53 protein-coding genes (1 of these 53 running past the window's edge) are annotated in these 56504 nt (G+C 68.1%); 24 read left to right on the top strand and 29 right to left on the bottom strand.

Annotated features, from left to right (window positions below):
- Positions 1 to 115: 115 nt before the first annotated feature.
- The 3 genes from OXM58_10340 to OXM58_10350 all read right to left on the bottom strand — a co-directional run bounded on the left by OXM58_10340 (position 116) and on the right by OXM58_10350 (position 3225).
- Positions 116 to 1408 carry an HlyC/CorC family transporter gene (locus OXM58_10340; protein MDE0148759.1) on the bottom strand — a complete coding sequence of 431 codons (1293 nt, stop codon included), beginning with the start codon at positions 1406 to 1408 and terminating at the stop codon, positions 116 to 118.
- 96 nt (positions 1409 to 1504) lie between these two features.
- Positions 1505 to 2641 (bottom strand): 3-dehydroquinate synthase, encoded by a 1137-nt coding sequence (gene aroB / locus OXM58_10345; GenBank protein ID MDE0148760.1) that lies wholly within the window; start codon positions 2639 to 2641, stop codon positions 1505 to 1507.
- Complete coding sequence (locus OXM58_10350) at positions 2638 to 3225, bottom strand: shikimate kinase (protein ID MDE0148761.1); 588 nt, start codon at positions 3223 to 3225, stop codon at positions 2638 to 2640. The genes aroB and OXM58_10350 overlap by 4 nt, the downstream gene beginning before the upstream one ends.
- Positions 3226 to 3533: 308 nt before the next feature.
- Between OXM58_10350 and OXM58_10355 the strand changes: the two genes are divergently transcribed.
- The 3 genes from OXM58_10355 to OXM58_10365 all read left to right on the top strand — a co-directional run bounded on the left by OXM58_10355 (position 3534) and on the right by OXM58_10365 (position 7279).
- Positions 3534 to 5228 carry a hypothetical protein gene (locus OXM58_10355; GenBank protein MDE0148762.1) on the top strand — a complete coding sequence of 565 codons (1695 nt, stop codon included), beginning with the start codon at positions 3534 to 3536 and terminating at the stop codon, positions 5226 to 5228.
- 24 nt (positions 5229 to 5252) lie between these two features.
- Positions 5253 to 6170 (top strand): site-specific tyrosine recombinase XerD, encoded by a 918-nt coding sequence (xerD, locus tag OXM58_10360; protein ID MDE0148763.1) that lies wholly within the window; start codon positions 5253 to 5255, stop codon positions 6168 to 6170.
- A gap of 128 nt (positions 6171 to 6298) precedes the next feature.
- Entirely contained in the window at positions 6299 to 7279 is a 981-nt protein-coding gene (locus OXM58_10365) for a CoA ester lyase (protein ID MDE0148764.1), read from the top strand.
- A gap of 306 nt (positions 7280 to 7585) precedes the next feature.
- Here OXM58_10365 and clpS read toward each other — a convergent pair whose 3' ends face one another.
- The gene (gene clpS / locus OXM58_10370) at positions 7586 to 7903 is read right to left on the bottom strand and encodes an ATP-dependent Clp protease adapter ClpS (GenBank protein ID MDE0148765.1); all 318 of its coding nucleotides are present in this window, start codon (positions 7901 to 7903) and stop codon (positions 7586 to 7588) included.
- A 104-nt stretch (positions 7904 to 8007) separates the two neighbouring features.
- On the opposite strand from clpS, the gene OXM58_10375 reads away from it, so the two are divergent.
- The gene (locus OXM58_10375) at positions 8008 to 8892 is read left to right on the top strand and encodes a DMT family transporter (GenBank protein ID MDE0148766.1); all 885 of its coding nucleotides are present in this window, start codon (positions 8008 to 8010) and stop codon (positions 8890 to 8892) included.
- A 79-nt stretch (positions 8893 to 8971) separates the two neighbouring features.
- Positions 8972 to 9610, top strand: a complete 639-nt coding sequence (locus tag OXM58_10380) for a carboxymuconolactone decarboxylase family protein (GenBank protein ID MDE0148767.1) — start codon at positions 8972 to 8974, stop codon at positions 9608 to 9610.
- Positions 9611 to 9638: 28 nt separating this feature from the next.
- Here the strand turns inward: OXM58_10380 and OXM58_10385 are convergent, their stop codons facing one another.
- Positions 9639 to 10745: an alkylhydroperoxidase-related (seleno)protein gene (locus tag OXM58_10385; GenBank protein ID MDE0148768.1), complete on the bottom strand. Its 1107-nt coding sequence runs from the start codon at positions 10743 to 10745 to the stop codon at positions 9639 to 9641.
- 457 nt (positions 10746 to 11202) lie between these two features.
- Between OXM58_10385 and ettA the strand changes: the two genes are divergently transcribed.
- The 3 genes from ettA (at position 11203) to OXM58_10400 (ending at position 16932) form a co-directional block, all read left to right on the top strand.
- Complete coding sequence (gene ettA / locus OXM58_10390) at positions 11203 to 12882, top strand: energy-dependent translational throttle protein EttA (protein MDE0148769.1); 1680 nt, start codon at positions 11203 to 11205, stop codon at positions 12880 to 12882.
- 209 nt (positions 12883 to 13091) lie between these two features.
- Positions 13092 to 14066: a protein-L-isoaspartate O-methyltransferase gene (locus OXM58_10395; GenBank protein ID MDE0148770.1), complete on the top strand. Its 975-nt coding sequence runs from the start codon at positions 13092 to 13094 to the stop codon at positions 14064 to 14066.
- 280 nt (positions 14067 to 14346) lie between these two features.
- The gene (locus tag OXM58_10400) at positions 14347 to 16932 is read left to right on the top strand and encodes a hypothetical protein (GenBank protein ID MDE0148771.1); all 2586 of its coding nucleotides are present in this window, start codon (positions 14347 to 14349) and stop codon (positions 16930 to 16932) included.
- 68 nt (positions 16933 to 17000) lie between these two features.
- Here the strand turns inward: OXM58_10400 and OXM58_10405 are convergent, their stop codons facing one another.
- Positions 17001 to 17732: a glucose 1-dehydrogenase gene (locus OXM58_10405; GenBank protein MDE0148772.1), complete on the bottom strand. Its 732-nt coding sequence runs from the start codon at positions 17730 to 17732 to the stop codon at positions 17001 to 17003.
- Between the two features lie 145 nt (positions 17733 to 17877).
- Between OXM58_10405 and OXM58_10410 the strand changes: the two genes are divergently transcribed.
- From OXM58_10410 to ykgO, 3 genes are all read left to right on the top strand, one after another.
- Complete coding sequence (locus tag OXM58_10410; GenBank protein ID MDE0148773.1) at positions 17878 to 18213, top strand: DUF1330 domain-containing protein; 336 nt, start codon at positions 17878 to 17880, stop codon at positions 18211 to 18213.
- A 3-nt stretch (positions 18214 to 18216) separates the two neighbouring features.
- Positions 18217 to 19044 carry a phytanoyl-CoA dioxygenase family protein gene (locus OXM58_10415; GenBank protein MDE0148774.1) on the top strand — a complete coding sequence of 276 codons (828 nt, stop codon included), beginning with the start codon at positions 18217 to 18219 and terminating at the stop codon, positions 19042 to 19044.
- Positions 19045 to 19153: 109 nt separating this feature from the next.
- The gene (gene ykgO, locus OXM58_10420) at positions 19154 to 19279 is read left to right on the top strand and encodes a type B 50S ribosomal protein L36 (GenBank protein ID MDE0148775.1); all 126 of its coding nucleotides are present in this window, start codon (positions 19154 to 19156) and stop codon (positions 19277 to 19279) included.
- A 116-nt stretch (positions 19280 to 19395) separates the two neighbouring features.
- Here the strand turns inward: ykgO and OXM58_10425 are convergent, their stop codons facing one another.
- Entirely contained in the window at positions 19396 to 20601 is a 1206-nt protein-coding gene (locus tag OXM58_10425) for an aromatic ring-hydroxylating dioxygenase subunit alpha (GenBank protein ID MDE0148776.1), read from the bottom strand.
- 240 nt (positions 20602 to 20841) lie between these two features.
- Here OXM58_10425 and OXM58_10430 point away from each other — a divergent pair, with 240 nt between their 5' ends.
- The gene (locus tag OXM58_10430; protein ID MDE0148777.1) at positions 20842 to 21549 is read left to right on the top strand and encodes a tetratricopeptide repeat protein; all 708 of its coding nucleotides are present in this window, start codon (positions 20842 to 20844) and stop codon (positions 21547 to 21549) included.
- Between the two features lie 54 nt (positions 21550 to 21603).
- Here the strand turns inward: OXM58_10430 and OXM58_10435 are convergent, their stop codons facing one another.
- From OXM58_10435 to OXM58_10450, 4 genes are all read right to left on the bottom strand, one after another.
- Positions 21604 to 22404, bottom strand: a complete 801-nt coding sequence (locus tag OXM58_10435) for a glutathione S-transferase family protein (GenBank protein ID MDE0148778.1) — start codon at positions 22402 to 22404, stop codon at positions 21604 to 21606.
- Positions 22405 to 22483: 79 nt separating this feature from the next.
- Positions 22484 to 23623 carry an ABC transporter substrate-binding protein gene (locus OXM58_10440; protein MDE0148779.1) on the bottom strand — a complete coding sequence of 380 codons (1140 nt, stop codon included), beginning with the start codon at positions 23621 to 23623 and terminating at the stop codon, positions 22484 to 22486.
- 26 nt (positions 23624 to 23649) lie between these two features.
- Positions 23650 to 25392 (bottom strand): chloride channel protein, encoded by a 1743-nt coding sequence (locus OXM58_10445; GenBank protein ID MDE0148780.1) that lies wholly within the window; start codon positions 25390 to 25392, stop codon positions 23650 to 23652.
- 108 nt (positions 25393 to 25500) lie between these two features.
- Entirely contained in the window at positions 25501 to 27156 is a 1656-nt protein-coding gene (locus OXM58_10450) for a BCCT family transporter (GenBank protein MDE0148781.1), read from the bottom strand.
- A gap of 346 nt (positions 27157 to 27502) precedes the next feature.
- Here OXM58_10450 and OXM58_10455 point away from each other — a divergent pair, with 346 nt between their 5' ends.
- Positions 27503 to 27829 carry a YnfA family protein gene (locus tag OXM58_10455; protein ID MDE0148782.1) on the top strand — a complete coding sequence of 109 codons (327 nt, stop codon included), beginning with the start codon at positions 27503 to 27505 and terminating at the stop codon, positions 27827 to 27829.
- 21 nt (positions 27830 to 27850) lie between these two features.
- Here OXM58_10455 and glcF read toward each other — a convergent pair whose 3' ends face one another.
- From glcF to OXM58_10470, 3 genes are all read right to left on the bottom strand, one after another.
- The gene (gene glcF, locus OXM58_10460) at positions 27851 to 29140 is read right to left on the bottom strand and encodes a glycolate oxidase subunit GlcF (GenBank protein MDE0148783.1); all 1290 of its coding nucleotides are present in this window, start codon (positions 29138 to 29140) and stop codon (positions 27851 to 27853) included.
- A 4-nt stretch (positions 29141 to 29144) separates the two neighbouring features.
- Positions 29145 to 30356 (bottom strand): glycolate oxidase subunit GlcE, encoded by a 1212-nt coding sequence (glcE, locus tag OXM58_10465; protein MDE0148784.1) that lies wholly within the window; start codon positions 30354 to 30356, stop codon positions 29145 to 29147.
- A gap of 285 nt (positions 30357 to 30641) precedes the next feature.
- On the bottom strand, positions 30642 to 32123 hold the full coding sequence (locus OXM58_10470; protein ID MDE0148785.1) for an FAD-binding protein: 1482 nt from the start codon (positions 32121 to 32123) through the stop codon (positions 30642 to 30644).
- 203 nt (positions 32124 to 32326) lie between these two features.
- Here OXM58_10470 and OXM58_10475 point away from each other — a divergent pair, with 203 nt between their 5' ends.
- Together OXM58_10475 and OXM58_10480 are read left to right on the top strand one after the other, a co-directional pair.
- Positions 32327 to 33193 (top strand): transglutaminase family protein, encoded by an 867-nt coding sequence (locus OXM58_10475; protein MDE0148786.1) that lies wholly within the window; start codon positions 32327 to 32329, stop codon positions 33191 to 33193.
- 23 nt (positions 33194 to 33216) lie between these two features.
- Positions 33217 to 33915, top strand: a complete 699-nt coding sequence (locus OXM58_10480; protein MDE0148787.1) for a nitroreductase family protein — start codon at positions 33217 to 33219, stop codon at positions 33913 to 33915.
- Positions 33916 to 34146: 231 nt separating this feature from the next.
- Here the strand turns inward: OXM58_10480 and OXM58_10485 are convergent, their stop codons facing one another.
- Positions 34147 to 35169 carry an alpha/beta hydrolase gene (locus tag OXM58_10485; protein MDE0148788.1) on the bottom strand — a complete coding sequence of 341 codons (1023 nt, stop codon included), beginning with the start codon at positions 35167 to 35169 and terminating at the stop codon, positions 34147 to 34149.
- 542 nt (positions 35170 to 35711) lie between these two features.
- On the opposite strand from OXM58_10485, the gene OXM58_10490 reads away from it, so the two are divergent.
- Complete coding sequence (locus OXM58_10490) at positions 35712 to 36446, top strand: peptidase (protein ID MDE0148789.1); 735 nt, start codon at positions 35712 to 35714, stop codon at positions 36444 to 36446.
- Positions 36447 to 36455: 9 nt separating this feature from the next.
- On the opposite strand, the gene OXM58_10495 is transcribed toward OXM58_10490, so the two are convergent.
- The 4 genes from OXM58_10495 to OXM58_10510 form a co-directional block, all read right to left on the bottom strand.
- A complete protein-coding gene (locus OXM58_10495) occupies positions 36456 to 37838 on the bottom strand; it encodes an MFS transporter (GenBank protein MDE0148790.1) in 1383 nt (460 codons plus the stop codon).
- Entirely contained in the window at positions 37835 to 39199 is a 1365-nt protein-coding gene (locus OXM58_10500; protein ID MDE0148791.1) for an MFS transporter, read from the bottom strand. Before OXM58_10500 ends, OXM58_10495 begins: the two co-directional genes overlap by 4 nt.
- A 100-nt stretch (positions 39200 to 39299) precedes the next feature.
- Positions 39300 to 39578, bottom strand: a complete 279-nt coding sequence (locus tag OXM58_10505; GenBank protein ID MDE0148792.1) for a putative addiction module antidote protein — start codon at positions 39576 to 39578, stop codon at positions 39300 to 39302.
- Between the two features lie 6 nt (positions 39579 to 39584).
- A complete protein-coding gene (locus OXM58_10510) occupies positions 39585 to 39872 on the bottom strand; it encodes a type II toxin-antitoxin system RelE/ParE family toxin (GenBank protein MDE0148793.1) in 288 nt (95 codons plus the stop codon).
- Positions 39873 to 40019: 147 nt separating this feature from the next.
- Between OXM58_10510 and purL the strand changes: the two genes are divergently transcribed.
- From purL to grxD, 3 genes are all read left to right on the top strand, one after another.
- Entirely contained in the window at positions 40020 to 42248 is a 2229-nt protein-coding gene (purL, locus tag OXM58_10515) for a phosphoribosylformylglycinamidine synthase subunit PurL (GenBank protein MDE0148794.1), read from the top strand.
- 31 nt (positions 42249 to 42279) lie between these two features.
- The gene (locus OXM58_10520) at positions 42280 to 42510 is read left to right on the top strand and encodes a BolA family transcriptional regulator (GenBank protein ID MDE0148795.1); all 231 of its coding nucleotides are present in this window, start codon (positions 42280 to 42282) and stop codon (positions 42508 to 42510) included.
- A gap of 77 nt (positions 42511 to 42587) precedes the next feature.
- A complete protein-coding gene (gene grxD, locus OXM58_10525) occupies positions 42588 to 42941 on the top strand; it encodes a Grx4 family monothiol glutaredoxin (GenBank protein ID MDE0148796.1) in 354 nt (117 codons plus the stop codon).
- A 42-nt stretch (positions 42942 to 42983) separates the two neighbouring features.
- Here the strand turns inward: grxD and OXM58_10530 are convergent, their stop codons facing one another.
- From OXM58_10530 to OXM58_10555, 6 genes are all read right to left on the bottom strand, one after another.
- A complete protein-coding gene (locus OXM58_10530; protein ID MDE0148797.1) occupies positions 42984 to 43370 on the bottom strand; it encodes a type II toxin-antitoxin system VapC family toxin in 387 nt (128 codons plus the stop codon).
- The gene (locus OXM58_10535) at positions 43367 to 43603 is read right to left on the bottom strand and encodes a type II toxin-antitoxin system prevent-host-death family antitoxin (protein ID MDE0148798.1); all 237 of its coding nucleotides are present in this window, start codon (positions 43601 to 43603) and stop codon (positions 43367 to 43369) included. Before OXM58_10535 ends, OXM58_10530 begins: the two co-directional genes overlap by 4 nt.
- 84 nt (positions 43604 to 43687) lie before the next feature.
- The gene (locus tag OXM58_10540; GenBank protein ID MDE0148799.1) at positions 43688 to 44554 is read right to left on the bottom strand and encodes a CopD family protein; all 867 of its coding nucleotides are present in this window, start codon (positions 44552 to 44554) and stop codon (positions 43688 to 43690) included.
- 3 nt (positions 44555 to 44557) lie between these two features.
- On the bottom strand, positions 44558 to 44899 hold the full coding sequence (locus OXM58_10545) for a copper resistance protein CopC (protein ID MDE0148800.1): 342 nt from the start codon (positions 44897 to 44899) through the stop codon (positions 44558 to 44560).
- Positions 44900 to 44908: 9 nt separating this feature from the next.
- Positions 44909 to 45352, bottom strand: a complete 444-nt coding sequence (locus OXM58_10550; protein ID MDE0148801.1) for a cytochrome c — start codon at positions 45350 to 45352, stop codon at positions 44909 to 44911.
- Positions 45343 to 45789: a DUF4396 domain-containing protein gene (locus OXM58_10555; protein ID MDE0148802.1), complete on the bottom strand. Its 447-nt coding sequence runs from the start codon at positions 45787 to 45789 to the stop codon at positions 45343 to 45345. Before OXM58_10555 ends, OXM58_10550 begins: the two co-directional genes overlap by 10 nt.
- Before the next feature lie 71 nt (positions 45790 to 45860).
- On the opposite strand from OXM58_10555, the gene cueR reads away from it, so the two are divergent.
- From cueR to OXM58_10575, 4 genes are all read left to right on the top strand, one after another.
- On the top strand, positions 45861 to 46292 hold the full coding sequence (gene cueR, locus OXM58_10560) for a Cu(I)-responsive transcriptional regulator (protein ID MDE0148803.1): 432 nt from the start codon (positions 45861 to 45863) through the stop codon (positions 46290 to 46292).
- 34 nt (positions 46293 to 46326) lie between these two features.
- Positions 46327 to 46779 (top strand): GNAT family N-acetyltransferase, encoded by a 453-nt coding sequence (locus OXM58_10565; protein ID MDE0148804.1) that lies wholly within the window; start codon positions 46327 to 46329, stop codon positions 46777 to 46779.
- 244 nt (positions 46780 to 47023) lie between these two features.
- The gene (locus tag OXM58_10570; GenBank protein ID MDE0148805.1) at positions 47024 to 48205 is read left to right on the top strand and encodes an ATP-binding protein; all 1182 of its coding nucleotides are present in this window, start codon (positions 47024 to 47026) and stop codon (positions 48203 to 48205) included.
- A 40-nt stretch (positions 48206 to 48245) separates the two neighbouring features.
- Positions 48246 to 49019 carry a DUF2927 domain-containing protein gene (locus OXM58_10575; protein ID MDE0148806.1) on the top strand — a complete coding sequence of 258 codons (774 nt, stop codon included), beginning with the start codon at positions 48246 to 48248 and terminating at the stop codon, positions 49017 to 49019.
- Positions 49020 to 49513: 494 nt separating this feature from the next.
- Here OXM58_10575 and OXM58_10580 read toward each other — a convergent pair whose 3' ends face one another.
- Positions 49514 to 50446 (bottom strand): LysR family transcriptional regulator, encoded by a 933-nt coding sequence (locus OXM58_10580; protein MDE0148807.1) that lies wholly within the window; start codon positions 50444 to 50446, stop codon positions 49514 to 49516.
- A 557-nt stretch (positions 50447 to 51003) separates the two neighbouring features.
- Between OXM58_10580 and OXM58_10585 the strand changes: the two genes are divergently transcribed.
- The gene (locus OXM58_10585) at positions 51004 to 54639 is read left to right on the top strand and encodes a DNA topoisomerase (GenBank protein ID MDE0148808.1); all 3636 of its coding nucleotides are present in this window, start codon (positions 51004 to 51006) and stop codon (positions 54637 to 54639) included.
- Positions 54640 to 54755: 116 nt separating this feature from the next.
- Here OXM58_10585 and gmk read toward each other — a convergent pair whose 3' ends face one another.
- The 3 genes from gmk to OXM58_10600 form a co-directional block, all read right to left on the bottom strand.
- Positions 54756 to 55409, bottom strand: a complete 654-nt coding sequence (gene gmk, locus OXM58_10590) for a guanylate kinase (protein MDE0148809.1) — start codon at positions 55407 to 55409, stop codon at positions 54756 to 54758.
- On the bottom strand, positions 55399 to 56286 hold the full coding sequence (locus tag OXM58_10595; GenBank protein MDE0148810.1) for a YicC family protein: 888 nt from the start codon (positions 56284 to 56286) through the stop codon (positions 55399 to 55401). Before OXM58_10595 ends, gmk begins: the two co-directional genes overlap by 11 nt.
- Positions 56287 to 56373: 87 nt before the next feature.
- A protein-coding gene (locus tag OXM58_10600; protein MDE0148811.1) for a proline racemase family protein crosses the window boundary here: on the bottom strand, positions 56374 to 56504 show its 3' portion. The gene runs 844 nt beyond the window's last position; the window shows 131 of its 975 coding nt (coding positions 845-975); its start codon lies off the right edge, out of view; its stop codon occupies positions 56374 to 56376.

The following is a 56504-nucleotide window of genomic DNA, read 5'->3' on the forward strand; positions in this document are numbered from 1 at the left end:
CGGACAGGTTGAGAATCCCCTTTCGCAGAGAAATCCTCTGAAGAGGGGGAAGGATGAGTTTGCGGCGGCCTGGCCCTTTTCGCAGAGGAAACAACGTTGGGGACGCCCTCCGGGATCAGGTTTCGCCGGCCTCCGCCCCGGCGTCGTCGAGCCGGGCCACCCGGATCGAGGTAACCCGGTGGCCGCGGCGGCGCAGGATTTCGAAGCGGAAGCCGTGGAAGGCGAAGACCTGGCGCACTTCGGGGATCCGCCGCGCCTCGTGCATGACCAGGCCGGCGACGGTGGCGGCGTGTTCGTCTGGCAGATCCCAGCCGTATTCCCGGTTGAGGTCGCGGATCGTCACGTCGCCGTTGACGACCAGCGAGCCGTCGCGCCCGGCGCGCACCCCGGCGACCGTCCGGTCGTGCTCGTCGGCGATGTCGCCGACGATCTCTTCCAGGATGTCCTCCAGGGTCACGATGCCCATGAAGGCGCCGTATTCGTCGACCACGGTTGCAAAATGTTCGCGCCGTTCGCGGAAGGCGTGGAGCTGGTCGAGCAGCGCCGTCGATTCCGGGATGAACCAGGGCGCGGTAGCGATCTTGCGGATTTTCAGTTTCTCGACGTCGCCGCCGGCGCGATGGACGGCGCGCAGCAGATCCTTGGCGTGCAGGACGCCGACGATGTTGTCCGGATCGCCCTTGAACACCGGCAGGCGGGTATGGGGGCTCGCCAGCACCTGTTTCACGATCTCCGGCGCCGGCTTGTCGACGTCGATCATCGCCACGCCGGAGCGGTGGGTCATGATCTCCTCGACCTCGACGTCGCCGAGATCCAGGATGCTCGCCAGCATTTCGCGCTCGGCGTCGACCTCCGGGTCGGGTTCGGGCGCGGCGTGCATCCGGATCGCGCCGCGCAGCTCCTCCTCGCTGGCCGCCGGCGAGAGCGTGCTCTCGAACCGGACGCCGAACAGCCGGAACGTCCCCTCGACGACGAGCTGGATCGCCTGCGCCGCCGGCGCCAGCACGGACACCACGGTGCGCAGCACCGGCGCGATGCGCAGGGCGGTGCTGTCGGCATGGTTGATGGCGTAGGCCTTCGGCATGACCTCGGCGAAGATCAGCACCAGCAGCGTCATGACGATGGTGGCGTAGAACACGCCGTTCGAACCGAACCAGCCGATGAACAGGCCGGTCGCCAGCGCCGACGCCAGGATGTTCACCAGATTGTTGCCGAACAGGATGGCGCCGATCAGCCGGTCGGTGCGCGCCCGCAGGCGGTTCACGATGCCGGCCGCGGCGACCTCCTGGCGCTCGAGCTCCAGCATCCGGGGCTGGGAGGCCGCCGTCATCGCGGTCTCTGACCCGGAGAAGAAGGCCGAGAGCATCACCAGCAGGAGAATCGGAAGGATATCGAGGAAGAGTTCCATGATTGCTATGGGGGCTGCCACAGGAAGAGTCAGCGGGATGCCGCAGGGAGGGGCCGGCTGGCGCGCGCGCCGCTCCGGGCCGGAGCGGCCGGCCGGTCAGCCCAGTACCTTCGAGAGATAGGACTCCAGGTCGCCCTCTTCGACCGCGGCGGTGACGAAGGCCTCGCCGATGCCGCGGACCATGACGAAGACGATCCGGCCGTCGGCGACCTTCTTGTCCCTGCGCATCAGGCCGATCGCTGCGGCGGGCGTGAGGCCGAGGCCTTCGACGGCGGCCGGCGCGGTCGGCAGGCCGACGGACTCGAGATGGGCCCGGACCCGCGCGGCCTCCTGCCTGCCGGTCCATCCCAGGTCGGCCGACAGGTCGAAGGCCATGCACATGCCGATGGCGACGGCTTCGCCGTGCAGCAGGCGGTCGCTGTAGCCGGTTGCCGTTTCGAGCGCGTGGGCGAAGGTATGGCCCAGATTCAGGAGCGCACGCTCCCCGGATTCGCGCTCGTCCCGCGCAACGATCTCCGATTTGGCCGTACAGGCGGTCTCGATGGCCCGCACCCTCGCATCGCCGCCGCCGTCGACCACGGCGCGGCCGTTCGCCTCCAGCCATTCGAAGAAGGCGCGGTCCCGGATCAGCCCGTATTTGACCGTCTCGGCGTAGCCGGCAAGGCGCTGGCGCCGGTCGAGCGTATCCAGCGTCTCCGGATCGATCAGGACAAGCCCGGGCTGGTGGAAGGCGCCGACCAGGTTCTTGCCGCCCGGCATGTCGATCGCCGTCTTGCCGCCGACCGACGAATCGACCTGGGCGAGCAGCGTCGTCGGGAGCTGGATGCAGCCGACCCCGCGCAGCAGGATCGCCGCGGCAAACCCCGCAAGGTCGCCGATCACGCCGCCGCCCAGCGCGATCAGCGTGTCGCGCCGCTCCAGGCCGAGATCGAGGCATTGCGCGGTGAGCCGTTCGAGATGGGCGAAGGACTTGGTCTCCTCGCCCGGCGGCAGGACGATCGAATCGGCCGAAACGCCGGCTGCCGCAAGGCCGGCCTCCAGCGGCGCCAGATAGTGCCCGGAGACGGTCTCGTCGGTCACGACGATGGCGCGCGGCCGGGGCAATGCCGCTGCGATCTCCGCCGCAAACCGGCGGCGCAGCCCGTTGGCGATCAGGATGTCGTAGCTGCGCTCGGCGAGGGAGACCCGGACGCGCGCCGCGGGATCGCCGGGCGAGGTTTCGGATCCCGTCATCGCTTCGGCGCCGGCCGCAATGCCCGTTCCGGATGGGCGGCGATCCAGTCCTGAAGCGCGTCGGCCACCCGGACCGTCATTTCGCCCAGCGGCCGGTCGACGCTGGCAACGGTAATATCCGCCTCCGCATAGACCGGGTTGCGGATCGCCATCAGCTCCGACAGGGTCTGCCGCGCATCGCCGTTTTTCAGGAGCGGCCTGTTGCTGCGGCGGCTCACCCGTTCCACGAGGGTATCCAGATCGGCGTTCAGCCAGATCGATATGCCCCGCGCCCTGACGAGGCCGCGCGTCTCGGGATCCATGAAAGCGCCGCCGCCGGTGGCAAGGACATGCGGTTCGCCTTCGAGCAACCGGGCGATGACCCTGCGCTCGCCGGCGCGGAATTCCGCTTCGCCATGCTGCCGGAAAAGCTCCTCGATGGAATTGCCGGCGGCCGCTTCGATCTCGGCGTCGGCGTCGATGAACGGCAGGTCGAGCCGCCGGGCCAGCCGCCGGCCGACCGCGGACTTGCCAACGCCCATCAGGCCGACGAGGACAACCGTCCTGCCGACGCGGAGCCGGGATATGTCGCTGTGGGCCGTCATGCTCAGTGCGCTACTGCAACTACGATGCATCCGGTTTCCCGGCAATGCCGAGCGAAGACATTGGCGCGGTCGCCCTGTGGGTACACAAGGTGCGGCAAAGGCTGCCCACGCCGCAATATCGCCGCAATATGTCGGTCGGATATCCTCCCGGCGCCAGCATTTTCTTTTTTGCCGGGCCGCAGAAATGCCGGTAAGGGCACGGCCGGGCATACGGCACCGGGACGATGGTCTATCCCCTGACGCGAACGATGACCGAACCCTCACTTCCCCGATACCGGCGGCCCGGATCCGCGGCGGGACTGTTGCTGATGGCGGCCGGTGCGTTCGGTCTCGCTGCCGGCCCGGCCGGACCGTCGCTCGCGCAGGACAGCAGCAAACCGACGCGGATCGACCGGTCCGGTGCGGAAGACCCGCCCGGGAACCGGCCGACAGTCCGCGTCGAGGAGCTCGGCGCGCCCGGCGCCGGATCGGGCGGCACCCTGGGCGATTCGAGCGGCGGTCTCGGCGCCGGCCTGTGGCGCGGGGCCGCTCTGGAAGAGGTGGTGGACCTGATCGAACGGCTGCCGGCGGCGAACCGGTCGCCGGTACTGCATGCGCTGCAACGCCGGCTTCTACTGACCGTGGCGCTGGCGCCGGCCGGCAAGCCTCAGAGCGATTTCCTGCGGGCCCGCCTCAAGGCCCTGATCCGGATGGGTGCGGTCCGCGACACCGTCGAGCTGGCGGCCCGTACGCGGGCTGCGGCGGCATCGCCCTATCCCGCGATCCGCGCCCGGTTCCTTGCCGGCGACGCAAAGGGAGCCTGCGTCGCTGTCGCTGCCGTTCCCGGCGCGACCGCGCCTTTCATCGAGCAGGCGCGGATCGCCTGCCACGTCCTGAGCGGTCACGCCGAACGGGCGGAAATTGCGCTGCGCCTGCTTCACGAGCAGGGTGCGCCGCCGCCCCGGCGCTTCGAGCAAACGGTCATGGCGGTCACGGCCGGTAAGTGGCTGGCGCGGCCCGTGGAGCCCCTGGCGCTGACTCTGTCGATGCTGCGCAGCCGCAAGGTCGGCGTCAAATCGGCGAACCTGAAAAACCTGTCCACCGGCGCCCTGATCGCCCTTTCGGACAATCCGAAAATCCGCTGGACCATGCGGGTCCGCGCGCTGGAGCGCGCCCTGGCGCGGGGGGCGCCCGCGGACCGCAAGCTTGCCGCGCTCTATGCCGGCGTCCGCGCATCGCCGCAGGAAATCGCCGACGCAAGGGCAACGCGCCTGCGCGATTTCGATCCGTGGGCCCGGGCGCACCTGTATCTTGCGGCCGCCGGGGACGGCGATCCGCCCAGGCGTGTGCGCATCCTCGCGGCGTGGTGGCGCCTCGCGCTGGGCGCTGAGATGAAGGGCGACGAGGGCGCCGAGATGCTGGCGGCACGGCTGACGGTGCCGTTCCTCGTGGATGTCAGCCCGTCCCCGGCCTATCAGGACCAGGCGGCGCATATTGCGCGGGCCTATTTCGCGACCGGCCGGACCCGGGAGGCTTTCGCCTGGTACCGGTTCCTCAAGGCCGCGCCGTTCCGCAATCCCGCCGATCTGCACCGCATCACCGTGCCGGCCTTGCTCGCGGCGGCGGCGACCCGGGAAACCCCGGAAACGATCAAGTCCTGGATCGGGTTCAAACGCTGGAGGAACCGCGATAACGCGGCGGTCCATCTTGCCGATCTGAAGGCGCTGTTCGACGGTCTCGGGCGCGCGGAGGATATTCCCCGGCCGTGGCGCAGCGAAACCGCCGAAGAACGGAAGGCCGCGCGGAAGGCGCGCCCGGAACGCGACGCCGCCCTGCTCGAAGCGGCGGCCGACGGCCGGCGCGGTCTGGCGGTCCTGCGTATCCTCACCCTTGTGAACGGCCGTTCCCTGCGCCGGGTGCCGCGCCAGATCCTGCGCGACGCCGTGTTCGGCCTGCGCGCCGTGGGTCTCGAACGCGAAGCGCGCCAGCTTGCCGTCGAATCGGCGCTGGCGCGCCACCTCTGAAGCCGCGGCCGGGTCCGCAACACGGTGACCGCGGGACTGCCGCCATCGGCCGAGCTGTTCGAGGAGATGCTGCGCGCCGAGCGCGGCGCCTCGGACAATACCGTCCAGGCCTATCGGCGCGACCTTGCGCATCTGGCGGCCTTCCTGGCCGAAGACGGGGCGAGCCTCGACAATGCCGGGCCGGGCGCCCTGAGCGGGTATCTGGCAGCGCTCGACCGGGCCGGCATGGCGGCGCGGACCGCCGCGCGCCGCCTGTCCGCGATGCGCCAGTTCTACGGCTTTCTGCATGCCGAAGGCCGGCGCGCCGATAATCCGACGGCGACGCTGGAAGCGCCGAGGCGGGGCCGCCCGCTGCCGAAGCTCCTCTCCGAGCCGGAGGTCGACGGCCTGTTGCAGGCGGCCGGCGACCGCGCGGGGCCGGACGGCGTCCGCCTCGTTGCGCTGATGCAGCTGCTCTATGCAACCGGGATGCGAGTCAGCGAACTGGTCAGCCTGCCGCTCGCCGCGGCGGTGCGCGACCCGCGCCTGATCCTGGTGCGCGGCAAGGGCGGCAAGGAACGTCTGGTGCCGCTGAACCAGGCGGCGCGGGAAGCGGTCCAGGCCTGGGTCGAGGTCCGCAACCGGAATCCGCGCCTCGCGGCATCGCATTTCCTGTTTCCGTCGCGCTCCGGCGCCGGGCACCTGACCCGCCACCGCTTCGGCCAGCTGTTGAAGGACCTGGCGATCGAGGCGGGCATCGATCCGCCCCGGGTGTCGCCCCATGTCCTGCGCCACGCCTTCGCGACCCATCTGCTCAACCGCGGCGCCGACCTGCGCAGCGTCCAGCAGATGCTCGGCCATGCCGACATCTCGACCACGCAGATCTATACCCATGTGCTGGACGAGCGGCTGCGGCGGCTGGTCGAGGACCATCATCCCCTCGCCGGCGGGCCGGCGGATTAGCCCGCTATCGCGCGGCCCGGTGCGGCCGCTTCGGGCGCGGCCGGCCGGCGCGACACTTTCGAGATTCCGAAGGCTTGAGCGCGCCTCCTATGGTGCGCCGCGTCATCCCCGTTCGAGCAGGCTCCGCCATGTCCCACATCCAGATCGCGCCGGCGCCGGCGCGGCTCAACCGCAGCGAACTGGCCGTTCCGGGCTCCAGCCCGCGCTTTTTCGAGAAGGCGGCTGCCGGCGAGGCCGACATCGTCTTTCTCGATCTGGAGGACGCCGTCGCGCCGGACAGGAAGGCCGAGGCCCGCAGGAACGTCATCGAGGCGATCGGCGATTGCGACTGGGGCGACAAGGCGCTCTCGGTGCGGATCAACGGGCTCGATACGCCCTACATGTATCGCGACATCGTCGACCTGCTGGAGACCTGCTCCGAACGCCTCGACCTGATCATGATTCCCAAGCTCGGGACGGCCGCCGACGTCTACACGGTCGACGCCCTGGTCTCCCAGGTCGAAATGGCGATGGGGCGGAAGAAGCGCATCGGCTTCGAACTCATCGTCGAGACGGCGCTCGGCATGCAGAACATCACGGAAATCGCTGCTGCCAGCCCGCGCAACGAGAGCCTGCATTTCGGCGCCGCGGACTATGCCGCCTCGACCCGGATGCGCACGGTACAGATCGGCGGCGCCAACCCGGATTACGGCGTGCTGACCGATCCGGACGAGAGCGGCCGGCGCGAGTTCCACTGGGCCGACATGTGGCACTACGAAATCACCCGCATGGTGGTCGCCGCGCGGGCCAACGGGCTGCGGCCGTGCGACGGACCGTTCGGCGATTTCCGCGACGCCGAGGCCTTCGCCGCCCACGCCAGGCGCGCCGCCGTGCTGGGCTGCGACGGCAAATGGGCGATCCACCCGAGCCAGATCGGCCTCGCCAACGACATCTTCACGCCGCCGGCGGACGAGGTCGAAAAGGCGCGGGCGATCATCGCCGCCATGCGGGAGAGCGAAGCCGCCGGCGCCGGCGCCGCGGCCCTCGACGGCAAGCTGATCGACTACGCCTCGATCCGCCAGTCCGAGCATCTCGTGGCGATGGCGGACGCGATCGCGGCGAAGGGGTAGGACGCGCTGCCAGGCGAAACGGCGTGAGTAACCAAGGACGCAGGCGCGTCCCCCCTCCCCTTGGGATTCCTCTGCGAAAGGGCGAGGCGTCGCAACCTTGTCCTTCCCCCTCTTCAGAGGGGGAAGTGACCGAGCGCAGCGAGGTCGATGGGGGTGTCCGCTCGCCGGTAGGGCCGTGCCGGGCGCCACGGCACCCCCACCTGACCTCCCCCTCTGAAGAGGGGGAGGAATAGGAAAGCGACCGTTGGCGGATACTTGCGGCCTTTCGCAGAGGAACCCTCAAGAGAAGGGGATTCGGTCAGTGCCCTATTCCTCCGGCTCGGTGGTGAAGGTCAGGGGATGGCCGGCCTTGCGGCCTTCCTCCGTGCCTTCGGTCGCCTTGCTCTCGGCGACGTCCTTCGTATAGACGGCGACGACGCAGGCATCGCGCGTATGGGCGGTCATCATCACCCGGTAGGCCTGGTCCTCGCTCATGCGGAAGACGGCCCTGAGGACCCGCACCACGAATTCGCGCGGCGTGTAATCGTCGTTGAGCAGGATGACCTTGTGCAGCCGCGGGCGCTGCGTTTTCTTCCGCGTCTCCGGGCGGGTATCGGTACGGGGCTTTGTATCGATGCCGGTCATGGGCAGCAGGGTCCGTCCGGGCGTGCCGCCGAGTGTAGCACAGACCGGGCAGGAATTCGATTTGCCGGGCGCTGCGCCGCCATGATCCGGCCGTAAACCCGCCGATGTTCGTCAACTATCTCATGCTGTTCACGCTGGGCACGGTCTGGGGCTCGACCTTCCTGTTCGTCAAGCTTTCCCTGCCGGCGTTCGATCCGGCGACCCTCGCCCTGCTCCGCACGGTGCTGGGCGGCGCCTTCCTCATCGCCGTCGCCTTCCTCCTGGGCCGGCGGCCGCCGCGCGAGCGCAGCCTGTGGCTCGCCCTGCTTGCCATCGGGCTGATCGGCAACGCCATGCCCTTCGTCATGATCAACGTCGGCCAGCAGCTTATCGACAGCAGCCTGGGCGCGATCCTGATCACGACCGTGCCGCTGTTCACCCTCGGACTGGCGCACTTTTTCTCGGACGACAAGTTCACCTGGCGCAAGCTGACCGGCACGGCGCTGGGCTTCGCCGGCGTGCTCGTTTTGCTCGGCCCCGCGGCGCTCGAAGGGCTGGGCGGCGCGCTGGCCGGCCAGATCCTGGTGATCGGCGCCGCCGCCTGTTACGCCGTCGCGATCATCGTCACCCGGCGCACGATGGGCGACGTCCATCCTGCGGTCAGCGCGGGCTGGTCGCTCGCCATGGCGACGGCGCTGCTCCTCCCGGTTTCCTTCGGGATCGGCGATCCGCTGGCCTCGAAACCCGCGACGGTGCCGGTACTGGCTGTGCTCGCCCTGGCGCTGTTCAGCACCGGAACGAACGTCCTGCTCTTCTTCGTGCTGATCAAGCGGACCGGGCCGAACTTCGTCGCCATGAGCAACTACATGTCGCCGCTGGTCGGCGTCGCCTGGGGCGCCCTGTTCCTCGCCGAGCCGGTCACCTCGGCAAAGGTCGCCGCCACGCTGACGATCCTGGCCGGCGTTGCAGTGGCGACCTGGCAGACTCCGCGGGCCTGGAAGCGGAGGTGACCGACCGTCATGCCGGCCGGAGGCGAGCCACCGCCGATCCGCCGGCCGGCGATCCGATACAGCCGATGAACGTATTGCAATGGAGGACCCGATCGGGAAACTGGTCTCACCGCCGACGATCGGCCCCGGGAGGAAGCTTATGGCAGCAACGGGATATGAAAGCCGGCAAAACCTCGAGATGCACCATTGGCCCGAACTGCGGCAGAGTGTGAACGATCTCCTGAGACTCGTCTTTCCGGGCCGCGGTATCGACGGGGAACTCAAACAGCTGATCTTCACGGCCGCGAGCCTGGCAAGCGGATGTCTGCATTGTCAGTCCCACGGCTCCTACCACCTCCACAAGCTCGGGGTCTCGGACGAGAGGATCCAAGCGCTCTGGAGCTATCAGACCTCTCCCGAATTTTCCGATGCCGAGCGGGCGGCCCTCGACCTGGCGTTTGCGGCGGGCGTTTCGCCGAATGCCGTCGAACCGGAGAATTACGTCGAACTGCGCAAGCACTATTCGAACGACCAGATCATCGAGATACTGGCGGTGATCGCGGTCGGCGGCTTCCTGAACCGCTGGAACGACACCATTGCAACGGTCACCGACCAGGAGTCGATCGACTTTGCCGAGCGCGTGCTGCGCCCCGTCGGCTGGAACTCGGGAAAGCACACCGGGGCTGCGGAAGAACAGCGCAAGGGGCACCCGATCACGCTCGGCTATATCGACAGGTAGAACCCGGCGCCGGCCTTCCGCCGGCCGGCTATCTGTCGTCGGGGTAGTGCCTGAACGTGCTCGCCGACGACCGGAAGACATTCAACCCGAGTTCCGCCCGGATCTCCCTGGAATTCCGCAACATTTTCAGCTCGGACGGAATGCCGGTGCCATTGGCCATGCGATCGTTCTTGGTGAAGGTCGCGGCAATGGCCGCCGCCGCCGATACCGCCACCGGCCCGACGGCGCCGGCGAGGTTCTGCCGCGCCCGGTCCAGTGCGGCCCGGTCGGGTCCGATGACGGCATCGGCAAAGGCCAGGATTTCCCTGCCGCCGGGCACCCCGCTGTCCCGATCCGGGTCGAGCAGTGCCGCCAGATTGACGGTGAGGCCGGTTACGCGTCCACTCTCACGGAGGAACCAGGCGTGGCCCGCCGTTCAGTAGAAGCACTCGTTGAGGGCGGATACCCGCCCTGCAATCAGTTCGACCTGGGCGCGCGTGAACCCCTCATGATGCTGAAAATCCTTGATGAAAACATTCTTCATAGGAAGGTATTGCACTTCTTCCAGTTCAAGATGCCGCCGCACTTCATCCGGCACCAGACTGACCGACCGGATGATGTAGGGCCGGTAATCCTCGCCGTACATCTCGGCGGCCTCCTCGCCGCCCTCCGGGAGATTCGGAACGGTGGGCACCCAGGCCATTTCCTTCCTGGCGACCCGGGGGCGGACCCGGGACGGCCGGCCGTCACGCGCGGCCGGCAGGGGGCGTAGAGGAACGCCAAGGCCGCGGGCAAACACGTCCATGCAGGTCAGGCGCGATACGATGCCGACAATTTCGACATATTCCTCGTCGCTGAGACCGCCGCTCCTGGCTTCTTCATAGGAATCCTCGTCGAAATCCCTGGGCGCGACAGCCAGTTTCCGGACCGTCGCGCAGACCGCCTCCGGCAGTTTGACTTTACTCAGCGGGCCGGTGTCTTCCGGTTCTTCCTGCGTACCCGCGTCATAACACGCCTGGCGAACCTCTCCGGCGACCGCCAGGCGCTGCGCGCCGGTGCCCCAGGTGCCCGGGTCGGCCAACTGATCGAGATGTCTGGCATGAACGGCGTCGAGATCGTCTCGCACCGGATATTGCGAATCTGCGTAGAGGGTCATTTTCCCGGCTTTCCCGTGCGGCCGCTCGACAATTACGCGGTCTTCGCCGCACCGGCAACCGTTTGGATCGCGCGCCGCGTAAGCCGCCGGGAAATGCGCTAGCAGCGCAGACGCCGCGGGCGTGGCGGCGGGGGTATAGGGCCGATTCAAGTGTTACGGCCTGCGGAGGCATCGCTCGCGAAATTAACCGTCATATCGACCGGAATGGCCTGCAGGGCCATGGAGCGGAGATATCTTTCCCGCGTGGTGTCAGGTCCGAAGCGCTGTACCGGAAAGATTTCTCCGCTCACTCCGTTCGGTCGAAATGACGGGTTGGAAATTTTTCGTCCTGAAGCCCGGTCTCGCAGGACGCCGCGACATCGCCGCGCCTGCCTTGCGCTTCGGTTCCGATCTATCTCGCGCCGCAACCCGCCGCCTTCACCGAACGGCGCCCCCGAAACCCCGAAACCCCGAAACCATGGATCCGAAGAAATACATCTATGTCATGAAAGGCCTGTCGAAGGCCTACCCCGGCGGCAGGCAGGTGCTGAAGGATATCTGGCTGTCCTTCTTCCCCGGCGCCAAGATCGGCGTGCTCGGGCTGAACGGCGCCGGCAAATCCTCGCTGCTCAAAATCATGGCCGGGCTGGACGACAGCATCACCGGCGAGGCCTGGGCCGCCGACGGGGTGAAGATCGGCTATCTGGCCCAGGAGCCGGAACTCGATGAGGCGCTGACGGTCGGCGAGAATGTCATGGCGGGCGTCGGGCCGCTGGCGGCGCTGGTCGAGCGGTTCAACGAGGTCTCCATGCGGTTCGGCGAGGATCTGACCGACGAGGAGATGAACGGCCTGATCGAGGAACAGGCCGGGCTCCAGGAGCAGATCGACGCCGCCGACGCCTGGAACCTCGACCGGCGCATCGAGGTCGCGATGGACGCGCTGCGCTGCCCGCCGGCGGAGGACGGCGTCGCCACCCTCTCCGGCGGCGAGCGGCGGCGAGTCGCGCTGGCGCGGCTGCTGCTTTCGGGCCCGGACATGCTGCTGCTCGACGAGCCGACCAACCATCTCGACGCCGAATCGGTCGCGTGGCTCGAACGCTTCCTGGCGGAATTTCCCGGCACCGTCGTGGCGGTGACCCACGACCGCTATTTCCTCGACAATGTCGCCGGCTGGATCCTCGAACTGGACCGCGGGCAGGGCATCCCCTGGCAGGGCAACTACTCGTCGTGGCTCGACCAGAAGCAGAAGCGGCTGGAGCAGGAAGGCAAGACGGAAGCCGCCCGCCAGCGCACGCTCGGCCGAGAGCTGGACTGGATCCGCCAGGCGCCGCGCGCCCGCCAGTCCAAGAGCAAGGCGCGGGTCAGCGCCTACGAGTCGCTGCTCGCCAAAGCCGGCGAACAGGCGCCGGAGCAGATGCAGATCTGGATCCCGCCGGGACCGCGCCTGGGCGATGTCGTGATCGAGGCCAAGGGCGTGCGCAAGGCGTTCGGCGACCGGCTGCTCATGGACGACCTGAACTTCCTGATGCCGCCCGGCAGCATCGTCGGCATCGTCGGGCCGAACGGCGCCGGCAAGACCACCCTGTTCCGCATGATCGCCGGGCAGGAGGCGCCGGACGCCGGCACGTTGCGGGTCGGCGAGACGGTGCAGCTCGGCTTCGTCGACCAGTCGCGCGCCTCGCTCGACGATGCGAAGACAGTGTGGCAGGAGATTTCCGGCGGCCTGGACATGCTGCAACTCGGCAAGCGGGAGATACCCAGCCGCGCCTACGTCTCGAACTTCAACTTCAAGGGCGGCGACCAGCAGAAAAAGGTCGGCATGCTCTCCGGCGGCGAGCGCAACCGGGTGCATCTCGCCAAGGTGCTGAAGTCCGGCGCCAACCTGCTGCTGCTCGACGAGCCGACCAACGATCTGGACGTCGACACCATGCGCGCGCTGGAGGAAGCGCTGCTCGCCTTCGCCGGCTCGGTCATGGTGATCAGCCACGACCGCTGGTTCCTCGACCGCATCTGCACCCACATCCTGGCCTTCGAGGGCGAGAGCCGGGCGGTCTGGAACGAAGGCAACTGGCAGGATTACGAGGAAGACCGGCGCAAACGGCTGGGCGACGCCGCCGAGCAGCCCCACCGCATCAAGTATCGCCGGCTGGATGCCTGATCGCCGACGGCTTCGCAATCCCGCGGTCGACATTTCCGCCTTCACCCGTATTTGACCGCGTTCGGGTTGAGCAATGGCCGTGTCGGCGCGTATAGACAGGGTCAGGGGGAGGCGTCATATTTCTGCCGGTTTCAGGGCGATTCTCAGTCTCCCCAGGATGCCGATCGGGCGTCGGTTGCGGTGGTTTTCCGGCAAGGGAAAGGCGTTTGATGCGTTTTGTGCATCCGCACATCCGGGTGGCGGCTGCCGCCCCTGTCTTCATTGTCGGGGTCCTCTTGGCCGGTTTCTCGGCCGAGGCCGCCGGCTGCGCCCGGATTGCCGACACGATTCTGGTCACCGGCGAACCGGCGACCGGCGCCGGCGGCGCTTCCGATTCCGGCTTCAGCCCGCCGCTGGAAGATTTCGAGACCTTCGCCGCCTTCATGCAAAAGGCCCGGGGCGACAAGCCGGACTTCCTGCGCGCGAAGTGGGAGCGCTATCTCGCCATGATCGAGAATTTCGACCTGTGGCGGGACAAGGAGAAGCGCGCCTTCCTGGCGACCGCGCGCGAAGAGTTTTCCCGCAGCGGCAGCGCAGCGCGAACCTACGCCCATACCTTTCTCGATATCGGCTGCGGCGTGACGATCTCCGGCCCGCACATCGTGGGCCGCATGACCTCGGAACTGGACGTCCAGCCCGGCGACAGGGTGCTCGAGATCGGCACCGGCTCCGGCTATCAGGCGGCGCTCCTGACCTATCTGACGCCGCACGTCTATTCGGTGGAGATCATTCCGTCCCTTTCCGAGTCGACGGACCGGATTCTCGACAGGCTGACCGATGCCAAATATATCGAGTTCGCCCGGGTCCTGCGGAAGACCGCCGACGGCTATTTCGGCTGGCCGGAGCATGCGCCCTTCGACAAGATCATCGTGACCGCCGGCATCGACCATATCCCGCCGCCCCTGGTAAAGCAGCTGGCGGACGGCGGCGTGATGGTCATCCCGGTCGGCCCGCCCGGCGCCCAGTCATTGCTCAAGCTGACCAAGACAAAAAGCGAGACCGGCCGCATCCGCATCAAGCGGCACGATATCTACGCCGCCCAATGCAGCCGGGCGGAAAAGCAGCGCTGCAAGCGTAAGGTGAACTTCGTGGCGCTCACCAAGTATCGGGGCGGCAAGACCGTTTCGCGCTGGGGCGGGAACTAGGATGTACTGCCATCGTTGCCGGCAGGCCGGTCCCTCGATACGGCCCTTCGACGGGCTCAGGACAGGCTGCTGGCGCGCCTACTCGGGATGAGGGAAATAATAGCCGCCTGCAACACGCTCTCTCACCCTGAGTAGCCGCCGCAGGCGGCGTATCGAAGGGCGGGGCGTATCGAAGGGCGATTCGGGCTGGTGGCTTCCGACCAATGTTGACCAATCTCCGGACCGGTCCGATGACCAGAGTCGCCCGTTGACGTCGCCCGTTTCCGATCCCACAGGCGGCATGGAGCGTCGCGCGCTCGACCTGTCCTTCTATGTTTCGGTCGGGCTGATCGCCGGCGCGATTATCGCGCTGCAAATCGGCATCATGCGGGTCTTCGCGGTCGGAACCTGGTCGCATTTCGGCTCGTTCGTGATCTCGATCGCCATGCTCGGCTTCGGCGTGATGAGCGCGGCGATGTGCGTGAGCACGCCGGCCTTCCGGAAATACTGGGAGCCGCTGATTACCGGCGCGCTCATCGTTTTCGGGCCGCTCATGCTGCTATCGAACGCCGTCGCCCAGTCGCTCGGCTTCAACCCGATCGAGCTGGTCGCCAATCCGGAACAGAAGTTCAGGCTCTTCTACCTGTTTCTGGTCTATTTCATTCCGTTCCTGCCCGGCGCCCTCTTCCTCGGGCTGGTATTCCTGCGCGGCCAGGCGGTGTTCGGGAAGGTCTATTTCGCCGACCTCGCCGGCTCCGGCCTGTGCGGGCTGGTCTTCCTCGCCGGCCTTTATGTCGTGCCGCCGGACTGGATCCTGCTGATCCCCTTCGGCCTGTGGGCGCTCGCCGCGGCGGTGTGGTTCGGCGCCGCGCGCGCCTGGGTGCCGCTCGGCATCGCCGCCGTGCTGGGCGCCGGCGCGCTCTGGGTCTCGGCAAGCCACACACGGATCGAGGTCAACCAGTTCAAGGGCGTCAGTTACGCCCGCAAGTTCCCGGATTCGAAGCGCATCTACCGCGATTATTCCCCCTTCGGCCTGCTCGAGGGCTACGCCAGTTCCTACCTGCATTTTGCGCCGGGGTTGAGCGACAACGCCTCGGTCAATCTCGAGTCGATGCCGAAGAACGCCTACCTGGCGCTCTACATCGATTCGGACGGCCCCATCGGGGCGATGAAGCGGATTCCCCGGGCGCAGCAGGCCTATTTCGAATTCCTGCCGATGTACGCGCCCTACATCGTCAAGAAGCGGCCGGACGTCTTCGTGGTCCAGCTGGGCGGCGGCATCTCGTCGAACGTCGCGCTCGCCGCCGACGCCAGGTCGCTCACCGTTGCCGAAAGCAATCCGGCGCTGCTCCGGGCGCTGACCGGCGACGGGCCGATTACCCGCCTGACCGGCAATCCGCTGAACGACGCCAAGGTCCGGATCGTCCCCTATGACGGGCGGCTCCATCTCGCCGGGGTCCGGGACCGTTACGACGTCATCGACCTGAGCCTCGCCGACTCGACCGGCCTCAGCCACGCCGGCGGCTTCGCCATCGTCGAGAAATACAACTACACCCAGGAGACCCTGCAGGACTACATGCGCGCGCTCAAGCCGGACGGCGTGCTCGCGATCACCCTGTGGAACAAGGAGGATTTGCCGAAATCGGTGCCCAAGCTGTTCGCCACCGTGGCCGCCGCGGCCCGCGGCCTCGATGGCGACAGGGCGCGCGACAGGCTGTTCATCTTCCACACCTACCTCTCGACCGTCACGGTTCTCTACAAGAAGAACGGCTTTACCCCGTCCGAGACTGCGGCCCTGACGGCGTGGTCGGAGGACATGTCGTGGGAACTGCTGCACGCGCCCGGCGGCGCGGCCGGCGCGTCCCGCTTCGGTCCGAAGGACGCCGCACGCATCTGGCGGACCTACCGGGCCTCCCATTTCATCGTCGGCAAGGCCGGGTCCGGGTCTGGGGCCGGGTCCGGGGCCCACGGGGCGCCGGACGGCAGGGACGCGGACCGGGCGGCGCCGACCTGGCAGAATCTCTACCGGCTGATGCTGGGCCACATGCTGGCCGGCGAGTTCGCCGAGGTGCAGGAAAAATACGTCTTCGACACCCGCCCGCTGACCGACAACCGGCCCTATTTCGCCGCCTATATCAAGGCGCCGGAAATCCCGCACTTCCTCGACCAGCTCGAAGCCGTGTCCGACGAATGGGGCTATCTGCTGCTCTGGGCGACGCTCATCATCGCGACGATCTTCGGCGTCTTCCTGATGATGATCCCGGTTGCTGCGGGCTGGCGCACCATCTTTTCGCGCCAGCCGGGCAAGATCGGCATCTTCGTCTACTTTTTCTGCCTGGGCGCCGGCTACATCACCATCGAGGTCGGCCTGATCGGCAAGTTCCTGGTGGCGCTCTCGAACCCGACGATCTCGGCGACCGTCCTGATCACCAGCATGCTGTTCTTCTCCGGCCTCGGCTCGCTGGCCAGCGGGCGCTTCGTGGCGGACTGCCAGCGCGTCATGCCGCGGATTTTCATCGGCATCGCGGCGCTGGTGGCGCTGGGCGCCCTGCTGTTCGATCCGGTGCTCGGCGCGATCGGCCAGTGGCCCTACCCGCTGCGCATCGCCACCTGCATCCTGCTCGTCGCACCGGCGGCCTTCCTGATGGGCTTTCCCTTCCCGACCGGCATGACGATGCTCTCGCGCCTCGGCAAGGAACGGTTTTTCCTGTGGGCCTGGGGGATCAACGGCACCTTCTCGGTCGTCGGCGCGGTTGCCGTGCCGATCGTCAACGTGCTGTTCGGCCAGCAGACCCTGCTGCTCGCCGCCGCCGCCCTCTACCTGATCGCCCTGCCGGCCTTCTTCAGCCTGCTCAAACCGGCGCCGGGAGCTTCCCCGGAAACGTAGGGGAGGGTTTCAAACCCTCCCCTACAGATCGAGCAGGAAATTCCCGATATCGGCAGTACTGCCGCCGGCTACACCCCCCGTCCGCCGTCGACCGGGAAGGCGACGCCAGTGATGAAGCTCGCCTCGTCGCTCGCCAGCCACAGGGCGGCCTTGGCGACATCCTCGGAGGTGCAGAGCCGGCCGAGCGGCACCGTCGCCTCGAAGGCCTCGCGCGGATTGGCGCCGAGGAAGGAGGCGAGCAGCGGCGTATCGCCGGCGACCGGGCAGAGCGCGTTGACCCGGATGTTGTCCGGGCCGAGCTCGGCCGCCATCGACTTGGTCATGGTGATGGCCGCGCCCTTCGAGGCGTTGTACCAGGTCAGGCCCGGCCGCGGGCGCAGGCCGGCAGTCGAGGCGGTGTTGATGATGCAGCCGCCGCCCTGCTCGCGCATCAGCGGCACGATCTCCAGCGCCGCCAGGTAGATCGCCTTCACGTTGACGGCGAAGATGCGGTCGAATTCCTCTTCGCCGACCTCCAGCATCGGCCGGTTGACGTGGGTGATGCCGGCATTGTTGACCATGGTGTCGAGCCGCCCGTAGCGGTCGACCGCGGTGCGGACCATGGCCTTCACGTCGTCCCGGTCGGCGACGTCGGCATGGACATAGGCGCCGCCGATCTCGTCGGCGACCTTGCGGCCGAGCTGGTCGTTCAGGTCGGCGCAGACGACGTTCGCGCCCTCCGCGGCATAGCGCCGGGCGATGGCCTCGCCGAATCCCGATGCCGCGCCGGTGACGATGGCGGCCTTGTCCTTGAGCTGCATGGCGGTCTTCTCCGCTGGTCGTTGTCTGGGGTCCGGGGATGATGCGGCGGCAAACTGCCTTACCCGGCCCGCACTGGCAACAGGGCGGGAGGCCCCGGCGGCGGCCATGGGGACAGGCGACTCCTCAACCGCCGGCGGGTTGTGTATGGAAGGCTGTCTTACCGACAGCGCAGCCGGATTGCAGGAGGATGCCGTGGCAGGAATATTCGTCGCGTTCGTGAACGTGACCGACCCGGAAAAATACAAGAACTACACCGCGCTGACCCCGGCGGCGGTCGCCGCCTACGATGGCGAGTGGCTGGTGCGCGGCGGCGAAACCGAGACCTTCGAGGGGCCGGAAGAGGCCCGCCGGGTCGTCGTCATCCGCTTCCCCTCGGTCGAGCGGGCGCGGGAATTCTGGACATCGCAGGAATACCAGACGGCGAAGATCGAACGCGCCGGCGCGGCCGAGATGCACGCGATCCTCGCCGAGGGCGCGTGAGCCGTGCCGTACCGGGCCACCCCGCAGGAGATCGAGGCGTTCGAGGCGGACGGGGCCGTCCTGCTCAAGGGCGTCATCGGCCCGGAATGGCGTGAGCGGGTCGCCGCGGCGATCGAGCGGGACATCGCGAACCCCGGGCCATTCTGCCACAGCTACGAGGCCGAGGGTGAGGGCCGGTTCCACGGCAATTTGCGGGTCTGGCAGAACGATCCGGACTTCCGCGCCTACTGCTTCGGGAGCGGCCTGCCGGAGTTGGCGGCGCAGTTCTTCGGCGGGGCGAAAGTCAACCTGCTCTACGACCAGCTCTTCGTGAAGGAGCCGGGGACGGTCAACCGGACGCGCTGGCACAACGACCAGCCCTACTGGCCGGTGCGCGGCCGGCAGGTCATGTCCTTCTGGCTCGCGCTCGACCCGACCACGGCGGAGAACGGGCGGCTGGAATTCGTGCGCGGTTCGCACCGGTGGGACCGCTGGTTCCAGCCCGAGCCGTTCGGCAAGACCGTGACCCGCAGCTACGACGACAATCCGGACTATGAGACAATGCCGGATATCGAGGCGGCGCGCGGCGACTACGACATCGTCGCGTGGGACATGGAACCCGGCGACGTTATCGCCTTCCACGCCATGGCGGTCCACGGCGCCGGCGGCAATCTGCGCAGCGACGTCCGACGGCGCGGCTACACGGTGCGCTATACCGGCGACGACGCCCGCTACGATATGAGGCCGGGCACGGCGAAGCCGCTCATGACCGAGGCGCTGCGCGACGGCGACCCGATGGACTGCGGCCTCTACCCGGTCGTGTGGCGGCGGGACGCGGCGGCCGCCGCCTGAGCTCTCGCTGAACGGGACCGGAAATGCGCCGGAACGCGCGGTTGACTCACGGCAGGCGTGGCCCTATCTGCCCGCCTTCGAGGCTGTTCCCCAATCCGGCGCCGGACCCATGAAAGTCGCAAGCTCCGTCAAGACCCTGAAGAAGCGCCACAAGGACTGCCGCGTCGTGCGCCGGCGCGGGCGCATCTATGTCATCAGCAAGACGGTGCGGAAATTCAAGGCGCGCCAGGGCTGAATCGGCGCGGGCGACCGCCCGGATACGGTTGAAACGGCGGGCCCCGGTCCGCCGTTTTGCGTTCCAGGGACCCCCACCGTTCCCGGCAGCGAGGCCGGTGCCCAGTCGGCGCGCGGTCAGTGCCCGATCAGCGCCCGGGCGAGCCAGACGTGATAGTGGCGGGTCGGCGCGTCCATGACCGGGGTGAGCGCGCCGCCGTCGAACGCCGGCGAATGGCGGCCGGCCTGCATCCCTTCGACGGGGATCACGTCCTCGGCGAAGATGCCGCGCCAGATCTCGACGGTCTGCCGGCGCAGCGCCTTCAGGTCGTCGGCGAGGCCGTCCGGGCTGTAGCAGTAGATGCGCGCCCGCTCGGTCGTGCGGCCCGGCGCAACCGGCGTCGCGATCACGCTGTAGAGATGGTCGCGGTGAATGCCGAACATGACGTTGGGGAAGACGGCGATATATTCGGCCTTCTCCAGCCATTCGTCCGGCAGCCCTTCGAGGGTCGGCAGCCGGCGGCCCTCTTCGTCCATCGGCGGGCGGCAGACCGTCGAGCCCTGGCCCGCGATGCCGCCCGGCCCGGCGATGTTGTAGTGGTCCTCCAGGCGCGAGAAGCGGTTGAGGCCGGGATGGATGGTCGGCAGATGGTAGGATTCGAGATAGTTCTCGATCGGCAGCTTCCAGTTGGTCGCCAGGTCGAAGCCGAAGCCGAAGCCGTCCTCGGTGACCAGGGTTGCGTCCTCGAACGCCGCCCAGCGCTCCTTCAGCGGCGCCAGGGCTTCTTCGAGCGGCGGCGCCTTGCCGTCGAGATTGACGAAGACGGTATCGTGCCAGGCGCCGCTGCGCACCGGCATGAGGCCGAAATCCCTGGTATCGAAGCCCTCGCATTCGTGGACGCCGGGGCCGCCGACATGGGGCGTGGCGCTCAGGCGCCCGTCGAGCCCGTAGCACCAGGCGTGATAGGGACATCTGATGACCCGGCCGGCGTTGCGCGGCGCGCCGACCAGCTTCATGCCGCGATGGCGGCAGACATTGTGAAAGACGCGCAATGCCCCGTCGCGGCCGCGCACCAGCAGCAGCGGCAGGCCGGCCAGATCGACCGGGAACAGGTCGCCGGCCTCCGGCACGTCGGCGCCGAAGGCGAGCGCCGTCCAGCCGGTCGCGAGCACCGTGTCGCGCTCCAGGGCCAGCATCGCGTCGTCGGTATAGAAGGGCGCCGGCAGGCCGGTCGGGTGGTCCGGATCGTCTGCCAGCGCGGCGACCGCAGCGGCGATCCCGGGGGTCCAGGCAGGCGCGGCGGCGGGGGAGGAATCCGGGGTTGGAGACACGCGCATGTTCATTGCTCATTCTCGCACAGGTTAAGGCCATACGGAATGTCGGGGCGCGCTCATACGCCCATGCCGGGCGTTTGAAAAGACCGAATCGCGAAGCCCCATGCGCCGGAGCCGGTCCGGGGCAATCGCGCACTCCGGTAGAATGCGGCTCCGGCCCGGTCTATTCTTCCCTGGTCTATTCTTCGTTGAGCCCGGTTCTGGCGGATGCCGGCGGCGATGTTCCGATTCGCCCACAGGATACGCAGCGTGAAATTTCGTTCCGTGCTTCTTGTCGCCGTTGTTGTCCTGCACGCGGCCCAGGCGTCCGGCCAGGATCTCCTCCGGACCGGCATCGACGCCTACCGGCGCGGCGACTATCCCGAAGCCTTGAAGGCCTTCCGCGTACTTGCCGAACGGGGCAACGCGAACGGGCAGAACACGCTGGGCATCCTGTACGGCAGGGGTCTCGGTGTCCCGGCCGATCATGCGGAAGCGGTAAAGTGGTTCCGCAAGGCCGCAAAACAGGGGCATGCGGTTGCGCAGCACAATCTGGGCAGCGCCTATTTCCGGGGCCGGGGCGTCCCCGCCGACGATGCCGAAGCGCTGAAATGGTTCCGCAAGGCGGCGGCGCAGGGACACGCGGCCTCCCAGCACAATTTGGGTTTCGCCTATTTCACGGGTAAAGGGGTGCCGGCCGACAATGCGAACGCGGCCCGGTGGTTCCGCCTGGCTGCGGAACGCGGCCTGGCGCGGGCGCAGTACAATCTGGGCCTGTTGTACTTCCGGGGATACGGCGTCCCGCAGGACGATTTCCGGACGTTCGTCTGGACCAGCCTGGCCGCCGGACAGGGATATGTCCGGGCGCCGGAGTTGAGAGATGCCGCCCGGCTCCGCCTTTCGCCCGCGGCGCAAAACCGGGCGGCGGACCTGATCGCGGAAATCTGGCAGCGAATCCGGGCCACCCGCCGGAGGTAGCGCCGGCGCAACGGGCGTTGGGGCTGGAAGCGCCGGCCCCGGCGGGCGTAGCCGTCAGGCCGCCGGAAAGGTGTCGCCCGCCGCGGCCGGATCGACCGGGCGGGCCGGCGGCGGCTTGAGCGGACCCCACATGCGGTATTCGAAGGGCGGCGCCGCCTGCCGGAAGGCCGGCCGCTCCTTCATTCGCCCGAACCATACGCCGACCGCCGGCAGGTCGGCCCACAGGCCGGCAAGGTCGAGGGACTCGACCCGGTCGAGGATCGGCGCGACGCAGATGTCGGCCAGCGAATAGTCCGGCCCGCAGATCCACGGGCCGCCGCTTGCCGCCAGCGCTTTTTCCAGATGCGTCAGGTGCCAGCGGATTTTGGCCGCGGCCGCGTCGACGGCGGCACGGTCCGGCGGCCCGGAAACCCGGCGCAGATACTCCTGGGCGCGATCCTGGTCCGGGTGGCGCAGCGACCATTCCTCAAGCTGCGCCATGCCGAAGCCTGCGCTGCGCAGCTTCATCATCAGGTTGAAGCTGAGGGTGACGATCAGCGGGAACAGGTATTCCTGCTCCTCGGCGATCCATTCGCGCATGGTCGCGCGCGCCGCCGGATCGTCGGGCCTGAGCCGGGGTTCGGGGAACCGCTCGTCCAGATAGCGGGCGATCTCGGAGGACTGGATGACCGGCCTGCCGTCATGCACCAGGGTCGGAATCTTGCTGTGGCGGTTGAGCGCCTGGTATTCGGGCCGAAAATGCTCGAAGCGGTGGGTCGCGATATAGCGCTCTGACCAGTCCAGCCCCTTCTCGGCCAGGACCAGCCGGACCTTGAAGCAGCAGGGCGAATCCCAGAAGTGATAGAGTTCCAGCATCGCCGGTTTCCCGCCATTGCCGCCGCCGGCGCCAGCCTTCATTGCAACGGAAAACCATGCAATGCGGAACGCGCCATCGTCAACCGCCGCCCCTCGCCGGGACCGAGCCCGACCCGGCGAGCCACGCACGAAAGCGCGCCACGATCCGGTCGTAGAGGCTGGCATACCATTCGGTGTCCTTCAGGATCGCCGTGCTGAAGTTCGACGGGTCGGTCGGCAGGTGGGGGCGCATGTCCACGCCGGTACCGGCGTGCCGGGAAACCAGTTTCATCGACGACCGACGGGCCGGGCCGTAGGCGATGTATTTCGCCTGGTCGGCAAGCGGACGGGTGCCGGTGGCGAACCGGATGAAACGCAGGGCGTCGCGCAGCCGGGGAGTCCCTTTCGGAATCGCCAGCGCGCTCAGTTCGGAGACCTGCGCGTCCCAGACGATCTCGATGGGATGGCCCCTGACCGCGGCGGCATCGAACAGCCGGCCGTTATACTGCGAAGCGATGACCGCCTTTCCGGAGACAAGCAGCTCCACCGGCCGCGCCACGTCGGTCCACCAGATCGTATGGTCGCGGATGCTGTCGAGCTTCTCGAAGGCGAGCCGGAGGCCGCGTTCCGTACTCAGCAGCGGGTAGATTTCCTGGCGCGGCACCCCGTAGGACCTGAGCGCCCATTCGAGGTTCGCGTCGGGAATCTTCTGCAGCGCCCGCTTGCCGGGGAAGCGCCGGATATCGAACAAATCCCGTATCCGGCTCGGGCGTTCGCCCGGAAAGGCGTTGCGGTTGTACGCGATGACCGTCGCATAGACGATATGCGACACCCCGCATTCCGTCAGCGCGCCGTCGACGAAATCCCGGCGGGCGGGCGTGCCGTCGATGCCCGGGAGAAGAATCGAATGGTCGATCGGCTCCAGCAGTCCCTGTTTGCAGGCCGCGCGGTTATCGGCCTTCGTCATGTCGATGACGTCCCAGGCGACGTTGCCGCTGCGGCGCTGCCGGCGGAGCTCCGCCAGCCCGCCATTGTAGCGCGCGGTCCTGATGGGAATGCCCGTCTTTGCGGTGAACGGCTCGAAATAGGCTTTCTTCTGGCTGTGTTCGTAGGCGCCGCCCCAGGTCGCGACCGTAAGCGCCCGGTCGGCGGCGGCGCCCGGCCCGGCGACGGCAAGCCACAAGGCGGCCGCGAGGACCGCGAGTCCGGCGGCGGCGAAACGGATCGGTTGCAGTGGCATGGTTCCTCCCGGCCGGCGGCGGGCGCTCATGCCCCCGCATTCTCCTCCCGGCGCATGTCGTTCATCGTGTCCAGCCAGGCCTTGACGATGGCCGCCTCGAACACCACGCCCAGCATCCGGCCGTCTTCCCCGTCCTCGAGCACCGGGATGCTCTCGCCGACGAAATCGCCCATCTGCTCCATCGCGGCCCAGATCGACATTCCCCCCGTGAAGATCAACGCCTCGGGCTTCGCGAGCTGCGCGACCGTAGCGCCGGACGCCGCGCCGCCGCCATCTTCCCACGCCACCAGTTCGTCAAGCTTCACCGTGCCCAGATAGCGTCCGCCGGCGTCGACGACATAGCCCTCGTGGCGGCGGTCCTCCACGAGCCGCGATTTCGCCTCGGCAGGCGGCGTGTCCGGCGCCAGGGCCGTGTAGTCCTGGCTGAGATAGCCGTCGATCGGGCGAAGGTCGAGGATCGCCCTGTCCCGGCCGGAGGCAAGGTCGAAGCCCCCGGCCCGGAGCTGCACGTCGAACAGGGAGCGCCCGAAAATCCGGTAGGAGACCAGGTTCGAAAAGACGACGCTGACCATGGCCGCGGTCGCCAGGTCGTAGTTGCGGGTCAGTTCGAACACGATCAGGATTGCGGTGAGCGGCGCGCCGATGACCGCGCTGGTCACGGCAACCATGCCGCAGATCGCATAGATGGCGATGTCCGAGCGCAGGTCGCCGAGCAGCGGTTCGGCGCCGACGCCGGCGAGCGCGCCGAACAGGATGCCGATCAGCAGGGCCGGGCTGAACACGCCGCCGGCGAAGCCGAACCCGATGCACAGCGCCGTCGCTGCGACCTTGGCGACAAGCAGGGCAGCCAGTTCTGCCGGGGCGAAGGCGCCGTCGATGACGGCGAAGCGCAGCGTCTCCTTGCCGATGCCCAGGATGTCGGGCAGCCAGATCGCGGCCACGCCCAGGGCCGCGCCCGCCAGCATCGGCTTGGACCAGTCGGCGAGAGGCAGGCTCCGGGCGACCCGGCCGGCGAAGAGGATCGCGCGCATATAGAGCACGGCGACGAAGGCGCCGACGGCGCCGATCAGGATGAAACCGAGGAATTCGGGCGCGGCCTTCACGCTTACCGCCTCCACCTGGAACAGCGGCGGGCGCTCGAAGACGATGTTGGCGACGACGTAGCCGATCGTCGCCGCCACGGTGATCGGCGCGAAGGTGCGCAGGGAATAGTGGCGCAGGATCACCTCGTGGGCGAAAATGATTCCCGCAATCGGGGCATTGAACGCGGTCGCGATCGCGGCGGCTGCGCCGCAGCCTACGCCTGCCGTGCCCATCCACCGGCTGTTCCGGTCGAACCGCGCGGCCAGGGAGCCGAGGGTCGCGCCGAGATGCGCGAGCGGACCGTATTGCCCGACCGATGCGCCTGACCCGAGCGAAACCAGACTCGTCAGCGCGCTGAGGAAGCCGGCGCGGGCCGGCATCCGGCCATCGTGCAGATGGGCGGCGCGGATGATGTCCGGCGGCCCGTGCGGCCGGCGGTCCGGCATGTAGCGGTGAAGCACGCCGACGATCAGCCCGCCCGCTGCCGGCACGCAGATGGTGGCGGCTATCAGCAGGAGCGGATCGCCCGCCATGAAGCGGCTGCGCGGCGAGACGAGCAGCCAGTCGTTCAGCAGGGCGACCGTTTCGACGAACCCGATCGCGGCCAAGGACGCCAGCGTCCCGGCCACGACGCCGAGCGCGGCGATCGACACGATCCGGAGAGCCGCAACCGCCGCCCGGCCCATCGGCCGCTCATCCCGGTCCGGATTGACCGGCGTTTGGCACGTCCTGTTCCCGGTGGCCGGGCGGCGCCGGAGAATCCGGTGCCGCCCAAGCCACGCCGGGCCGCCGGGTCAGGCGTGCAGTTCCTGGGCCATGCGCGTCCCGTCGGGCGCACGGTCCTCAGGCGGCGCGGCGACCGCGCTCGGATCCTCGTGCAGCGACTTGACGATGCCGTAGGCCATCAGCAGCAGGATCACGCTGACCGGGAGCGCTGCGGCGATCGACGCCGTCTGAAGGGCCGTCAGGCCGCCTGCCGCCAGCAGTACGGCGGCGACGAAGCCCTCGCCCATGCCCCAGACGATGCGGAAGCGCTGGGGCGGATTGTCGTCGCCCATGCTCAGCATGGTCGTAATCACCAGCGTTCCCGAATCCGACGAGGTGATGAACCAGGTTGCCAACAGCATGGTGGCGAGCGCCGCCATGGCCCAGTTGAGCCAGCCGAGTTCCGTCACCTGGCTGATCGTGCCGTAGAGCGCAGACGGCAGATCCCAGTTGCGCACCAGGTCTGCGATGCCCGCGGTGCCGACGCCGCCGGCGGCGTTCAGCTCCATCCACATCGCCGTCCCGCCGAACATGCACAGCCATACGAAGGAGATCGAGGTCGGCACGAACATCACGCCGAGCATGAATTCGCGGATCGTCCGGCCCCGGCTGATCCGGGCGATGAACATGCCGACGAAGGGCGCCCAGGAAATCCACCAGCCCCAGTAGAAAATGGTCCAGCCGCCCTGCCAGGAGGCCGCGCCTTTATCGCTGAAGATCTGGAAGCCCATTGGAATGGCGTTCCACAGATAGTCGCCGAGAGTCGTGATGAAGAAGCCCATCAGCCAATTGAACGGCCCGCCGAACAGGAAGAAGGCCAGCAGCACCGCGCTCAGCCAGATATTCCACTCGGAGATTATCCGGATGCCATTGCCGACGCCCGATACCGCCGACAGGGTCGCCACGACGGAAATCACCGCGATCAGGACAAGCTGCGTGACCAGACCCGGGTCGAGCCCGAACAGATGATTGAGACCGGCCGCCATCTGGGTGACGCCGAGACCCAGGGACGTAGCAACGCCGAACACCGTGCCGAACACGGCCAGCAGATCCACGGCATGGCCGATCGGCCCGTAAATCCGGTCGCCGATGATCGGATGCAGCGACGAGCGCAGGGTCAGCGGCAGCTTCTTGCGGAAGCCGAAATAAGCCAGACACAGCCCGACGATCACATAGACCGCCCAGGCGTGGAAGCCCCAATGGAAATAGGTCACCCGCATCGCAGCAATCGCTCGCTGCTCGTTCATCGCCGTATGGCCGGCCACGTCGGCAAACGGGTTATTGGGATATTTCCAGGGCTGGGTGTTGTCGAAATAGAACATCGGCTCGGCGATGCCGAAGAACAGGATGCCGATGCCGACGCCTGCCGAGAACAGCATTGCGAACCAGGAGAATCTGGAAAATTCCGGCCGGCTGTCGTCGTCGCCCAGCCTGATCTTTCCGAACCGGCTCAGCATCAGGTAGAAACAGACGAACATCAGGATCACCAGCGCAATCACATAGTACCAGTTGAGCGCTGTCTCGATCCAGCCGCGGACCGCCGAGTAGATCCCGTTGGCAAACTCCACGTTGAGCGCGGTGAAGACCACGAAGGCGACCACCATGCCCTTCGCCGCCAGCCCCATCCCGCTGTGCAGCCCTTTGAAAATGCCGGTTTCGGCGACGAGATTTCGGTTTGTCGACATCGATTGAATCTCCGGTCTCAAATGCTGGACATCGCCCGGCGCCCGAAGACCGCGAACCCTGTCCGACGCCGCGACGATAGCACAGCCGGCCGCTCTTGTCCCACCGGTCCGTGCAACTGCAAACACCCTCCGTGGATACCGGAGCGGCAAGGGCCGACGGCGCGAGCGGCGCCTGAAGGCGATGCCTCGCCCGCGGCGGCGCGCATATGCGGGCCGCCCCTCCGGGTCCGGGACCGGCGGACCGACGGCCGATTGACAGCGATAGCGGCAAAACGCGAAAACGGACGACGGGTTCTCCGGCCATCGGAAGGCGTGCCGGCCCGGCGCGGTGCGATACGGGAAAAGCGTGACGACAATCGCCGTTTATATCGGCGCTGCCCTCGCCGAGATCGCAGGGTGCTTTGCGTTCTGGGCATGGCTTCGCCTCGACAAGCCGGCCTGGTGGGTCCTGCCCGGCCTGCTCTCGCTGGCGCTGTTCGCCTGGCTGCTGACGCTCACCCATGTGCAGGCGGCGGGGCGCGCCTATGCCGCCTATGGCGGCGTCTACATCGCCGCGTCGCTGTTCTGGCTGTGGGCGGTCGAGGGCGTCGCCCCGGACCGCTGGGACCTGATCGGCGTCTCTGTCGTTCTGGTCGGCGCCGGCATCATCCTCTTTGCGCCGCACGGCGCCTGAGCGGCGGCGCAGGCGGGACCGTCAGTTCATCGCGGCCGGCTTCGGCCCGCCGGCGGCCCAGTCGAGCAGTTCGACCGTATGAACGACCGGGACGCCGACGGCGCCGGCAAGCTGCATCGTGCAGCCGATATTGCCGGTTGCGATGACGTCGGGCGCGGTCGCTTTCAGGGTGGCGATCTTGCGCGCCTTGAGCCGGCCGGCGAGCTCGGGCTGCAGCATGTTGTAGGTGCCCGCCGAGCCGCAGCACAGATGGCCCTCCGCCGGCTCCCGCACCGTGAACCCGGCGTTGCGCAGCAAGCCGAGCGGCGGTTCCTTGATCTGCTGGCCGTGCTGCATCGAACAGGCCGAATGGTAGGTCACCGCCACCGTCTCCGGCGTCCGGACATCGCTCGTGTCCAGCCCGGCGAGAAATTCCGTAATGTCCTGAGCCAGACCGGCGATCCGGGCCGCCTTCTCGGCCCAGGCCGGATCGTCCCGGAACATGTGGCCGTAATCCTTGACTGTCGTGCCGCAGCCGGAGGCGTTGACGACGATGGCGTCCAGGCCCGCGCCGTCGGCCTCGGCGATCCAGGCGTCGATCATCGCCCTCGCCTGGGCGTGGCTCGGCGCGGTCCGGCCCATGTGATGCACCAGCGCGCCGCAGCAGCCGGCCGGGCGGGCGACGACGACCTCGACGCCGAGCCGGTTGAGCAGGCGCACCGTCGCTTCGTTGACCTGCGGCCCGAGCACCTGCTGGGCGCAGCCGGCCAGCATGGCGACACGCTTGCCGGCCGGCCCGTGCTCAGCCGGAAAGACCGCCGCCCGGTCGGCCCAGCCGGGCGCCGGCAGCTTCGGCGGCAGCAGGTTCAGCATGGTCCGCAGCCGCTGCGGCATCAGCGCCCGGAACGGCCAGGCCAGCGACCCGGCGATCAGCATCCAGCGAAACAGGCCGGGCCGGGGCAGCACGAGGCTTATGAACCGCCGCGTCAGCCGGTCGAGGAGCGGGCGCCGGTAGGTCTTCTCGATATGCGCCCGGCCGTGATCGACCAGGTGCATGTAGTGGACCGAGGCCGGACAGGTCGTCATGCAGCTCAGGCACGAGAGACAACGGTCGATATGCTTGACCTCTTCGGCGGTCGGCGGCCGGTCGTCCTCGAGGAAGCTCTTGATCTGGTAGATGCGGCCGCGCGGGCTGTCGAGCTCGTCGCCGAGCAGGACGTAGGTCGGGCAGGTTGCGGTGCAGAAGCCGCAATGCACGCAGGAACGCAGGATACCGTTCACGGTCTCGATGGCCGGGTCGGCGAGCTGCGCCAGGGTGAAGTTGGTCTGCATGCCCCTACCCCATCCTGCCGGGATTGAGCACGCCATGCGGATCGAACTGCGCGCGCAAACGCTCGCTGAGCGCGGCGACCGGTGCAGGCTGCGGATGAAACACCGGGACGGCGCTGCGCAGGTCTTCGGGCCCGCGCACCAGTGTGGCGTGGCCGGCGCAGCCGGCGGCGGCGGCGCGGATCGCCTGCGCGGCGGCTTCGGTGGGCGGCACGGAGAGCCAGACCATGCCGCCGCCCCAGTCGGCGAACCAGTCCGCATCGAGGTTTTCGGCGAGACCGTTCAGGAATCCGGCCGGCGCGGCCGGCGGGGCGGACAGGCGCCAGACCGCCTTCGTCTGATCCCCGGCAAAGAAGGAGACATCGCGCACTTCGGCCCACAGGGCGGCGGAGTTGCGGCCGTGCAGTTCCTCGGTCGCGCCCCATTCCGCGAGCAGATCGCGCAGGGCGGCGCAGCGGTGCTCGACCGACGGCCCCGGCCCCTCGACCCGCACCGCCGTGGCCGCCGTTCCGGGCTCGCGCACATAGCCGACCGCCGATTGCGCTGCGATGCCGGCGGGCAGATGGGCCGCGCCGGAGACTTCGTGGGACGAATTGAGCGCCGCCGCCATGGCTTCTGCGGACCGCCCATCGTCGAGGCCGTAGACCAGCACCGTGCGGGTCTTCTCGCCCGCGGGCAGCACCTTTACGGTCACTTCGCTCAGCACGGCCAGTGTACCGAACGAGCCGGCCATCAGCTTGCACAGGTCGTAGCCGGTGACGTTCTTCATCACCCGGCCGCCGGACTTGAAGGTCTCGCCCCGGCCGCTCACCCCGGCGAAGCCGAGAAAATGGTCGCGCGCCGCACCGGCCTTGATGCGCCGCGGCCCGGCCAGATTCGCGACGATGGCGCCGCCCAGCGTCTGCCGGCCCGCCGGACCGCCGAACAGCGGGCCGAGGTCCGGCGGCTCGAAGGCGAGTTGCTGGCCGTTCTCCGCCAGCAGCGCCTCGACTTCGGCAAGTGGCGTCGCGGCCGAGGCCTGAAGGATCAGTTCTTCCGGTTCATAGAGCCGGATGCCGGCGAGCGCCGACAGGTCGAGCACATGGTTGGTCGCCGGCGGCCTGCCCCAGCCCCGCTTGGTTCCGCCCCCGACGATCTCCACCGGCGCTTCCTCTGCGACCGCCCAGCGGATGGCATCGAGAACGTCGTCATGGGATTTGGGAGCGAGGCTCTCGGTCACGGCAGCCTGTCCAAGAGTTCCTCAGACACCATGATCGAACAGCGAGAAGCCACGTCCCGATTCCTCCCCCTCTTCAGAGGGGGAGGCCAGGTGGGGGTGGCGCGTCGCCAGACGCGCAGCGCCGCAAGGCGCTTCTTGCAGATTCGACACGGCACCCCCATCGACCTCGCTACGCTCGGCCACTTCCCCCTCTGAAGAGGGGGAAGAAATTGTTCGACCGCCTGTCAGTTGAGAAGTTATCCAAATTACAAGCCTCGACGTTCCGGCCCTGCCGGAGATCCCGGACTAGAACCTCGGCAGATCGAGAAATCGCGTCTGGCCGCGGTGGATGTGGACCCGGCCGAGTTCGGCGCAGCGGTGCAGGGTCGGGAAGACCTTGCCGGGGTTGAGCAGCTGCTCCGGGTCGAAGGCGCACTTGACGCGCTGCTGCTGCTTGAGATCGTCCTCGCTGAACATCTCGCCCATCAGGTCGCGCTTCTCGACGCCGACGCCGTGCTCGCCGGTCAACACGCCGCCGACCTCGACGCACAGCTTCAGGATATCCACGCCGAACTCCTCGGCGCGCTCCAGCTCGCCGGGCACGTTGGCGTCGTAGAGGATCAGCGGATGCAGGTTGCCGTCGCCGGCATGGAAGACATTGGCGACGCGCAGGCCGTAATGCGCCGACATCTCCTTCATCCGGTCCAGCACCTCGGGCAGGCGGGCGCGCGGGATCGTGCCGTCCATGCAGTAATAGTCCGGCGAGATGCGGCCGACCGCCGGGAACGCGTTCTTGCGCCCGGCCCAGAAGGCGACCCGCTCCTCCTCGGTCCGGCTGACGCGGATCTCCGTCGCGCCCTGTCCGCGCGCCAGCCCGTCGACCCGCTCGATCAGATGGTCGACCTCGGCGGCCGGCCCGTCCAGTTCGACGATGAGCAATGCCTCGACATCCAGCGGATAGCCGGCCCGGACGAATTCCTCCGCGGCGTGGATCGCCGGCCGGTCCATCATCTCGATCCCGGCCGGCACGATGCCCGAGCCGATGATCGCGCCGACCGTCGCCCCGGCCGCCGCGCTGGACGGGAAGCCGATCAGCAGCGCGCGCATGGTCTCCGGCGCCTTGAGCAGCCGCACCGTGACCTCGGTGACGACGCCGAGCAGCCCCTCGGAGCCGACGGTGAGGCCGAGCAGGTCGTAGCCCGCCGCGTCGAGCTGCTTGCCGCCGAGGCGGATCAGCGTGCCGTCCATCAGCGCCATCTGGACGCCGAGGACGTTGTTGGTCGTCAGCCCGTATTTCAGGCAATGCACGCCGCCGGAATTCTCCGCCACGTTGCCGCCGATGGTGCAGGCGATCTGGGACGACGGATCGGGCGCGTAGTAGAAGCCGTCCTGCTGCACCGCCTGGGTGATCGCCAGGTTTGTGACGCCCGGCTGCACGACGGCACAGCGGTTGGCGTAGTCGATGTCGAGGATCCGGCTGAACTTGCCGAGGCCGAGCAGCACGCCGTCCTCCAGCGGCAGCGCGCCGCCCGAAAGCGAGGTCCCCGCGCCGCGCGGCACGACCCGGATGCCCTCCGCGTGGCAATAGCGCAGCACGGCCGAAACCTGCTCCACCGTTTCCGGCAGCACGACGACCATCGGCAGCTGGCGATAGGCGGTGAGCCCGTCGCACTCGTAGGGCCGCCGGCCGGTCTCGTCGTCGATCACGCCTTCGCCCGGCACGATGGCGCGCAGGGCGGCGACGATCTCCGCGCGCCGGTCGAGCACTCCGCGGTCGGGTTCCGGCATTGTGAGCATGGTCCGGTTTTACTCCCCCGCCGTCCGGTTGCATAGCGCCACGGGCCGGCACGCGGGAAGCCGCGCGGCCGCCTTGCCTCGGTGCGGATTAGTTGATGTATTGGACTGCCGACCGTCGATCTTTACCCGGCCGGCCCAGCGCCGGCGACGGCGAACCTGACCCGATACCGTCGGAACGAGCCGGGAATCCGTCCATGCGTCTGCGGATCGAGAGCGCGACAGCCTATTCCTACGACTGGCCGCCGCAGCGCTGCACGCAACGCCTCCGGCTGACGCCGCTCTCCGGGCCGGGACAGACGGTCGAGGACTGGCGGATCTCCGCACCCGGCGCGCTCGAACCCTGGACCGACATGTTCGGCAACCGCTGCCACACGCTCAACGTCGAACGACCGGCCGCAATGTTGAAAATCGGCGTCGCCGGAACCGTCGATACCCGGGACACCGCAGGGGTCCTGCCGCCGTCGCCGGCCGATGCGCTGCCCGAAGCCGCCTATCTGCGCAGCAGCGGCTACGCCAGAGCCGATCAGGCGCTCGCCGCCTGGGCGGACGGATGGCGCGCCGCCTGCGAGAAGGACCGGCTGAACGGCCTGCACGGCCTGATGTCGGCGATCCATGCCGACGTCGCCTATGTCGAAGGCGCGACGACCGTGCTGACCACGGCCGCCGAAGCCTTCGCCAACCGGCGCGGCGTGTGCCAGGACCATGCCCACATCCTGATCGCCGCGGCGCGCCGGCTCGGCATCCCGGCGCGCTATGTCAGCGGCTATCTGTGGACCGGCGGCCCTATGGAAGAGGCCGGCGGCCCTATGGAAGAGGCCTTCAGCGCCAGCCACGCCTGGGCGGAATGCCGGGTCGAGGGGCTGGGCTGGGTCTCCTTCGATCCGGCCAACGGCGTCTGCGCGACCGACGCCTATGTCCGGGTCGCCGTCGGCTTCGACTATGCCACCGCCTGCCCGTTGCGCGGCGTACGCACCGGCGGCGGCACCGAGCGCATGGAGACCGAAATCCGCCTGTTTCGCGAGGACGATCCGGCGACCGGCCGGGAGCGGCAGGAACCGTAGAAGGGTTTGCAAAGGAAACGGCGATGTTTGCGAAAGAGAATCTGAAATACGAACCGGTCACCCTTCCCGACCGAATCGAGCTTGACGATTCCGAGATGCTCGACGAGGCCGCCGGGTTTTACCGGCGCATGAAAAAACGACACTCGGTTCGCGATTTCTCCGGGCGGGCGGTGCCGCGCCAAGTGATCGAGGAATGCGTACGCACGGCCGGCACCGCGCCGAGCGGCGCAAATCACCAGCCCTGGCATTTCGCAGCGATTTCCGATCCCCAAGCCAAGCATCGCATTCGATTAGCCGCGGAAACGGAAGAACGGCACTTCTACGCCGGCGCTGCGGGCGACGAATGGCTGAAAGCGCTCGAGCCCATCGGCACCGGACCGGAAAAGCCCCATCTGGATATCGCGCCGTGGCTGATCGTGGTCTTCGCCCAGCGCTGGGGTACCTTCGACGACGGAACGAAATTCAAGAACTACTATGTGCCGGAGAGCGTCGGTATCGCGACGGGCTTCCTGATTGCCGCGCTTCATCATGCGGGCCTGACGGCCCTGACCCATACGCCCAACCCGATGAATTTCCTGAACGGGATGCTCGGCCGGCCGCCGAGCGAAAAACCGACGATGATCGTTGCCGTCGGCCATCCCGCCGGGAACGCCACCGTGCCCCGCGTCGCCAAGATCAAGAAACCCCTGGATGAAATCCTGACTGTATTCGACGCCCGATAGCCCCGAACCGGCTGTGGCGGCCGTGAACCTCAACAGGAACACACCTTGAGAAAGCCGTCAGGCTGTCCGACAGACCGGGGCCACCCCGGTCCCTGAGCGCAGCGAAGGAGAATGGGGGCGCCGTTCAAAGCCGAAGCGTGGCGCCTCGCGGTGCTGCGCGTCTTGCGACGCGCCACCCCCATCCCGATTCAAGTTCGGGTCTCGCCCTCGGAAGAGCGGGAGGTACGGTCCCTACAACCCCGAAAGGAACTTCTCCAAGTCGGCGTTGAAGCGCTTGGCGTCCTCGATGAAGGGGGCGTGGCCGATGCCGTCATAGACGATGCGGGTGGATTTTCCGGCCCCGTCAGTTCGGGCGCCGTCCACCAGCCCTTTCATGATCTCGGTCGAGCGCGGCAGAACGTGCCGGTCCTTGCTCCCGTGAATGAACAGTACCGGCACCTTGACCGTCTTGAGCGTCGGCGAATGGTCGAGCGGCCCGCCCTTGACGAAGCGGTCGATGACCATCGCGCGCCGGACGTAGGGCGGCGTCTGCATGTTGTAGGCCAGCGCCTCCGCCGCCGCGGCCGCCGGCAGCGGCTTGCCCGGCACCATGTCGAGGAACCGCTTCGTCCCCGCAAGCTGGCGCGCATAGGCGCCGCAGGTCTTGGCTTTGCCGCAGCCGTCGAGATCGGCGCCCGGCGGACCGGCGGGGATGCCGGCCATCGGCCCGGTATTCTCGATCACGCCCGGCCCCAGCACGAGTTCCGGCCCGCCCTTGTCCGGTGGCCTGAGATCGAGATTGTAGCCGGTCGCGACGAACACCATGGCCGAGAGCTTGCCCTGGCCGTGCTCGCGCACATAGTCGAGCAGGGGCAGCCCGGCGTAGGACCAGCCGACGAGGACAACGTCCTTGAGACCCTTGGCGGCGATGACGGCGGCGATATCGCCGGCCCACAGCTTGCTGTCGATGTAGTGTTTGGGATCGGCGGGCTTGGAAGAATAGCCGTGGCCGCGCATGTCGAACGCGATCAGCCGGTATTTGTCGCCGAGATCGCTCAGCATCTGGCGGCGCCAGGCGGCGGCGCTCTGGGAAAAGCCGTGAACGAACAGGACCGGGCGTCCGGTCGTTTCGCCGCTTTCGACGACAGCAATCGACAGGCCGTCGGGCGACGTCACTGTCGAGGGCACCAGTCCGCGGAGCCGTTCGGCCTGCGCGGGCAGGGCAAGGGCTGCGGCAAACGCCGCGGCGGCGAGCATTGCAGTCATTCGTTTCATGGCAACCCCCCTGCATTGTCCGCCCCGAACGCTAGAATGATCGTCGACGCCGGTAAAGGCATTGTCCCGTCGGCGTTGCGACCGGTCAGACCGGTCATGAGGGCCGCGGGCAGCGGAGCGGAGCCGATTCGCAAGGCTGAGCAAGGGTTCGAGCGGATCGGGCGGGCAAGCCATTGAAATAGACAGACCGGTCTTTATATAGTGTTTTTTCGTCTCCGGCTGCCCGGCCGGGCCGCGCGGACGAGACCCGATCAAGGAATATAGAATACGATTCCGGAATATCAAGGGAAAAATAAATAAATTTTTAACATTTTCCTATTTTGATTTGCTGCAAGCGCCCGCCGCCCTCTGGCGGCGGAATCCCGCGGTAAGACGGAGGAGCGATCCGGAAAAGCCTGCCCCGAGCCGGTGGCAGGAATCGTGCCTTCCGCCCCGTCCCGAAAGGCGGGCGTGCCGCCGTTTGGCAAGGCGCGTTAGACGGGCCGGTTCCCAATTCCGGCCGGAGATACCTATATTGCCCTCCTCGCCGCGCCGGAACGTCCATGACCTATTGTGTCGGAATCAAAGTGAACGAGGGCCTCGTCCTCGCCTCGGATTCGCGGACCAACGCGGGCGTCGACCGGGTTTCGACCTTCCGCAAGATGTTCGCGTTCGACCGGCCGGGCGATCGGCTGTTCGTGCTGCTGACCTCAGGCAATCTTTCGGTCACCCAGTCGGTCGTGAGCATCCTGTCACGGCAGTTCGGCGCGGCCGATGCCGGACAGGACCTGATGGCGGCCGACTCGATGTTCGCCGCCGCGCGGATCGTCGGCGGCGTCATGCGCGACGTTCAGGATCGCGACGGCCCGGCGATCCGGGCGGCCGGGGTGGACAGCGACGCCACGATCATTTTCGGCGGCCAGGTGCGCGGCGGACGGACCCGGCTCTACCAGATCTACACGGCGGGAAACTTCGTCGAGGCGACCGCGGAAACGCTCTATTTCCAGGCCGGCGAGGTGAAATACGGCAAGCCGGTGCTCGACCGGGTGATCCGGCCCGAAACGTCCCTGATCGACGCCGCGAAATGCGCCCTGGTCTCCTTCGATTCGACCATGCGCTCCAACATGTCGGTCGGGCCGCCGATCGACGTGCTGCTCTACCGTACCGATACGTTCGAAATCGGCCACCGCGCCAGCCTCGAGGCCGACGACCCCTATTTTTCCGCGCTCAGCGCGAAATGGAGCGAGTCCCTCAACCGCGCTTTCCTCAGCGTCGAGGACCCCGACTGGCCGATTTAGCCTGGGCCGTCAGGCCGCCCGCCGCTTTGCGATCCCCGAAACCAGCCGCACCTTACGCGGCGCGCCCATCCACATGCCCAGGATCGAGAGCGCACAGGCGCCGAGCGCGGCCCACCAGGCCAGGTCGTAGCTGCCCGTCCGGTCGTAGAGTTCGCCGGTGAGCCATGGGCCGCAGGCGGCGCCGAGCGAGATGATCATGCCGAAGGCGCCGAAGATCTGGCCGAAGCGGCGGCACTGGAACACCTCGGCCAGGATCGCGCCGAAGACAGACGCCAGGCCGTAGCCGAGCGCGCCCTGCCCGGCAACCATGAGCCAGAGCAGGAGCTGGCTGGGATTCTCGCGCATCAGGATCAGCAGGGCGTAGCAGACGGCGAATCCGAGGGTGGAGAGCGTCCAGGCCCATTCCCGGCCGATCCGGTCGCTCAGCCCGCCCATGCCGATCTGGCCGACGACGCCGAACAGGCCGACCAGCCCGAGCGCGAAGGCGGCGGCGGTCGCCGAAAAGCCGATCTCGCCGAGATACTGCGTCTGGTGGACCTGCACCGCGTACCAGACATACATGCCGAAGAAGAGGCCGAGGCCGAGCCACCAGAACCGCGCCGTCAACATGGCTTCGCGGAGCGACCAGTCGCGCGCCGCCCATTCGGCATCCACCACCGTGTCGGGAACGGCGGCGGATTTTTCCGAAGCGCTGCCGGCCGGTTCCCCCGACGCCGTCTGCGCCGCCCGCTCGCCGTCCGGCCGCAGGCCCATGTCCTCCGGACGGCGGCGCTGCAACAGCAGGTTGAGCGGCAAAACGAGCACGAACAGGATCAGCGCCATGGTCAGGCAGGCCTCGCGCCAGCCATCCTCGCGGATGATGTCCTGCCACCAGGGAAACAGCAGGATCGAGCCGACCCCGGCGCCGGAAAAGGCCAGGCCGGTCGCCAGGCCGCGCCGCCGCACGAACCAGAACGGCATCAGATAGGCGTGGCCGGTGTAGCCGAGGATGATCGCGCCGCCGACGACGGCGCAGCCCAGGCTCAGGAAGATCAGGCTCTGCCCGCCCGCGAACGTGGCGAGGACGAGGCCGCCGCCGACCAGGACCGAGCCCGTCGCCATGACGACGCCCGGCCCCAGGCGATTGACCGCGACGCCGATGAAAGGCGTGATCAGCATCGAGGTTGCGAAACCGACCGAGAAGATCGCCGCGGTATCGGCGCGCGGCCAGCCGAATTCGTCGAGGATCGGCGGGTAGAGCAGCGAAAACGCGGTCCGCACGTTCACGCCGACGCCGAGCGTCACGAAGGCAACCGCTACGACGATCCAGCCGTAATAGAAGGGCAGCCGGGCCAATAGGCCGGGCCGGCCGGCGGGAGACCCTCCGGGCGTTTCGTTCGCGTCGGCGGTCATTCCGCGACCGCCGCCTGCACTTTCAGCCTCCCGGCGCGCTTCTTCGCCTGGCCGGCGACGAGGCGGACCTTGCGCGGCGCGGCCATCCACATGGCGCCGATCGAGAGCACACCGGCTGCGGCGCCGACGGCGAAACCGGTCTCGTAGCCTCCCGTCAGATCGTACAACTCGCCGGTCGCCCAGGGGCCGACGGCGGCGCCGAAGCCGCTGGTCGCACCGTAGATACCGAAGATCTGGCCGTATTTCGGGCTGTGGAACAGTTCGGCCGGGACCGTCGGATACACCGCCGAGGCGCCGTAACCGATCAGGCCCTGCACGACGACCATGACATAGACCAGCCAGAGCGCCGGATAGTGGGGCAGGATCAGCAGGATGGCGTAGCAGGCGGTGAACCCGGCGAAGGCGATGCTCCAGCCCCATTCCCGGCCGATCCGGTCCGAAAGCATGCCGATGCCGATCTGGCTCGCCACGCCGGTCAGGCCGACCAGCCCCAGCGCAAACGCCGCGGTTTCGGCCGATACGCCGATGTCGATCAGGAACTTGGTCTGGTGGACCAGCACGGCATACCAGGCATACATGCCCGCCATATAGCTGAGGTGCAGCCACCAGAAGCGGCCGGTGCGCGCGGCGGTCCGGAAGGTCCATTCCCGGTGCGCCCAGTCCGGATCGACGACGGCGTCGGCCGCGGGCTTGCGCGGGGCGCGGCCGGGCCGGTTGTCGCCGTCCGGCTCCAGGCCGATATCGTGCGGGTGGCGCCGCTGCAGCAACAGGTTGAGCGGCAGGACCAGCCCGACCATCAGCAGCGCCAGGGCATAGCAGGCGCGGCGCCAGCCGTCGGCGCCGATGATGCCCTGCAGCCAGGGGAACAGCAGAATCGCGCCGATGCCGACGCCGGTAAAGGCGAGCCCGATCGCCATCCCGCGCCGGCGCACGAACCAGTAGGGCAGGAAATAGCTGTGGGTGACGTAGGCGAACATGACGCTGCCGCCGATCGTCATGCAGCCCATGGTGGCGGCGAGTTCCGCCACCGAGCCGACGCCGGTCGAAAGCGCCAGTCCGCCGGCGGAAAGTATTGCGCCGACCGCCACGATCCGGCCGACACCGAAGCGATCGATCAACACGCCGGCGAAGGGCGAGAAGAACAGGGAGATCAGGAAACCGGCAGAGAAAACCGCCGCCGTCGTGCCGCGCGACCAGCCGTATTCCTCGAGGATCGGCGGAAAGAGCAGCGAGAAGGCGACCCGGACGTTGGCGCCGATCGCCATGGTCGCAAAGGCGACGCCGAGCACGACCCAGCCGTAATAGAAGGGCAGGCGCGCAAGCGGCGACAGCGGACTGTCGGGATCGGCGGGCCGGATCATGGCGCTGCTATATCGCCGTTGCCCCGGCTTGGCGAGGCTGCCCGGCGCATGGGGCGGATGTGCTTTGCGCCGCGCGGGTCGGCGCGACAGGCTCCGGTCGCTAGCGGGTCACGGCAAGCCGCATTTCCAGCATGTCGAGAACCTTGAACAGCGTGTCGAGGCGCGGATTGCCGTCGCCGGAAAGCGAGCGATAGAGCGCTTGCCGGCCCAGCCCGGTCGCTTCGGATACCGAGGTCATCCCCTTCGCCCGCGCGACGTTGCCGAGCGCCTTGGCGAAGTACTTCGGATCGTTTTCTTCCAGCGCGACGTTCAGATATTCGACCAGCGCCTCGTCGCTGTCGAGAAAGTCAATCGGGTCGAATTTCCTCAGTTCCATCATGCTTCCCTAGAGTTGGCCGGCGATCCGGTGCGCACGGCGCACATCGCGTTGCTGATTCGACTTGTCGCCGCCGCATAGCAGAACGACCACCGTCCGTCGCCGAATCGTGTAATAGACACGGTAGCCCTTTCCGATGTCGATCCGGAGTTCGCTTACGCGGCCACCGACCGACTTACGGTCGCCGAAGTTGCCGTCCTCAATTCGTTCGATCCGGGAGACGATTGCGGCTTTCGCCCGTGGATCGCGAAGCCCGCGCAGCCAATTCCCGAACGTTTCCGTGTAGACGACTTCCACACCCAATTGTCCCTTAAATAAGACAGCATGTCAAATCCAACGTAAGGACGGGCGCATGGGGAGGGTGTGCCCAGTGCCGCACGGTTTACGCATGGGCGGACGGAACGTAGAACCGGAACTCCATTCCAAGAAGCCCACGCCGGCCGCATGACCGACCCCTCCCCCATCACCCCCGACCTCGTCGCCGGCCACGGCCTGACGCCGGATGAGTACCGAACGCTGCTCGACATCCTCGGCCGCGCGCCGACGCTCGCCGAACTCGGCGTCTTTTCGGTCATGTGGTCGGAGCATTGCTCCTACAAATCCTCGAAGAAGTGGCTGAAGACGCTACCGACCGAAGCGCCCCACGTCATCCAGGGGCCGGGCGAGAACGCCGGGGTCATCGATATCGGCGGCGGGCTGGCCTGCATCTTCAAGATCGAAAGCCACAACCACCCGTCCTTCATCGAGCCCTACCAGGGCGCGGCGACCGGCGTCGGCGGCATGATGCGCGACGTGTTCACCATGGGCGCCCGGCCGGTCGCCAACCTGAACGCCCTGCGTTTCGGCGATCCGGCGCATCCGAAATCGCGCCATCTCGTTTCCGGCGTCGTGGCGGGCATCGCCGGCTACGGCAATTGCATGGGCGTCCCGACCGTGGGCGGCGAATGCGATTTCGACCCGGCCTACAACGGCAACATCCTGGTCAACGCCATGACGATCGGCATCGCGCCGGCGGACCGGATCTTCTATTCGGCGGCGGCCGGGCCGGGCAATCCGGTGGTCTATGTCGGCTCGAAGACCGGGCGCGACGGCATCCACGGCGCGACCATGGCCTCGGCGACCTTCGAGGACGACAGCGAGGAGAAGCGGCCGACCGTGCAGGTCGGCGACCCGTTCACCGAAAAGCTGCTGCTCGAAGCCTGCCTGGAGCTGATGGCGACCGACGCCATCGTGGCAATCCAGGACATGGGCGCCGCCGGCCTGACCTCGTCGTCGGTCGAAATGTCGTCCAAGGGCGGCGTCGGAATCGCGCTCGACCTCGATCTGGTGCCGACCCGCGAGACCGGCATGACAGCATACGAAATCCTGCTCTCGGAGAGCCAGGAGCGGATGCTGATGGTGCTGAAGCCCGGCCGCGAAGAGGAAGCCCGCGCCATCTTCGAGAAATGGGAACTGGACTTCGCCGTGATCGGCAGAATTACCGGCAGCGGCCGGTTCGTGGCCCGGATGGGCGGCGAACCGGCGGCGGACATCCCGGTCGATCCGCTGGTCGGCGAAGCGCCGGAATACGACCGTCCGTGGGAGGCGACGCCGCAGCCTGCGCCGGTCGATCCCGCCGGGTGTGCACCGCCGGGTAGCGTGGAAGACGCCCTGCTCACCCTGCTCGCCAGCCCCGACCAGGCAAGCAAGCGCTGGATCTGGGAGCAGTACGACCATCTCGTCATGGGCCGGACGCGCCTCCGGCCGGGCGGCAATGCCGCCGTCGTCGGCCTGCCGGACAGCACCCGCGCGCTGGCCCTGACCACGGACTGTACGCCGCGCTACTGTCTCGCCGATCCCGTCGCCGGCGGGCGGCAGGCGGTCGCCGAGGCCTGGCGCAACCTGACGGCGGTCGGCGCAACGCCGCTGGCGATTACGAACAATCTGAATTTCGGCGATCCGACCCGGCCCGAAATCATGGGCCAGCTTGCCGGCTGCGTGACCGGCATGGCCGAGGCCTGCCGGGCGCTCGACTTCCCGGTCGTTTCGGGCAACGTCTCGCTCTACAACGAGACCGGCGGGCAGGCGATCCTGCCGACCCCAGTGGTCGGCGGCGTCGGCGTACTGGAGAACGGCGCAAACGCGGTCGATCGGGGCATAGTCGCACCGGGCCACGCCCTTGTCCTGATCGGCAGGACTGCGGGCCATCTCGGCGCCTCGATCTACCTGCGCGACCTGCTGGGCCGGACGGACGGCGCGCCGCCGCCGGTCGACCTGGCAGCCGAACGGCGCAACGGCGACCTCGTGCGCCGCCTGATCGGCAGCGGCGATGTCCTCGCCTGCCACGACCTTTCGGACGGCGGCCTGGCGCTGGCCCTTGCGGAAATGGCGCTCGCCGGCCAGGCCGGCATTGTCTTCAACGAGCCGCCGGCCGGTTTACCGCTGCACGGTTGGCTGTTCGGCGAGGACCAGGGCCGCTACCTCGTAGAATCTGAAGATGCCGGGGCAATTCTGGAGGCGGCGCAGGCCGCCGGCGTGCCCGCCTCGGTTATCGGCGAAACTGTCGCGGAGCCTTCGTTGACCCTCCGGAAGGGCTGCCCTATATCGCTCGCGCGCCTCCGGGAGGCGCATGAAGGCTGGCTGCCCGGCTGGATCGGGGGTTCGCAATCCGGCACGGCCGCCGCCCGATCCTGACCGACGAACGACCGCCGGAGTGCCGCAGCCCATGGCGATGGATGCACGCGAGATCGAATCCCTGATCAAGCAGGCCCTGCCCGACGCGCAGGTGACCATCCAGGACCTCGCCGGCGACGGCGACCACTATGCCGCGCAGGTCGTTTCTTCCGAATTCGCCGGCAAGACCCGGGTGCAGCAGCACCAGATGGTCTATGCCGCGCTCCAGGGCCGGATGGGCGGCGTGCTGCACGCCCTCGCCCTCAACACCAGCGCCCCTTGAGCCGGGAGGAACCGGCTGCCATGTTCGGGCTCTTCAAACGCAAACCGGCGCAACCGCTTTCCGATGAGGACCATCCCATGACCCAGGCCGCCGCTCCCGCCGACCATCCCGTGTTCGACCGCATCAGGACCGAAATCGACGACCAGGACGTCGTCCTGTTCATGAAGGGCACGCCGGTCTTTCCCCAGTGCGGCTTCTCGGCGGCGGTGGTCCAGATCCTGTCGCACATGAACGTCAAGTTCAAAGGCGTGAACGTGCTCGACGACATGGAAATCCGCGAAGGCATCAAGGCCTACAGCAACTGGCCGACCATCCCGCAGCTTTACGTCAAGGGCGAATTCGTCGGCGGCTGCGACATCATTCGGGAGATGTTCGAGGAAGGCGAGCTCGAGCAGTATATGGCCGGCAAGGGCCTTTCCGGGACAGCCTGACGGCGATACCGCCGGTTAGACGCCGGCATAAAGGCGGCGCACTCAAACCAGTTCGATCGGCCCCGGATAGCGGGCGACGCGCCTGTCCGCGGTCAGCAGTGTCAGCCCCTCGCACCGCGCCTGCGCCACCAGGATGCGGTCGAACGGATCGCGATGAATCGCCGGCAGGGCGGCGGTTTCGAGCGCATGCGGCCCGGTTACGGGCAATTCTTCGTAACGTCTGGCCAGTAGCCCCCGTCTCAGATCAGCGCCTTTGACCGGGAAATTACCGCGACCGAGGCTGTTCTTGATCGCGACTTCCCAAAGACTGGCTACGCTGAACACCAGCGTCTCCTCCCGGGCCTCGAGTCTTCGCCGGACGTCAGGCGGAAGACGATGCGAGGCGGCAGATATCCAGACCAGAATATGGGTGTCGAGTAGCAGGCTCACGCGCCGAACATCTCGGCAATCTCGTCCTCGAACATCGTATCGAAATCATCCGGGACCTGGAAATCTCCGGCGAGAAAGTCGAACTGTTTCTCCGGCGCTTCCGGCTGCTCCAGCGCCTCGACCTTGACCAATGGTTTCCCGGCGCGCGCAATGATGAAGGGCTCGCCCGCGGCCGCCGCCGCGACGAGGCGCGACAGGTTGGTCTTGGCGTCGTGCATGTTGACGGTTTTCATCGGAAACTCCCGAACTTAGTCCGATAAACTTAGCTAAAGCCGGGCCCGTATTCAATTGGAATTTGCACGATTTCGCTAAATCGATCAACCGGGCGGATGCTGTAACGTGGTCAGCGTCGCCGTGACCAGCAGGATGGCGCAGACCGCGAGCCATTCGACGGCGATGGAGCGGCGCAGGCGGGCCGCCGCCGCCGGTTCGCCCCGGCGCATGGCCGGCACGAAGCGCAGCTTGTTGTGCGCCGCCGCGCCGAGCAGGACCGCCACCCCGGCGATCTTGGCGAGCAGGGTGAGGCCATAGCCGGTCGTCGCCAGCGCCGAAACGTCGCCGAGGAGGCGCCACACCATGACGATCCCGGCGGCGATCAGGACCGGCACCGTGACGGCGGCGATTCGGCCGAAGCGATGGCCCAGTTCGGCCGCCGCGGACAGTTCATCCGGTAGCGCGGCCAGCCTGCGCAGCGGCGACAGGATGCCGATCCAGAAGGCCGCCGCCGCTAGATGCAGGACCAGCAGCGCCTGGAGCCAGAGCGGCCCGGCGTCCGGAATATGGCCGATCCGCGCGAACGACCAGAGCGCAAGCAAACCGCCGGCGCCGGCGATCCAGAGGCCGATCCGCGGCGCGCGCAGCCCGGCGAGGACCAGAAGCAGGCCCGAACCGAGGAGAAGCAGCCGGGTGCCCGGCGGATTCCGCCAGAGCAGGCCCAGCATCTCCGGGTCCGTCATCCCGGACGCATCGCCGGTCATTGCCGCGCCGCGCAACAGGAAACCGAAGCCGGCGGCGGCGAGCGCCAGCAGCGCCAGCGCCGAAGCCTGCCCGCAGATCCGACGGTGCGCCGCTCCGGTCTCCCGCCTGAAGACGAGACGCGCGAGAACCAGCCCGACGCTGCCGAGAACGCCGAAATACATCAGGAACTTCGCAAGGATCGAGAGCAGTTCCCAGAGGTCCGGCAACGGTCACTTCACCCTGAATTCGAAGCTGCCGCGCATCGTGTGGCCGTCCGCCGCCAGCCCGCGCCATTCGATCCGGTAAAGGCCGGAGCCGCCGCCCGATACCGGAATGGCAATTCGGGTCGCAAAGCCCTTCTGCCCGCTCAGATCGAGGTCCACCGCGGCGTTGTCGCCGTGGCGCATCCGCACTTTCGTCAAGCGGATCCGTTTCGCGAACGACAGGACGATCCGGCCCGGCGCTTGCGCCAGCACCGCGCCGTCGGCCGGCTCCGTCGTATTCAGCTTCGAATGCGCGAATGCCGTCGTCGCGCCCAGGAACAGCAGGCCGGCCAGCAGGATTGGCTTCATGGCTCGTCTTCAGTTGATGCCGTTGGCCCGTTGCAGTTCCCGGATATAGGCCACGATCAGGGCGACGTCGTCACGGCTCAAGCCCTCGACCGGCGCCATGTTGCCGAACCGCCAGTGATGGGCGCGGACGCCGAGGGCGACCGCCCGCTGGAACGATTCGTCGCCATGATGGCCGGGTTCATAGATGATGTGAACCAGCGGCGGCCCGAGCTCCTCCTGCCCCGCGGCGTTCGGCCCGTGGCAGGTGACGCAGTTTTCGTCGAACAGCCGTTTACCGCTCTGCGCCCGGTCGGACAGCGCATCCGGCAGGACGATCTCGACCATCGGAGCGCCGCCCGCTTCCGTTGCGGCCTCCGGTGTCGCCCTGCGGTCCGAAGCGCCGAACAGGAAATATCCGCCGGCGACGAGCGCGCCGGCCAGCACGAGCAAGATCGCGGATTGCTTCAGTGACATGCCCGGCCCAGCGCCTTGAGCCGCCAGTAGTTGTAGGGCAGCGGCGTGACGAAGCCGGCAGCCAGCATGAGCGGCACGACCCACCATGTCAGCATGGCACCGCCGGTCAGCGCCCAGTCGACCGCGTTCATCATGGTCTCCATGGCGACCATCGAGATGAAGGACATGCCGATGGCGGTGCGGAAGGCCGTCCGCAAGTCCATCTGGCGGGCGAGGATGAAGGTCTCCAGGGCGATGGAGGTCAGCAGGCCGTTCACGATCGCGAGGGTCATGATCGCCAGGGTCGGCCAGGGGATGCCGGTGAACTGGAAGAAGGCGATGGTGCCGAAATCGCCGATGGCGCAGCCGAGCAGGCACCAGGCCGTGTTCTTCGACGCCCTGTTCCAGGTGTGGCGGCAGCGCCAGTCTATCGCCAGGTTTTCCGCAATCGCAGCCATGTGCGCCCCGCTTGCTTTGCTCTCCGAGGCAACCTAGTGTTTCCAGTTACTGGAAGGTCAAGAGGTCCGCGATGAACATTTCCACTGTGGCCGAAGCCGCCGGGCTACCGGTCAAGACGGTGCGCTACTATTCGGACATCGGCCTGGTGCCGGCGCCCGCCCGATCCGATTCCGGTTACCGCAGCTACGACGACAGCGCGCTGCGCAAGCTGGTGTTTGTCCGCCGGGCGCGGGAATTCGGCTTCTCGGTCGGAGAGTGCCGCGAGCTTCTGGGTCTCTATGAGGACCGGCACCGCTCCAGCGCCGACGTCAAACGGATCGCGGCCCGGCGGCTGGAAGAGATCGCCGAAAAGCAGCGCGAGCTGCAGTCCCTGCACGACGAGCTCGCCCACCTGGTCGAAGCCTGCCGCGGCGACCACCGGCCCGACTGCCCGATCATCGACGGCCTGGAAGCCCGCCGCCCGGCCGCGCTGGCGCGCGCCCCGATCGATCGGCCCGGGTAGGTCGACCCGGTTCCGGCCGACGGGAGCAGAGCTTATGGACTTCGAACTTCGCTTCGCTGCCGCCGGGGAGGCGAGCGAGGTCGCGGCGCTGGTGGACCGCGCCTACTCCGGCTACATCGAACGGATGGGCCGCATGCCGGGCCCGATGCTGGACGACTATGCCGCGCTGATTGCCGACGGGCTGGTGCGCGTTATCTGCCGCGACGAACGGATCTGCGGTGTCCTCGTGCTGATCGAGAAGGACGACCACCTGCTGCTCGACAACGTCGCCGTCGATCCGGACGCCCAGGGTTTCGGAATCGGGCGGCGGCTGGTGGAGGCGGCGGAAGCGGCCGCGCGGCGCCTGGGCTATGGCACCGTGCGCCTCTACACCCACGAAACGATGGTCGAAAACGTCGCCCTGTACGAACATCTCGGATTCTCGATTACCCACAGGATGAAAGAACGCGGATACGACCGGATCTATATGGCAAAAGCGGTCGATTGATCGGCGGGGCCGGATGGCGGCACACCGTCGCCCGGCCGATTGGCGGCATGCGGCAGTCGGCGCGAAGTCCGCGAAGCCAATAATTCGCAAATCCAAAATATCGTTTTAATTTATCCTGAATTTTGCATGAAGCCGGTCCAAACTGCCCCGATGCTATCATCGGTCAGGTCTCAACATCCCAATAAATATGAAAATTGAAAATTAGAATTTGTATTTGCATAGAACCTGACCTAGAATACCCCCCATGATCCCCCGTGACATCGCCCCTTGGCTCGAACGGGCAGCGCGGACATGGCCGTCGATCACGCTCACCGGCCCCCGCCAGAGCGGCAAGACGACACTGTGCCGGGAGCTGTTCCCGCATCTGCCGTATCGGTCTCTGGAGACGCCGGACGTGCGGGCGTTTGCAGCCGAAGACCCGCGCGCGTTCCTGGCGCAACTTCCCGACGGTGCCGTGATCGATGAAGTGCAGCGGGTTCCGGACCTGTGCTCCTACCTTCAGGGTATCATAGACGCCGACCCAGCGCCGGGCCGCTGGATCCTCACGGGTTCGCAGAATATCTCCCTGTTGGAGAACGTGAGCCAATCGCTGGCCGGACGGACGGCGATCTACAATCTCCTTCCGCTGAGCCATCGCGAGATCCTGCGCTTTCCGCGCCGTCCGAAGACCCTGGGCGTGACCCTGTTCGCCGGCGGCTATCCGCGCATTTTCGACCGCGAACTGGACCCCGCGGACTGGCTGGGTTCCTACGTCGCCGCCTATATCGAACGCGACGTGCGGACGGTGTCCAACATCGGCGATCTCGCGACGTTCCAGCGCTTCGTCGCGCTGTGCGCCGGCCGGACAGCGCAATTGCTGAACTACGCATCCCTGGCCGGCGATTGCGGCATTACGCAACCGACTGCAAGGGCCTGGCTCAGCGTCCTCGAAACCGGCTTTATCGCGTTCCGGCTGCCGCCGTTTCACGGCAATCTGCGCAAACGGCTCGTGAAGATGCCCAAGCTGCATTTCTACGATACCGGTCTGGCCTGCTGGCTGCTCGGGATTCGCACTCCCGACCAGCTTCGCAGCCATCCCTTGCGCGGCGCCATCTTCGAAAGCTGGGTCGTCTCGGAGATCGCCAAACACCGGATCAACCGGGGCGAAACCGGCGGGTTGTCCTTCTATCGGGACAGCAACGGAGCCGAAGCTGACCTAGTAATCGAACACCCGTCCCGCCTGACGATCGTCGAGGCCAAATCCGCCGCAACCGCCTCGTCTGATCTGTTCGCCGGCGCCCGGCGCGTCCGACGGCATTTCGCTCAACAGTCGCGTCCCTGTTCGCTGATTGTCGCCTATGGCGGCGAAAGAACCGAACATCGCGAGGCCGGCGATCTGATACCGTGGCGGGAACTCCACCGGGCCGGATTTCACGAAGCGCCGTAGGTCGTCTCGTGCGTCGGCGGCAAATCGATACCAGTTGCTCATGAACCGCCGCGCCGCATCCCTTTGGCTGTTGCTTCTGCTGGCCGCGCTCGCCGCCGGGCTGGCTGCCTGGGGACTCGTCCGGCATGGCGCGGTAACGGAGCGGACGCTCTCCGACCGGCGGGTCGCCCGGCATTTCCTCACGATAGCCTTCGGCCGGGAACATGCGGACCGGCCGCGGCAGCACCTGGCGAAATGGCGGGGCGGCATCCGCTACAGGGTGGTGCGCTGGACCGGCGGGCCCGACACCGAGCGGGCCGAGGCGGCGCTGCACCGCCAGATGCGCAACCTCGCCGGCCTCACGGGCCTGGCGATCGTCCGGACAACGCTGTTCGACGCCAACTTCCTGATCGCGCTGACCGGCGAGGACCTGTTCGCCTGGCAGGTGCGCCGGGCGCTGGCCGCAGCCAACCGGCCCCTCGGCGGCACGATCGCCGACGCCAATTGCGCCGGCTTCTTCGGCCAGGATGTCGAGACCGGGGCCATCGTCAACGCCCGGGTTCTCATCCCGGTCGACCGGGCGGTGCGGCGCAACCTGCTGGAGCGCTGCATCGTCGAGGAAACCGCCCAGGTGCTCGGCCTGCCCAACGACGCCGACGGCGGCGTGCGCTCGGTGTTCAACGACGCCGACCGTTCGACAGCCCTGTCGCGGCTCGACCGGCTGTTCCTCGCCCTGCTCTACGATCCGCGCCTGGAACCGGGCCTGAGCCGCGCCGAAACGGCCCGCCGCGTCCGGCAGATCCTGCCGGCGCTGCGCCGCAGGATGGGCTACTGAAGGAGATTCGGAGCGATCCGCCCTTCGATACGTCCCGGGCCTTAGATTTCGATAACTTGGTTCAGTTCCATAGTGCATTGTAACAACACGGTAAATCACTTCCGTTTGGGAGGCCGGGAACGGGTATTGCAGGACCGGTCATCAAACCGAATTCGATGTTTTTCAGTGTGCGGACGATCGCTGGCTCCAAGTGGCGGCGGCTGACCGGTTTCGCACCTGCCGGCATTCTTCGGGCGGTCGCGCGGGGTGACGGCGATGAGAACTGCACCAGTCCAACCCGGTCCATGGTGAAGCCGTGCCGCGAGCGGGCGGCTCACCTGGAAGCGCCATCGCCCGCCAAGCGACGGAATGCGCCGGCTGACGGGTGTCGGTCGTACCGTGGCGAACGGGGCTACTCTAACGTATCGGGCCTCGTTTCCGATCCCTCCGGAGTTGCCTGACCCACAAGCCGTCTGCCAGCGGGGCGGAACCGCTCGGGCGTTGCTGGTCAGGTTCTATTCCGGCGGTCCGGGACTGCGCCCGAACGCAACGTCGCGCATGGCGCCTTCGAGCATCCTGAAAGGCTCCAGATCCTCGGCCGAGCGGCGGGCGATGAATCCCGCGCGGTAGCGGCGTCGGCCGAAGTCGAGGGGCAGGGCCTTCAGCGGGGTTCCGGGCAGCCGATCGAGCAGGTCGAGCGGCAGCCAGGCGAGCCACGGGCCGGCCGCCAGCAGCGTCAGGCCGGCCGAGCCCGCGCGGAGGACGGCGCGCACCGGCCCGCCGGTGAGCCCGCGGAGTTCGTTGAGGACGGCGGCCAGGGATGGACGGCCGTCATCTGTCCCGCCCGGCCCATCGATGTCGATCCAGGGCCAACCGGCGAGGTCGCGGGGCTCGGGCGCGGCGTCATGGAGCGGATGGCCGCTTGCGGTGACGATGCCCCCGGTCACTTCGAGGAAGCGCTCGCGCCGGAGATGCGCCGGCAGGGCCTCGCCGGATTCGGGCCCGCCGATATGAAGATCGCTCCAGCCGTCGTCGAGCATCCGCAGGCCGTCGCGCCAGGCGGCGGTGCGGAGCCCGAGCTCGACCTCGGGGAAGGCGGCGTGGAACGCCTGGACGGCGGGCGCGACCACGGCCTGCATCCAGAGCGGCGGCGCGGTCACCCGGAAGCGGCCGGTGCGCCCGGCGAGCGCGGCCGCGACCGCCTCCTCGCCGTCCTCGATGTCGCGCAGGATGCGGCGCGCGTGCCCGACGACGATGGCGCCGAGGCGGGTCAGGCGCACGCCGGCGGGGATGCGCTCGAACAGGCTGCCGCCGAACTCCTGCTCAAGGCGGGCGACGATGCGGCTGAGCGCCGGCTGGGTCATGGCAAGCCGGTCGGCCGCCGTGACGATCCTCTCCGCGTCGGCGACGGCGAGGAGCCGGACCAGGTCGCTGCGCCGCTCAAACATGTCAGCGCGTCCCGGTCTGTGGGCGGACCGGACCGGTCCGGCGGGTCGCCGCGCCCCGAGGCCTTACTGCCTCATGCTGATTCCGTGTCACGCCGTTTTCCATTGCGCATGCCGCCATTCAGGCTCTCTCCGCAGCCCTCTTACGTGGACCTGCTTCGGACATGCGGCCTCGCGCCGGCGGCGTCCAACAGGGTTTTCCTATCGCGCGGATGGCTTCGGTTTATGGGATTTATGGACCCGGGGATTCCGGCGGACGCGGGCGCCGGGATGCTCCCGGCCGGGGCGACGAAGACGGCAGACAGCAAGGGTTTGCGGCGTGCGGCTCGCCGGCGGCCGGCATCTGCGGCAGCAGCGCGGTCGCGCCCGGCCAGGCGGCCGACATGGCCCGGCCGGCATGCAGATTCACCGGATCGGCATTTCCAATTGCGCCCCCGAGCCCTTAATGGATCGGGTCTTGGACTCGGCAACGCGGCCGCCATGGCGGCCGGGCGGGACATGGACCGGCGCGCGCCTCACCGACCGCAGCCCCGGGCCGCCCCTCCTCCGCGGCGGCGGCGATGAGCCTGAGCGCGGAAACGGCCGAGGAGCGCATCCGCGCGGGCGTCTTCCGCGTCGCCTCGGTCGAACGGGACGCGGTCCGGCGCGATCCCGTCCCGCCCTTCACCACGGCGCCCCTGCAGCAGGCGGCATCGCGCCCACTCGGCTTCGGCGCGCGCAAGACCATGCCGGTCGCACAGGGCCTCTACGAAGGCGTCGCGCCCGACGGCGTCGGCTATCGGGCGCAGGGAAGGCGTGCAGTGAGCGTTTTCCGGTTGGGTCTCCGCGAAGGCGGCCGCCGGCCGCGGGCATCCGCGGTCGCGGCGGCACTCAGGACGTTCGGTTTCGGCGCCGCGCCCCCCGGCGCCGGACTCGCGCTCGCGCTACTCGCCGCCCTGGCCCTGCTGTTCGCCGCGGCCACCGCCGCACAGGCCCAAACGACGCTTGTCAGCAACGCAGGTGAAGGTCGCGACAACGCTATAAACGCAGGAAACTCTGCATCCGGCAGAATTACGCAGCGATTCACGACCGGTAGCAATATGACGGGTTACGATCTGAGCTCCGTCGGAATCCATATTCACGAGGACAATTCCTCGAGCTCTGAAACCATTACGGTTTCGGTTCACAGGTTCGACAGCAGCGAGACCAACAATCTGGGAGAGCTGGTGGCCACATTAAGCACTCCGTCCACGCTGAACGAAGGAGCCGTGAACGATTTCACGGCACCTTCAAATACCAGATTGCTTCCGAATACCCGATACCTGGTGAATATCGTTGGCGTCGGCAACCACACGCACGATTTCCAAATAGGGGTGACGAACAGCGATGCCGAGACGGGGGCCGCAGGATGGCTTATCGAAAATGCCTTCAGGCTCAATGGAATTTTAGTTACCGCGGCCATCATGATGAACGTCAAGGGCAGCAACTGGGTACCGCCGCTCATCCCGACGTTGGACTCCGCCGAAGCCTTCTTTGCCAACGGCGCCCTGCGATACCGGTTCGACCTCAGGCTGTCCGAAGGCGTGAGCATCCCTCACCGGGAGATGCGCGATCATGCCTTCAGCGTGACCAACGGGCACATGGTGAAGGCGAAGCGCATCCACAAAGAGCGCGCGGGGGGCAATCTCTACAGCAATCACTGGCGCATGACGGTGGCGCCGGCCGACGAGACGGAGCCCGTCACCGTTATCCTGCGCGGCAACCGGCCCTGCGGCGAGACGGGCGCTCTCTGCACCGGGAGCGGGGGCTGGCTCGACGGCTCGCCGACGCTCACCCTGAGCACCGATACGGAGCCGCTCGACCTCGGCAGCCTGCCGAGCCTCTCGATCGCCGACACCAGCGGCACCGAGGACTCCGCCAACCTCGCCTTCGACGTCAGCCTGTCGAAGGCGGTGAGCGCGACCGTCGCAGTCGACTTCCGGACCGTTTCGGGCGGCACAGCGACCGCGAACGCCGACTACCGGGAGGCGAGCCACCGGATCGTCTTCTCGGCGGGGGAAACGGTGCAGCCGGGTTCGGTTGGGCTGATCGAGGATGCCGCCGCCGACGCCGGCGAGACGGTGAAGGTCGAGATCGCCAATGCGCGGGTAATCACGCCCCGGGGGGCCGAGTTCGGCCCGCTGTCGATCATCAGGGGGCAGGCGACGGGGACGATCAACGCGCCCGCGAGCACCAAGACCCCGTTGTCGAACGTGAACATGCGGATCGAGAACACGAGCGGGAGCGAGAGAGGCGGCTGGCTGCACTTCACCATCAGGCTCTCGCGGGCGCTGAACGAGAATGTCTGCTACGACTTCGAGACCCTCGACACCGGCACGGCGAGCGAGGGGATCGACTACCTGCAGCGTCCGAAGACGACGCTGTGGCAGCCGGCCGGGGTCACCGAATGGACCGAATTTGTCCGCATCCTCGACGACCCGATCGACGACGGCGGGGAGACGGTGCAGGTCAGGATCAGCGACGCGGAACTGTGCGACGACGCGTCGAAGACCATCGCCATCAACCGGGGGGAGGCGACGGGCACCATCACCAACTCCGACCCGATACCGGCTGCGTGGCTCGCGCGCTTCGGGCGCACGGTTGCGGACCAGGTGATCGATGCGGTGGAGGGCCGGATGGGGGCGGCACGGGCTCCCGGCACGGAGGTGACCCTCGGCGGCCAACGGGTCGGCGCGGCCGGGGCGCCGGAGGGCCAGGCGCCGATCGAGACCGACATGGACCTCATGATGGCAGCGCTGGGCGGGCGCACAACGTCGGAGGAGGTGCGCGGGAGCAGCGGCAGCCTTGCGGCGTCGGAGGCGAACGCGACGCGTCTGCGTCCCAAATCGGGGAGAGCGGCCCCCGACCTTCGAGCCGGGGGTGCAGGAGACCCGGAGGGGACGACCCGGCACCCGCTCCAGGGCCGGGGCATGACGGAGCGCGAGTTCCTGCTCGGGAGCTCCTTCTCGCTCGCGGCGGGCGATGCGCGGACCGGGCACTACGCGTTCTGGGGCCGGGGGACGGTGTCGCGCTTCGACGGGCGCGACGGCGCGCTCACGGTCGACGGCGAGGTGGTGAGCGCGTTCCTGGGCGCCGACTGGAGCCGGGAGCGGACCACGCTGGGCCTGATCCTCGGGCACAGCATCGGCGATGGCGGCTACCGCTCGGAGACCGGGCGCGGCTCGGTGTCCTCGACCCTGACCGGGCTCTATCCGTGGGTCCGCCAGGCGCTGGGCGAGCGGATCTCGGTCTGGGGCGTGGCGGGCTACGGCGAGGGCACGCTGACGGTGACGCTGGCGAACGAGGACGGCACGTCGCAGGCGGCGATCCGCACCGACCTTGAGCTCGCGATGGGCGCGGTCGGCCTGCGCGGCACGCTGGTGCAGGCGCCGGACGAGGGCGGCTTCGAGCTTGCGGTGAAGACCGACGCGATGGGGGTGCGCACGCGCTCGGCGTCGGTGCCGGGGCTTGCGGGCGCAAGCGCCGAGGTGACGCGGCTCAGGCTGGGCCTTGAGGGCTCGCGGCCGTTCCGCTTCGAGGGCGGGGCGGAACTGAGGCCGAGCATCGAGATCGGCGTGCGCCAGGACGGCGGCGACGCCGAGACCGGCTTCGGGGTGGATGTCGGCGGCGGCATCGCCTGGACGGACCCGGAGCGCGGCCTGAGCGTGGACCTGAAGGGCCGGGGGCTGATGAGCCACAAGTCCAAGGGCTTCCGCGAGGCCGGGATCTCGGGCGCGCTGTCCTGGACGCCGCGGGCCGAGAGCGCGCGGGCCGGCCGGGGTCCGAGTCTGACGCTGACGCAGACGATGGGCGGGCAGGCCTCGGGCGGCGCGGACGCGTTGCTCGAACGCGGCACGCTTGCCGGTCTCGCGGCGAACGACAACGGCGCGAAGGACGGCGGGCTGCTGTCGCGGCGGCGCCTTGAGGTGCGGTTCGGCTACGGCTTCGCGGCGTTCGGCGACGGCTTCACCTCGACGCCGGAGCTGGGCTTCGGGCTGTCGGAGGCGGCGCGCGACTACCGTCTCGGCTGGCGGCTCTCGCGTGCCGCGGGCGCCGGCTCGCTCGACCTGTCGCTGGAAGCGACGCGGCGCGAGGTGGCCAACGACAACTCGGCGGGCGGCGGCGCGGGCGTGGAGCCCGAGCACACGGTCGGGCTACGCATCGAGGCGCGGTTCTAGGTCCCGCCGAGCCGCGCATGGGACGTGGCGGCGGCGCGATATCGAGGGGCCTCGTCCCGAGTAGGCGCACCAGCGCCGTATCGAGAGCCTGCCCTGAGCTTGTCGAAGGGGCCGCCCTACCCTCTTCGCAGTTTCCCGACAAAGCCGTGCAGGCCGATCTGCCGCTCCCGCCTCAACCGTTCGGCTTCGAGAATCGAACGGGCCTGGCGGACGCTCGCGCCGATCTCCCGGTTGATGACGATGTAGTCATACTCCGCCCAGTGGCTCATCTCGTCGGAGGCCTTGGCCATGCGCGCGCGCACGGTTTCGGCGCTGTCCTGGGCGCGGCTGTGCAGCCGCCGCTCAAGCTCCCCGGTCGAGGGCGGCAGGACGAAAACGCTGACGACGTCGTCCCGCTTCGCCGCCTTGAGTTGCTGGGTGCCCTGCCAGTCGATGTCGAACAGCACATCGCGCCCGGCGGCCAGCGCCGCCTCGACCTCGGCGCGCGGCGTGCCGTAGCCGTTGCCGAACACTTCGGCATGCTCCAGCAGATCGCCGGCCTTCGCCATCGCGTCGAACCGCGCCCGGTCGATGAAGTGGTAGTCGACGCCATCTTCTTCGCCTGGCCGCTTTTCTCGCGTGGTGACCGAGACGGACAGGGTGAGGTTGCCGTCGCCGTCCAGCAGCGCGCGCGAGATCGTCGTTTTGCCCGCGCCGCTCGGCGACGACAGCACCAGCATCAGGCCGCGCCGCTTGATACCGCGGCCGCCGCCGCTTGCGCTACTCGACATTCTGCACCTGCTCGCGGAGCTGCTCGATGGCGGCCTTGAGATCGAGGCCGATCCGGGTGAGCGCGATGTCGGCGGCCTTGGAACACAGGGTATTGGCCTCCCGGTTGAGCTCCTGGCACAGGAAATCCAGCTTCCGCCCGATGGCGCCGCCCTCGTCGAGCAGGGCGCCCGCCGCCGCGATATGGCTGGCCAGCCGGTCGATCTCCTCGCGGATATCGGCCTTCGCCGCCAGCAGCGCGGCCTCGTGGGCCAGGCGCTCCTCGCCGACGCCGACCCGCGCCTCGAGCAGGTCCGCGACCTGCTTCTCGAGGCGCTGCCGCAGCATGGCCGGCTGGGCTTCGGCCGTTTCGGCGGCGGCGGCGGCCAGCCGCTCGATCCCGGCGAGATGGGCCCGCAGCAGGGAAAGCAGGCGGGCGCCCTCTTCCGTCCGCGCCGCCGCCAGTCCCTCGAAGGCGTCGGCGAGCGTGTCCAGTATCGCCCGTTCGCGCGCCGCCACCGCCGCGGAGTCCTCGGCCGGCTCGACGGTCTCGGCGATGCCGCGGATCGTCAAGAGGGTATCGAGGCGCGGCGGCGCCGGATCGACCCGCTCTCCCAGGGCGCCCTGAAGCGCCAGAACCTGTTCCAAGGCCGTCTCGTTGATCCTGAGCGCAGCCTGCCGCTCGCCCCGGTCAATCTGAAGCGACAGCGACAGGGCACCGCGCGCGAAAGCGGCGGCGGCGGCCTTGCGCGCCGCGGCGTCGATCGCCTCGCAGCCCGCCGGCACACGGCAGCGGACGTCCAGGCCCTTGCTGTTGACGCTGCGCGCCTCCCAGAACCAGGCCGTCCCGTCCAGCGCCCCCTCGGCGCGGGCATAGCCGGTCATGCTGGATACGGTCATCCGGGCCTGCCTGAAGGATTGCGCCGGTCTGCGGTCATGCGGTTTCCGTCGTTGTCCCATGCCGGCATTTCCGGCGTGGAACGGACTTTAGCCCGGTTTTTTTGCCATTGTCATGGTCTGCGCACCGATCCCGGCCCGGTAGGGGTCGTCCGGCGCGAAATGCAGGACCGTTTCGCCGACGACGAAGGCCTGTCCCTCGACGGTCGGGACGATGCCGC

Source organism: Rhodospirillaceae bacterium (genome assembly GCA_028819475.1).
Classification (GTDB): domain Bacteria; phylum Pseudomonadota; class Alphaproteobacteria; order Bin65; family Bin65; genus Bin65.

Excerpts from the sequence above, each read along its gene's own strand:
- OXM58_10365 (MDE0148764.1), top strand. The coding sequence starts at position 6,299 with ATGTCCCACATCCAGATCGCGCCGGCGCCGGCGCGGCTCAACCGCAGC.
- OXM58_10395 (MDE0148770.1), top strand. The coding sequence starts at position 13,092 with ATGCGTTTTGTGCATCCGCACATCCGGGTGGCGGCTGCCGCCCCTGTC.
- OXM58_10535 (MDE0148798.1), bottom strand. The coding sequence starts at position 43,603 with ATGAAAACCGTCAACATGCACGACGCCAAGACCAACCTGTCGCGCCTC.
- OXM58_10405 (MDE0148772.1), bottom strand. The coding sequence starts at position 17,732 with ATGCAGCTCAAGGACAAGGCCGCCATCGTCACCGGCGCGGCATCGGGA.
- purL (MDE0148794.1), top strand. The coding sequence starts at position 40,020 with ATGACCGACCCCTCCCCCATCACCCCCGACCTCGTCGCCGGCCACGGC.
- OXM58_10480 (MDE0148787.1), top strand. The coding sequence starts at position 33,217 with ATGTTTGCGAAAGAGAATCTGAAATACGAACCGGTCACCCTTCCCGAC.
- gmk (MDE0148809.1), bottom strand. The coding sequence starts at position 55,409 with ATGTCGAGTAGCGCAAGCGGCGGCGGCCGCGGTATCAAGCGGCGCGGC.
- OXM58_10545 (MDE0148800.1), bottom strand. The coding sequence starts at position 44,899 with ATGAAGCCAATCCTGCTGGCCGGCCTGCTGTTCCTGGGCGCGACGACG.
- OXM58_10505 (MDE0148792.1), bottom strand. The coding sequence starts at position 39,578 with ATGATGGAACTGAGGAAATTCGACCCGATTGACTTTCTCGACAGCGAC.
- OXM58_10470 (MDE0148785.1), bottom strand. The coding sequence starts at position 32,123 with ATGCCGGAACCCGACCGCGGAGTGCTCGACCGGCGCGCGGAGATCGTC.
- OXM58_10350 (MDE0148761.1), bottom strand. The coding sequence starts at position 3,225 with ATGACGGCCCACAGCGACATATCCCGGCTCCGCGTCGGCAGGACGGTT.
- OXM58_10425 (MDE0148776.1), bottom strand. The coding sequence starts at position 20,601 with ATGAACATGCGCGTGTCTCCAACCCCGGATTCCTCCCCCGCCGCCGCG.
- ykgO (MDE0148775.1), top strand. The coding sequence starts at position 19,154 with ATGAAAGTCGCAAGCTCCGTCAAGACCCTGAAGAAGCGCCACAAGGAC.
- OXM58_10475 (MDE0148786.1), top strand. The coding sequence starts at position 32,327 with ATGCGTCTGCGGATCGAGAGCGCGACAGCCTATTCCTACGACTGGCCG.
- OXM58_10585 (MDE0148808.1), top strand. The coding sequence starts at position 51,004 with ATGAGCCTGAGCGCGGAAACGGCCGAGGAGCGCATCCGCGCGGGCGTC.
- OXM58_10495 (MDE0148790.1), bottom strand. The coding sequence starts at position 37,838 with ATGACCGCCGACGCGAACGAAACGCCCGGAGGGTCTCCCGCCGGCCGG.
- OXM58_10410 (MDE0148773.1), top strand. The coding sequence starts at position 17,878 with ATGGAAGGCTGTCTTACCGACAGCGCAGCCGGATTGCAGGAGGATGCC.
- OXM58_10580 (MDE0148807.1), bottom strand. The coding sequence starts at position 50,446 with ATGTTTGAGCGGCGCAGCGACCTGGTCCGGCTCCTCGCCGTCGCCGAC.
- OXM58_10450 (MDE0148781.1), bottom strand. The coding sequence starts at position 27,156 with ATGTCGACAAACCGAAATCTCGTCGCCGAAACCGGCATTTTCAAAGGG.
- OXM58_10500 (MDE0148791.1), bottom strand. The coding sequence starts at position 39,199 with ATGATCCGGCCCGCCGATCCCGACAGTCCGCTGTCGCCGCTTGCGCGC.
- OXM58_10595 (MDE0148810.1), bottom strand. The coding sequence starts at position 56,286 with ATGACCGTATCCAGCATGACCGGCTATGCCCGCGCCGAGGGGGCGCTG.
- aroB (MDE0148760.1), bottom strand. The coding sequence starts at position 2,641 with ATGACGGGATCCGAAACCTCGCCCGGCGATCCCGCGGCGCGCGTCCGG.
- OXM58_10355 (MDE0148762.1), top strand. The coding sequence starts at position 3,534 with ATGGCGGCCGGTGCGTTCGGTCTCGCTGCCGGCCCGGCCGGACCGTCG.
- OXM58_10570 (MDE0148805.1), top strand. The coding sequence starts at position 47,024 with ATGATCCCCCGTGACATCGCCCCTTGGCTCGAACGGGCAGCGCGGACA.
- cueR (MDE0148803.1), top strand. The coding sequence starts at position 45,861 with ATGAACATTTCCACTGTGGCCGAAGCCGCCGGGCTACCGGTCAAGACG.
- OXM58_10565 (MDE0148804.1), top strand. The coding sequence starts at position 46,327 with ATGGACTTCGAACTTCGCTTCGCTGCCGCCGGGGAGGCGAGCGAGGTC.
- glcF (MDE0148783.1), bottom strand. The coding sequence starts at position 29,140 with ATGCAGACCAACTTCACCCTGGCGCAGCTCGCCGACCCGGCCATCGAG.
- OXM58_10400 (MDE0148771.1), top strand. The coding sequence starts at position 14,347 with ATGGAGCGTCGCGCGCTCGACCTGTCCTTCTATGTTTCGGTCGGGCTG.
- OXM58_10490 (MDE0148789.1), top strand. The coding sequence starts at position 35,712 with ATGACCTATTGTGTCGGAATCAAAGTGAACGAGGGCCTCGTCCTCGCC.
- grxD (MDE0148796.1), top strand. The coding sequence starts at position 42,588 with ATGACCCAGGCCGCCGCTCCCGCCGACCATCCCGTGTTCGACCGCATC.
- OXM58_10550 (MDE0148801.1), bottom strand. The coding sequence starts at position 45,352 with ATGTCACTGAAGCAATCCGCGATCTTGCTCGTGCTGGCCGGCGCGCTC.
- OXM58_10445 (MDE0148780.1), bottom strand. The coding sequence starts at position 25,392 with ATGGGCCGGGCGGCGGTTGCGGCTCTCCGGATCGTGTCGATCGCCGCG.
- clpS (MDE0148765.1), bottom strand. The coding sequence starts at position 7,903 with ATGACCGGCATCGATACAAAGCCCCGTACCGATACCCGCCCGGAGACG.
- ettA (MDE0148769.1), top strand. The coding sequence starts at position 11,203 with ATGGATCCGAAGAAATACATCTATGTCATGAAAGGCCTGTCGAAGGCC.
- OXM58_10375 (MDE0148766.1), top strand. The coding sequence starts at position 8,008 with ATGTTCGTCAACTATCTCATGCTGTTCACGCTGGGCACGGTCTGGGGC.
- OXM58_10435 (MDE0148778.1), bottom strand. The coding sequence starts at position 22,404 with ATGCTGGAACTCTATCACTTCTGGGATTCGCCCTGCTGCTTCAAGGTC.
- OXM58_10440 (MDE0148779.1), bottom strand. The coding sequence starts at position 23,623 with ATGCCACTGCAACCGATCCGTTTCGCCGCCGCCGGACTCGCGGTCCTC.
- OXM58_10575 (MDE0148806.1), top strand. The coding sequence starts at position 48,246 with ATGAACCGCCGCGCCGCATCCCTTTGGCTGTTGCTTCTGCTGGCCGCG.
- OXM58_10555 (MDE0148802.1), bottom strand. The coding sequence starts at position 45,789 with ATGGCTGCGATTGCGGAAAACCTGGCGATAGACTGGCGCTGCCGCCAC.
- OXM58_10380 (MDE0148767.1), top strand. The coding sequence starts at position 8,972 with ATGGAGGACCCGATCGGGAAACTGGTCTCACCGCCGACGATCGGCCCC.
- OXM58_10520 (MDE0148795.1), top strand. The coding sequence starts at position 42,280 with ATGGCGATGGATGCACGCGAGATCGAATCCCTGATCAAGCAGGCCCTG.
- OXM58_10340 (MDE0148759.1), bottom strand. The coding sequence starts at position 1,408 with ATGGAACTCTTCCTCGATATCCTTCCGATTCTCCTGCTGGTGATGCTC.
- OXM58_10485 (MDE0148788.1), bottom strand. The coding sequence starts at position 35,169 with ATGAAACGAATGACTGCAATGCTCGCCGCCGCGGCGTTTGCCGCAGCC.